The organism is Lewinella sp. (assembly GCF_050633125.1).
GTDB lineage: Bacteria > Bacteroidota > Bacteroidia > Chitinophagales > Saprospiraceae > Lewinella.
The window spans coordinates 30,243-87,268 of record NZ_JBOEFX010000110.1 but is presented as its reverse complement, the minus strand read 5'-3'; the positions used below and the strand labels follow the sequence as shown (position 1 = coordinate 87,268).

41 protein-coding genes are annotated in these 57,026 nt (G+C 46.0%); 27 read left to right on the top strand and 14 right to left on the bottom strand.

What is annotated here, in order from left to right; translation table 11 throughout:
• Window positions 1–51: 51 nt before the first annotated feature.
• Both ACRBG0_RS22200 and ACRBG0_RS22195 read right to left on the bottom strand, forming a co-directional pair.
• A complete protein-coding gene (locus tag ACRBG0_RS22200) occupies window positions 52–843 on the bottom strand; it encodes a hypothetical protein (RefSeq protein ID WP_431489038.1) in 792 nt (263 codons plus the stop codon).
• A gap of 53 nt (window positions 844–896) precedes the next feature.
• Complete coding sequence (locus ACRBG0_RS22195) at window positions 897–2,138, bottom strand: serine hydrolase (protein ID WP_431489037.1); 1,242 nt, start codon at window positions 2,136–2,138, stop codon at window positions 897–899.
• A 336-nt stretch (window positions 2,139–2,474) separates the two neighbouring features.
• On the opposite strand from ACRBG0_RS22195, the gene ACRBG0_RS22190 reads away from it, so the two are divergent.
• The gene (locus ACRBG0_RS22190) at window positions 2,475–3,389 is read left to right on the top strand and encodes a hypothetical protein (RefSeq protein ID WP_431489036.1); all 915 of its coding nucleotides are present in this window, start codon (window positions 2,475–2,477) and stop codon (window positions 3,387–3,389) included.
• A gap of 54 nt (window positions 3,390–3,443) precedes the next feature.
• Here ACRBG0_RS22190 and ACRBG0_RS22185 read toward each other — a convergent pair whose 3' ends face one another.
• The 4 genes from ACRBG0_RS22185 to ACRBG0_RS22170 all read right to left on the bottom strand — a co-directional run bounded on the left by ACRBG0_RS22185 (window position 3,444) and on the right by ACRBG0_RS22170 (window position 8,899).
• Window positions 3,444–3,602, bottom strand: coding sequence for a hypothetical protein (locus tag ACRBG0_RS22185; RefSeq protein WP_431489035.1), 159 nt, complete (start codon window positions 3,600–3,602; stop codon window positions 3,444–3,446).
• Between the two features lie 9 nt (window positions 3,603–3,611).
• Complete coding sequence (locus tag ACRBG0_RS22180; RefSeq protein WP_431489034.1) at window positions 3,612–3,857, bottom strand: hypothetical protein; 246 nt, start codon at window positions 3,855–3,857, stop codon at window positions 3,612–3,614.
• Window positions 3,858–4,141: 284 nt separating this feature from the next.
• The gene (locus ACRBG0_RS22175) at window positions 4,142–5,605 is read right to left on the bottom strand and encodes an alpha-amylase family glycosyl hydrolase (RefSeq protein WP_431489033.1); all 1,464 of its coding nucleotides are present in this window, start codon (window positions 5,603–5,605) and stop codon (window positions 4,142–4,144) included.
• A 153-nt stretch (window positions 5,606–5,758) separates the two neighbouring features.
• A complete protein-coding gene (locus tag ACRBG0_RS22170) occupies window positions 5,759–8,899 on the bottom strand; it encodes an ATP-dependent helicase (RefSeq protein WP_431489032.1) in 3,141 nt (1,046 codons plus the stop codon).
• Window positions 8,900–9,132: 233 nt separating this feature from the next.
• Here ACRBG0_RS22170 and ACRBG0_RS22165 point away from each other — a divergent pair, with 233 nt between their 5' ends.
• On the top strand, window positions 9,133–10,842 hold the full coding sequence (locus ACRBG0_RS22165; RefSeq protein ID WP_431489031.1) for a gliding motility-associated C-terminal domain-containing protein: 1,710 nt from the start codon (window positions 9,133–9,135) through the stop codon (window positions 10,840–10,842).
• Window positions 10,843–11,165: 323 nt separating this feature from the next.
• Here the strand turns inward: ACRBG0_RS22165 and ACRBG0_RS22160 are convergent, their stop codons facing one another.
• Complete coding sequence (locus tag ACRBG0_RS22160; protein ID WP_431489030.1) at window positions 11,166–12,560, bottom strand: TROVE domain-containing protein; 1,395 nt, start codon at window positions 12,558–12,560, stop codon at window positions 11,166–11,168.
• A 984-nt stretch (window positions 12,561–13,544) separates the two neighbouring features.
• On the opposite strand from ACRBG0_RS22160, the gene ACRBG0_RS22155 reads away from it, so the two are divergent.
• On the top strand, window positions 13,545–14,606 hold the full coding sequence (locus tag ACRBG0_RS22155; RefSeq protein ID WP_431489029.1) for a helix-turn-helix transcriptional regulator: 1,062 nt from the start codon (window positions 13,545–13,547) through the stop codon (window positions 14,604–14,606).
• A 7-nt stretch (window positions 14,607–14,613) separates the two neighbouring features.
• On the opposite strand, the gene ACRBG0_RS22150 is transcribed toward ACRBG0_RS22155, so the two are convergent.
• Complete coding sequence (locus ACRBG0_RS22150) at window positions 14,614–16,065, bottom strand: DUF5723 family protein (protein ID WP_431489028.1); 1,452 nt, start codon at window positions 16,063–16,065, stop codon at window positions 14,614–14,616.
• Between the two features lie 121 nt (window positions 16,066–16,186).
• Window positions 16,187–16,585: a diacylglycerol kinase family protein gene (locus ACRBG0_RS22145; RefSeq protein ID WP_431489027.1), complete on the bottom strand. Its 399-nt coding sequence runs from the start codon at window positions 16,583–16,585 to the stop codon at window positions 16,187–16,189.
• A 210-nt stretch (window positions 16,586–16,795) separates the two neighbouring features.
• Here ACRBG0_RS22145 and ACRBG0_RS22140 point away from each other — a divergent pair, with 210 nt between their 5' ends.
• From ACRBG0_RS22140 to ACRBG0_RS22120, 5 genes are all read left to right on the top strand, one after another.
• A complete protein-coding gene (locus tag ACRBG0_RS22140) occupies window positions 16,796–17,986 on the top strand; it encodes a M50 family metallopeptidase (RefSeq protein WP_431489026.1) in 1,191 nt (396 codons plus the stop codon).
• A 63-nt stretch (window positions 17,987–18,049) separates the two neighbouring features.
• The gene (locus ACRBG0_RS22135; RefSeq protein ID WP_431489025.1) at window positions 18,050–19,339 is read left to right on the top strand and encodes a serine hydrolase; all 1,290 of its coding nucleotides are present in this window, start codon (window positions 18,050–18,052) and stop codon (window positions 19,337–19,339) included.
• Entirely contained in the window at window positions 19,340–19,549 is a 210-nt protein-coding gene (locus tag ACRBG0_RS22130; RefSeq protein ID WP_020537493.1) for a copper-binding protein, read from the top strand.
• 86 nt (window positions 19,550–19,635) lie between these two features.
• The gene (locus tag ACRBG0_RS22125; RefSeq protein ID WP_431489024.1) at window positions 19,636–20,496 is read left to right on the top strand and encodes an OmpA/MotB family protein; all 861 of its coding nucleotides are present in this window, start codon (window positions 19,636–19,638) and stop codon (window positions 20,494–20,496) included.
• A 145-nt stretch (window positions 20,497–20,641) separates the two neighbouring features.
• Window positions 20,642–22,390, top strand: a complete 1,749-nt coding sequence (locus tag ACRBG0_RS22120) for a M23 family metallopeptidase (protein WP_431489023.1) — start codon at window positions 20,642–20,644, stop codon at window positions 22,388–22,390.
• On the opposite strand, the gene ACRBG0_RS22115 is transcribed toward ACRBG0_RS22120, so the two are convergent.
• Window positions 22,387–22,944, bottom strand: a complete 558-nt coding sequence (locus ACRBG0_RS22115) for a MarC family protein (RefSeq protein WP_431489022.1) — start codon at window positions 22,942–22,944, stop codon at window positions 22,387–22,389. The two genes, ACRBG0_RS22120 and ACRBG0_RS22115, sit on opposite strands and share 4 nt — an antisense overlap.
• A gap of 150 nt (window positions 22,945–23,094) precedes the next feature.
• Here ACRBG0_RS22115 and ACRBG0_RS22110 point away from each other — a divergent pair, with 150 nt between their 5' ends.
• Window positions 23,095–23,553 (top strand): Lrp/AsnC family transcriptional regulator, encoded by a 459-nt coding sequence (locus ACRBG0_RS22110; RefSeq protein ID WP_020537489.1) that lies wholly within the window; start codon window positions 23,095–23,097, stop codon window positions 23,551–23,553.
• 21 nt (window positions 23,554–23,574) lie between these two features.
• Window positions 23,575–24,207, top strand: coding sequence for an HD domain-containing protein (locus tag ACRBG0_RS22105; RefSeq protein ID WP_431489021.1), 633 nt, complete (start codon window positions 23,575–23,577; stop codon window positions 24,205–24,207).
• Window positions 24,208–24,309: 102 nt separating this feature from the next.
• On the opposite strand, the gene ACRBG0_RS22100 is transcribed toward ACRBG0_RS22105, so the two are convergent.
• On the bottom strand, window positions 24,310–24,681 hold the full coding sequence (locus tag ACRBG0_RS22100; RefSeq protein WP_431489020.1) for a SnoaL-like domain-containing protein: 372 nt from the start codon (window positions 24,679–24,681) through the stop codon (window positions 24,310–24,312).
• A 241-nt stretch (window positions 24,682–24,922) separates the two neighbouring features.
• Here ACRBG0_RS22100 and ACRBG0_RS22095 point away from each other — a divergent pair, with 241 nt between their 5' ends.
• The 6 genes from ACRBG0_RS22095 to ACRBG0_RS22070 all read left to right on the top strand — a co-directional run bounded on the left by ACRBG0_RS22095 (window position 24,923) and on the right by ACRBG0_RS22070 (window position 31,586).
• Window positions 24,923–26,344, top strand: coding sequence for a TonB-dependent receptor (locus tag ACRBG0_RS22095; protein ID WP_431489019.1), 1,422 nt, complete (start codon window positions 24,923–24,925; stop codon window positions 26,342–26,344).
• A 192-nt stretch (window positions 26,345–26,536) separates the two neighbouring features.
• Window positions 26,537–27,328, top strand: coding sequence for a molybdate ABC transporter substrate-binding protein (gene modA, locus ACRBG0_RS22090; RefSeq protein WP_431489018.1), 792 nt, complete (start codon window positions 26,537–26,539; stop codon window positions 27,326–27,328).
• Window positions 27,325–27,999, top strand: coding sequence for a molybdate ABC transporter permease subunit (modB, locus tag ACRBG0_RS22085; RefSeq protein WP_431489017.1), 675 nt, complete (start codon window positions 27,325–27,327; stop codon window positions 27,997–27,999). The genes modA and modB overlap by 4 nt, the downstream gene beginning before the upstream one ends.
• A complete protein-coding gene (locus tag ACRBG0_RS22080; protein WP_431489016.1) occupies window positions 27,996–28,865 on the top strand; it encodes an ATP-binding cassette domain-containing protein in 870 nt (289 codons plus the stop codon). The genes modB and ACRBG0_RS22080 overlap by 4 nt, the downstream gene beginning before the upstream one ends.
• Before the next feature lie 160 nt (window positions 28,866–29,025).
• Window positions 29,026–30,675, top strand: a complete 1,650-nt coding sequence (locus tag ACRBG0_RS22075) for a T9SS type A sorting domain-containing protein (RefSeq protein ID WP_431489015.1) — start codon at window positions 29,026–29,028, stop codon at window positions 30,673–30,675.
• An 83-nt stretch (window positions 30,676–30,758) separates the two neighbouring features.
• A complete protein-coding gene (locus ACRBG0_RS22070; RefSeq protein WP_431489014.1) occupies window positions 30,759–31,586 on the top strand; it encodes a M15 family metallopeptidase in 828 nt (275 codons plus the stop codon).
• A gap of 545 nt (window positions 31,587–32,131) precedes the next feature.
• On the opposite strand, the gene ACRBG0_RS22065 is transcribed toward ACRBG0_RS22070, so the two are convergent.
• The gene (locus ACRBG0_RS22065; RefSeq protein WP_431489013.1) at window positions 32,132–33,559 is read right to left on the bottom strand and encodes a hypothetical protein; all 1,428 of its coding nucleotides are present in this window, start codon (window positions 33,557–33,559) and stop codon (window positions 32,132–32,134) included.
• 240 nt (window positions 33,560–33,799) lie between these two features.
• Between ACRBG0_RS22065 and ACRBG0_RS22060 the strand changes: the two genes are divergently transcribed.
• The 8 genes from ACRBG0_RS22060 (at window position 33,800) to ACRBG0_RS22025 (ending at window position 51,825) form a co-directional block, all read left to right on the top strand.
• A complete protein-coding gene (locus tag ACRBG0_RS22060) occupies window positions 33,800–35,794 on the top strand; it encodes a caspase family protein (protein WP_431489012.1) in 1,995 nt (664 codons plus the stop codon).
• 30 nt (window positions 35,795–35,824) lie between these two features.
• Entirely contained in the window at window positions 35,825–39,481 is a 3,657-nt protein-coding gene (locus tag ACRBG0_RS22055) for a caspase family protein (protein ID WP_431489011.1), read from the top strand.
• 8 nt (window positions 39,482–39,489) lie between these two features.
• Window positions 39,490–39,726 (top strand): hypothetical protein, encoded by a 237-nt coding sequence (locus ACRBG0_RS22050; RefSeq protein ID WP_431489010.1) that lies wholly within the window; start codon window positions 39,490–39,492, stop codon window positions 39,724–39,726.
• Window positions 39,727–40,025: 299 nt separating this feature from the next.
• Window positions 40,026–42,059 (top strand): histidine kinase, encoded by a 2,034-nt coding sequence (locus ACRBG0_RS22045; protein ID WP_431489009.1) that lies wholly within the window; start codon window positions 40,026–40,028, stop codon window positions 42,057–42,059.
• 78 nt (window positions 42,060–42,137) lie between these two features.
• Window positions 42,138–45,986: a DUF7379 domain-containing protein gene (locus tag ACRBG0_RS22040; RefSeq protein WP_431489008.1), complete on the top strand. Its 3,849-nt coding sequence runs from the start codon at window positions 42,138–42,140 to the stop codon at window positions 45,984–45,986.
• 83 nt (window positions 45,987–46,069) lie between these two features.
• The gene (locus tag ACRBG0_RS22035) at window positions 46,070–46,216 is read left to right on the top strand and encodes a hypothetical protein (RefSeq protein WP_431489007.1); all 147 of its coding nucleotides are present in this window, start codon (window positions 46,070–46,072) and stop codon (window positions 46,214–46,216) included.
• A 78-nt stretch (window positions 46,217–46,294) separates the two neighbouring features.
• Window positions 46,295–47,554, top strand: a complete 1,260-nt coding sequence (locus tag ACRBG0_RS22030) for a DEAD/DEAH box helicase (RefSeq protein ID WP_431489006.1) — start codon at window positions 46,295–46,297, stop codon at window positions 47,552–47,554.
• A 230-nt stretch (window positions 47,555–47,784) separates the two neighbouring features.
• The gene (locus ACRBG0_RS22025; RefSeq protein ID WP_431489005.1) at window positions 47,785–51,825 is read left to right on the top strand and encodes a caspase family protein; all 4,041 of its coding nucleotides are present in this window, start codon (window positions 47,785–47,787) and stop codon (window positions 51,823–51,825) included.
• A gap of 156 nt (window positions 51,826–51,981) precedes the next feature.
• Here ACRBG0_RS22025 and ACRBG0_RS22020 read toward each other — a convergent pair whose 3' ends face one another.
• The gene (locus ACRBG0_RS22020; protein WP_431489004.1) at window positions 51,982–52,971 is read right to left on the bottom strand and encodes an N-acetylmuramidase domain-containing protein; all 990 of its coding nucleotides are present in this window, start codon (window positions 52,969–52,971) and stop codon (window positions 51,982–51,984) included.
• 185 nt (window positions 52,972–53,156) lie between these two features.
• Here ACRBG0_RS22020 and ACRBG0_RS22015 point away from each other — a divergent pair, with 185 nt between their 5' ends.
• The gene (locus ACRBG0_RS22015) at window positions 53,157–54,839 is read left to right on the top strand and encodes an aryl-sulfate sulfotransferase (protein ID WP_431489003.1); all 1,683 of its coding nucleotides are present in this window, start codon (window positions 53,157–53,159) and stop codon (window positions 54,837–54,839) included.
• 13 nt (window positions 54,840–54,852) lie between these two features.
• Here ACRBG0_RS22015 and lgt read toward each other — a convergent pair whose 3' ends face one another.
• On the bottom strand, window positions 54,853–55,665 hold the full coding sequence (lgt, locus tag ACRBG0_RS22010; RefSeq protein ID WP_020537462.1) for a prolipoprotein diacylglyceryl transferase: 813 nt from the start codon (window positions 55,663–55,665) through the stop codon (window positions 54,853–54,855).
• A gap of 65 nt (window positions 55,666–55,730) precedes the next feature.
• On the opposite strand from lgt, the gene ACRBG0_RS22005 reads away from it, so the two are divergent.
• Entirely contained in the window at window positions 55,731–56,600 is an 870-nt protein-coding gene (locus tag ACRBG0_RS22005) for a hydroxypyruvate isomerase family protein (protein ID WP_431489002.1), read from the top strand.
• A 103-nt stretch (window positions 56,601–56,703) separates the two neighbouring features.
• Window positions 56,704–56,982, top strand: coding sequence for a hypothetical protein (locus ACRBG0_RS22000; protein ID WP_431489001.1), 279 nt, complete (start codon window positions 56,704–56,706; stop codon window positions 56,980–56,982).
• Window positions 56,983–57,026 lie beyond the last annotated feature (44 nt).

Here is a 57,026-nt window from a genome sequence, read left to right as displayed (position 1 = left end):
GTCAAAACACATAAATGTGTCCCAAGCGTAGGATCTTAACTTTGGCCAAAGCTAACTACTCCAGTCCGCTAAATCCTCGGCCCTGATCAACAGCGGGGTGATACTATCGTCAACCAGCCCTCCTTGTTTCACCAGAGCCGTAAACGCTTCATCGATGCCACAATAAGCATAGTAAAAGATGAAAGCCTGCTCATAACGAGAGAAAAGAGATTGCAGCGTGGCCAGAAAAAATGCTTGCTCCACTTCATTAGCCAGCGCATAGCGCAGTAGGTGCTTGATGTTTTTAAAATAGACCTCAAGGATACCTATTTCATTACTGAACCAATCCTTGAAATGCTTTTTAACAATGCCTGCCCCCTGCTCGCCAGCTAAATCTTCCCTATTACGAAATTGCCGGCGATGGTTTTGATAGAATTTGAAGATGGCTTCCCGGCTTTCACTGATATTTTTCTCGTCGGCTCCAAAAATTTCCACGTAAGTGATGGCCCTCAGGTTTAGGTAATGGATATCGAGTAGCTTAAAAAAGTTAGCTCGCCGTGTAGGGAGATCATTGATATTATAGGATTGGGCCATCTCTTTTTTCTCCAGATGGTTTTCTTCCAATTGGTCAATGATACTAAGGAGGTGGTTTCGCAGCCGATTCAACCCCAACTCTATCTGTTCGTAAGGCAAAGTATTGATGGTCGAGAGATACATCAGGTCATTGTACTTGCTTTTCAACAAGATAAACTGATTATAGAGGTCAGAATCCGCTTGTAAGACTTCATCTACAGCTTCCACACCAAAGTTGAGGCCTTTGGCAACACGGCCTTTCAGTTCCTTTTTGATCGCGGTAATATCCATCGTTCAGGTGTGTTTTATCGTCCAAGTACTTAAGGGAGTTCGCAATAAATAATTTACTCTTTCAACACCTCCTCTAGCCAGGAAAGATCTGGAGAATGTTTTCGCTTTCGCTTCAACTCATGCTCGTAGACGGCTCTTCCTAATTCGCCAAAGAAAGGTAGTCCCTTTTCTTCGTATTCATACACGCCATCATTGTAAGTCTGGTTATCATTGACGTGGATTGTACCTACCAGAAAAAACTCTACGCCAGCATCCATATCGACAATATAAGCGGCATCGGTTAGGTAACCATAAGCCCAACCAACCTTGTTGAGGATACGTACATTTTTCGGAATTTGGGCAGTCGAATCCTGGTCGCCGTAGATCCAGAATTTCACATAATGGTCTTCGTGATCATAGGCCGGAGAATCGCTTTCCCGAGGAAATTGAGCCATCGCACGGTACACCCATGCGTAATCATCTGGCGTAAGGTTAAAACGCTCTCGCTCACTTACCGACTGTGGAAAAATGGCCGCTTTGAGGATATCGTGTAAATCCTGAATGGCCACATAATTCTTGTATCGAAAATCAAAAGGCTCGTTGATGATTTCACCGTCATTGTCCATGTAAGCCACGCCGCGCTGCTGGCGCGTGAGCCCAAAATCGTTGTAATAACTGCTGTACACTTCTCCTTGGTGATACAATGGGCCTTGGTCATTGACAAACTGTATCGGATTGGTCGTGCGGTTCCCTAAGGTATCATATCCGCTCACTGATAATCGATGAATAATACGGGTATCCGTAAAGCCTTTGGCCCGCAATTTCTCATTGAAATAACGTTGCCCTAAAAACTCGTACAAGCGATTATAAGCATCGTTGTCACTTACCAAGAAAATCTTGCGTACATACTGGGCCACCGAAGGCAAGCCATTGGTAGCTGTCGCATCAGCTAAAGCAGCCGTTTGCGGAGCCGTCCCTGCAAAATTTTGCATTACAGTCTGCTTATCGAGGCCTACCACACCTAGTTCATTAATTTTCTCTAAAGCCATAAACGCCGCCGGCATCTTGACTGTACTCGCTGGATAAAAATACTGCCCAGGGTCTACGCCATAGCGATAAGTCGTAAAGGAGGGTTCTCCCGCAGCATTACGATCAATCTGAGTATAGAGTACCTGTATTTCGTACTTGGCAGGGTCTTGCACCCAATCACCGAATGTGTTCTTTTCCGTTGCAATTAGCTTTTCCAAGATATTGCGTTGCGCGGGTAGTGCGGTAGTTAGCCCAAACAACAGAAGGAGGAGGCAAATATTTCGCATAAAAAAAGAGATGGTTGTTGTTCAAAGATAGGGAAGAAGGGTGGGATTTTGGTGAAAGCAGGTAGAAGGAGGCGGTTTCAATCCTTTTTCTATTGGATGCTGATTTGGAAGATAAGTTTTCGATATTTATAGGGGGCTAGACCATAAGTTCGGATTTTTTTGGCGCAGTTGAGAAAATTTTTGAATTTCCACGTATTGTGTGCCTGGAATGCTCACAGAAAGGGCTAAAATCCTCATTGCTCCTTTACACTAAAAAATAAATTAATATGAAGCTTAGGACTTGCCGCTGATATAAAAGATTTATTAGCTTTGATCCTGACCAAAAATCTGATACAAATGGGTAATTGGAAATTTATCTTGATCATTATCTCAGGATTACTACTTTCTTTATCAGCATTAAGAAGAAGTAACAACCTTAAGAAGTATGCCACAGAACAAAGTGAGTATGAACTCATTCAGGATAAATATCAGAAAGCTAAGGCAGCAAGCAAAATGACATTAAGCAATAATGCCTGGCAAAGATTCATTAAGATTAATGGGGAAAGTGTCTACGCTATTTATTCCTTTGATAGTAACTTAAATGGTACAAGGTTTCTGCATTTTAAAGGTAAAAACCAAAGTGAATGCGTAATTACGCAGGATTTCGTTCTTAAAAAGTTTTTAGGAAGTAATAACCGATACGACGATAATTATCGCTTGGTATTGACTGCCAAAGGCTCTATTCAAAGTGTTAATTGTACGGATGATATAATTACTACGGTAAATAAAAGTCCAATTCCAATTCTAACGCTGAGCTTTATGCCAATGAATGAAAAAATACAGTTACTTGATTTTCAGTCAATAGAATTAGACAAAACACCATCACTTGCAGAAACTAACAAGGAGGAACCTACTCCTAAAGAGAAAGAAACAAGTGAGCTAGTGAGAAAATATTTACAAGTATCAGAAGAGCTCAACGCTAAGTTTTCATTACAGTATCCAGGTTCTGGGCCCATCAGTTTTGAAGTTCAACCTGAGAGCAACGTACTGTATGTCACAACGAAATTTTCATCAAATATTCCAATAGCAAGTGTGAAATTTGATCGCGAAGGCTTCTATCTCAAACCTTATTATTGGTATTCAGATAAGGATAGAGTACAAGGTAAATTCTCCACAGTGAGGTTTATTAACGAAGCAGGTGACCTGAGAACAGGCACCTTAAGGTTAGTTGAAATGTATCGAGAGTACGCATTTGAGTCTGTTTCAGAATAAAATCCCGAAAGGCCAGCGCCTAAATCACCTTTAGAGCAGGCTTCTTTCAGGGCTCTAGGAAAAACCTTCGGCCTTGTAGTTGAGTGCTGTATTAAAGCCGAGGGTCTCGGTCAGGCACTTGCATTTTTCCGGGCCACCAGCAATACCTACTACTGTACAGCCTTTGATTTTGGCAACCTCTCCTACTGCACCAGCCGCACCAGACACCAGCACGATGTCTCCTTATTTGATCTTGCCTACTTCCAGAATACCGAAACAGGCCGTCATGCCAGGCATTTCCAGGGAGCCTATGTAGATAGGCATAGGCGCAAGGCGGGTATCCACTTTGTACCAGTTGTCCCCATTGGTAAGGCAATATTCCTGCACACCACCCCAACCCGTAATGATGTCTCCTACTGTAAATTTCGGGTGTTTACTAGCCACCACTTCGCTAATAGATCCTGCACGCATCACTTCACCCAAATACATAGGAATAGGGTAGCCATAGATAGTTTCAATCCTTTTCTATTAGATACTGATCTGGAAGCAATTAGATGATGGTTCGCTTAGTCATAAAAATCTTAGCAGTTCTCACTTTGACATTTTTGCCGCTGAGATATTGAGACACGGAGGTTTTTATTAGATATCCCCTGATTCCGACTTATTGATCGGAACAGCACCTCTGCTGATAATTGTTCTACAAAGTGAGAATTGCTGGTGTTTATCAGAGATTTTATAACAATTTAAGTAAAAAACTGCTACGGGTTTTAAATCTACAAAATTAAACCTATCTTCTCTAGCACCAACCACTGATAAGGCCCCAACATCAGTGTATTATAAGCAACTGGTGGCCCTAAAAAATGCTGCCAAGAACCTTCCCCTGGTGGCGAAAGATGAATTTCAGTACTGACAGGGCTGTAGTTAATTCTGATCTGAATTTGCTGTTCAACGGTATTCCATTGCCAAGTCAAAAGATGATCACTTGAATTCAAGAGCTCCCAACGACCATTTCGGAGAGCAGGTTGTTTCAATAATTGTAAAAGATAATCGTAAAAAGCTACTTGCTGAGGGTCAACAGGGGCGAGGCCTGGGAGCTGCCCTAACATCAAGCCAGCGGTAGAAATTCCGTAGACAGCCGGGTCAAATTCTTCCGGTTGCCGCCCCAATTGTACGGGTAGCCGTTTACGCCGGCCTTCCCATTGTCCTTCGTAGAACAAGCTTAATCCAGGAAGGGTGTAAGTAGCCAAGGCTGCTGCCTTAACTTTAGCTGGCGCCATTTCTGAAAGGATGCGGTCTTCGTCGTGATTTTCCAGAAAACGCGCTGATTTTGTCTGAAAATCTGTATCAGCATAAAGGTGCGAACGCACGCTACCCAGGTTGCCTTCCAATAGGCGGTCTCGTAAACGTTTATCGTACGTAAAATCAAAGCCTTGCTGCTGGAGTGTCCATTCTCGATCCCAATAGACTTCAGCGAGAAAACAAAACCCTGGAACTTTTTCTTTGACATTACGAATCGCTGTGGGCCAAAAATCGTGAAGCATTTCCACTTGATCATACAGAACATGCCCCCAGGTTTGCCGAAAGACATCTGCCAGCATGAGCATTGCCATATCGCAACGGACGGCATCACAGACTTCCGCAACCTCAAGCAGTTGTTCTTGCATAAACGCGCGAGCCGCTGGTGCCGCATAATTGACTTGCACGGTATCTTGCCAAGCGGCGAAGTAGGGATCTTTGCCGTGAGCAAAAACCTTCCCTTCCGTGGATGGTGGCCTATAGTAGGTCTCTTGATCATGCGCCAATTGGTCTTCTCCTACTTCCAAAAACACATCAGGATGCTTTGCTATCCAGCTACTTTCTGCGTGAAAATGATTGGGAACAAAATCCAACATCAGCTTCAAGCCATAGCCATTCAGCTTGATTTTTAGTTTCTTGAGGTCTCCTGACTTCCCTAGCGAAGGGTGCAACACATAACGATCTATAGCATAGGGTGAGCCAATGACATCTTCGTTCGTCCAGTCTGGCAATGCTCGGCTATACGCCTGCTGCAGGCCGTCTTCCAGTGCATAATCCAGCACATTTGGGCCCGTTTGCCACACCCCCATCAACCATACATAATCGACCCCCAATGCGCCGAGTTGCTGCCAATAAGCATCAGGAACCTCCAACAATGTAGTCGCTGGCCCAAAGCGTTTCCGCCAAACACGGGTGTTGATCTCGTAAAGAATTGGATGCATGGTCTTTTTATTGCGCAGAAAATAAAATGCGATTTCGCTTCGCGGCTTCTTCGAGGTTTCTTAAGCTCCCCAAAGAATTAAAACACTTAAAATGAAGCGTTTAGCCATCTATTTGAAAAACGAATCCTCCATTTGTTTTTTGTGCTGTCTTGCTTATAAATCGTCTAGTTCCTCAATGTTTTCTTTGGTGTGGGAAGGAGGCTGCATATCCTCCTGCACAAACTGGCACCATTCACAGTCTTCTTTACCACAACCGGTGTAAAAGTCCTGTCGCATAATCTTATCGTAGGTCGATTTGAGCAGGTCTTTGACTTCCTTCATTTCAGCAGTGGTAAAAGCAACCGTTTCTATCGTAAGGTCGCCTTCTTTATTGATATCAAGGTAAGAAATAGCTGCTGATTTCACCTGCCGCGTTTCGCCACTTCTGCTTTCCCAAAGGAGTTTGTAAAAAGCCAGTTGCCGCCAGTAATTGCCGCCTTCGGGTTTGGTGGCAGAAGGTGCTCTCAGCTTATTGCGGTTATGGCTCCCCGTTTTATAATCGACGATTTGTACCTGACGATCATCCAGCAAATCTATTCGATCAATGACGCCTTTAATGGGCACACCACCCAGCTCTACTTGCTGGATTTTTAGTTCTGTCCGGCACTGCGTCGTCCAAGAATCTTTGAATTGCTGGTGATAACGTTGAAGGTTTCGCTGCCCCTTGTCAAGCCGTTGAACATATTCTTCCGGACTAAAATAAGAGCGAACCTTTTCCATTTCTTCTTGAAAAAGTTCTTTTAAAACCTTCACTGTCGGAAACGTCCGTTTTTCCTGCGCCAGCATCAGGTTGAAGTAGCGTTGCAGTGCGTTGTGCATCGCGTGACCATAAGAGGCAGCTGGTCGCTGAATTTGCGGGGCCTGCAAAACCACTTCATAAAAGAACCTCAGCGGGCAGTCCAACATCCGTAGCCAAGTCGAAGGGCTCAGTTCAAAACCCTCCAGTAGCTTGGCTACTGCTGAACGCTCTAATGCCGGCAATACAGGTGTCTCGACTTGCTGTAAAAGCTTGAATTCGTAAGCCAAAAGATCGGTTATATCCAGCAGAATTTCTCTTTCTTCGATACCTGTGGCATCTACAATTTCGTCTACAAAACGGCACGCTTGCTGGGCTTTGTCTTTTGCGTTTTTTTGAGCGTAGGAGATATACAGGTGCTCCTTGGCCCGAGTGATCGCCACGTAGAACAACCGCCGCCGGGTTTCATCAGCAAAGGTTTCTCCGGAAAGGGTGAGGGTATCCGGCAAGGGAAAGCGGTTCCCTCTGCGGCGGCCTTCTTCCCACGAACCTTTCGTTGCATCAAGCACAAAGACGGTATTGAATTCCAGCCCTTTTGAGCTGTGGGCCGTCACCAAATGAACGCCATCTTCTAGTTCAATATCCTTTCGCATCGACAAGGAGAGGCGGTTGCCGTCCATCTGGTCCAGCATGGTCAGTAGTTCGCTCAATTCGAGGCGGGGGCGCCTTGCGATTTCTTCGCGCAAAAAGTCGAGGAAAGTTTTTGCGACTTGCACCTGCCAGAGGCGATCAGGAGCCTGCAAAGCTGCAGCCAACAAGCCGCTGCCATTGAGTAAATGCTCCACCAACTGGGGTAGGCCGGTATCTGCAACCATGGCGTGGGTCGTCTCCCACCACTCGCCAAGTTTTTTCAAGCGGTCGTGGCTGGCCAAGCCCGTGGGCCATTGGTCGCTTTGTTGTAGCCACTCTCGCCAGCTAGGACGTTCTTTATAAGAAATATTTGCCAATGCTGCGGCCATCTTGGCCAAATCCAATGGCAGTATTTGAAAGCAGCGATAATGCAGCAACTTAAACAGCCGATAATCACCACTAAAACTAGCACGTTGCTCGTCGTGCAGGTAAGCCAGCATTTCCCGAAGCTGCCGGATCATCCTACTGTCGAGGATATTGGTTTTGCGGCGAGTTTGGTAAGGAATACCTTCCTTGTCCATCATCTCTTGCAGTTGTTGTACCTGCTGATGGCGAGCGTAAATGATGGCCATCTCGCTCCAGGGGGTGCCTCCCTCCTGCTGCGCTCGCAGCTGTCGCATAATGGCTACTGCTTCCTGAAAACTATTGGGGTAAACCAACACCTCGGGAACAACTACCGACGCTTGCCGCTGCGGCAAAGCTGCCTTTAAGTTTTTCTCTATCCCCAAGTCGGCCAAGTGGCGGGTGATTCGCTGCTCGTTGTGGGTAATCAGGCCGCCTGCAGCATCGAGTACCGCCTGGGTAGAACGGTAATTTTGTTGCAACAATACCACCTTGATCTGCTCCTGGTATTGTTCGTAATAATCGACCAAATTCTTGAGACGAGCGCCTTGGAATTCAAAGATAGACTGGTCATCATCTCCGACGATAAACAGGTTGGGTTTGTCCCAAAAAGCAGCCAAAAGGTGCAGCAGTTCATTCTGAGCACCATTGGTATCCTGGTATTCATCCACCAAAAAGTAGAGGTACTGCTCTTGGTAGCTGCGCAAAAGCAGTTCATTTTCTTTAAAAGCCGCCAGTACCCAGAGGATCATATCTGCGTAATCATAGCGCTTCAGGCGAGCCAAGCCTTGCTCGTAAGCTGGATATAAAGCTACTGCAGCCCGCAGCACTTCCATTCTCAGCTCTTCGGTTTTGACCTTATTTTCTTTCAGGTCTCCTGCTTTGTATTGCCCGTATTTGCGTTGGTACCGAAACTCGGGGCGATTGGGTAAATCAGAGAGATAGGCATCAATCGCTTTTTCCAGATAGGCCGGTGTCCAACCTTCTGTTTTCATCAACTGAACAAGGTCACGGAGGTGTTTTTCGTAAAAATGGGTGTGGATTTTTCCTCGCCGCAGCGGGTTTTCCATATCCAACTGATGAAGCAATTCGCGGGTCAGTTCTATTTGTTCTAATTCCGTAATGGGTTCCAGTCCCTGCCGCCCGAAATAAGCGAGATTTTCCTGAATGACGGTATTGCAAAAAGAGTGAAATGTGAAGATGTGTACCCGGTGTGCTTCGGGGCCAATGAGCTCTAGCAAGCGTTCACGCATGGCACGTACACCAGCATCTGTAAAGGTCAGGCAGAGGATACTTTGCGCCGAGGTATCGGTAGAAAGCAGGATTTGTCCGATACGAGCTGCGAGAATATGCGTTTTCCCCGTTCCAGGCCCGGCTACGACCAGCACGGGGCCTTCGATCTGTTCCACCGCCGCCCGTTGGTCAGGGTTCAGGCGAGCCAGTTCTTTGGTAAACTCCGCATGATAAAGCGCCGCATTCTTATCCATAAATATTGAGCCTGCTGTTAAAAGCTTCAGAGCTTGTTTGGTAGGGGCTAAGATAAGGAAGCAATCCGTTTGGGGTCAAATAAGGTGCGAAAAAAGGAGGTCAGGTAATTTGCTTTAGACTTTTCCTGCGTTAATAGGCAATTATCATCCACTTTGTAATCGGTTGAATATTTCAATTTGATTAATTCCTTTTTTTACGCTAATTTAGACCTTGTTATTTTTATTTTTACAAAATGCGCGTACTCTCTGTCATCGTTGTAGTTGCCTACTTCTCTGTGCAACTTAATGCCCAAGTCATTTATGCTTTATCGAGTATGGATGAGATTTTCCGCATAGACGTGGGCACCTGTTTAACCGAGCTGGTCACCCCTCTTCCTCCACTTGAATTAACCGATATTTCCTTTCACCCTAATGGTAATTTGTACGGTCTTTCCTCAAATGGTAACTTATTTCAAATCGATACAATAACCGGAAATGTAACGTTTCTGCACAGCCTTCCGATAGAAGATCCTGACATGGCTATCTTTAATGCCCTAACCATTCGGTTTGATGGAACATTTTATGCTTCTGGAACCCATGGAGATTTATATACTTACGATTTAGAAACTGACACCAATGAATTCCTTGGCAACTTTGGTGTCAACATTGCCGGCGATCTCACTTTTTATGAAGGAGGATTATACGTAGCCACAGTACCTCGCCAAATCCTGCTAGTAAATACAGAAAATCCCGCCAATAGCAGTGTCGTCATCAATAATGCCCCTACCGGGAATAACTATTTATACGGTCTTTCTTCGGTAAACGAAGATTGTACCAACGGCGTTACTTACGCGCTATCAAACGAAAATTCTCAGCTTTACCGAGTAGATTGGGATTTAAATCTTTTATCTCCTCTCTGTCTTTTCAATATAGAATTCTTCGGTAGCGCAAGTACTTCTGAGTTTCTTCAGTCATTAGAACCCTTGCAATTTGCATCCACGGATGTCACGCAACCAAGTTGTGGCCTTGACAACGGAGCCATTTCAGTAACAACTAGTGGAGGTACAGGAGATTTAACTTACGCGATGAATGGTGAAATTTTTCAAAATGAGATTCTTGCGGAAGACCTTCCACCAGGGAATTACACCATCACCATCACCGATGAAAACAGCTGCACCATCCAGCAAACGATCCAACTAAATAATTCCTTCTTCCTGGAAATTATCGACCTCTCCGCAGAAAACACCTCTTGTGGAGAAAACAATGGGAGCATCATCATAGTCACCTCGGGCGGCACTGGGAATGTTGCTTATTCGGTTGATGGAAGTAACTTTCAAACAAGTGGGACCTTTGAAAATCTGGTACCCGATGAATATACCGTTTTTGCAATAGATGAAAGTAATTGTATTGTAACAAGCGATGTCAGCATCTTAAGTTCAATTGCGCTAACCATCCTTGATGTTAGTACAATTAACAGTGATTGTGGAGAAAACAATGGGGCAATCATTCTGAATTTACAAACCAATTCTCCCCTCGACCAAATCTTGGTAAACGACCAAAGTTATCCCTCTGTAGACGTTATCAACAACTTGTCTTGTGGAGAATACCTGGTTACAATCACTGATGAAAACAATTGTTCGGTTGAAGAACAGGTGACAATCATCCAATCAGAATGCCCGATCTATATCCCTAATGTGTTTTCACCAAATAACGATGGGATCAATGACAACTTCCGTATTTATCCACACCCCATGTTTAAAGGTACCTTGTCGAGCTTGAAAATTTTCAACCGCTGGGGTGGATTAATCCATGAATCTCAGATTTCGAGTACTGGATACTTAGAATGGGACGGAGATTTCAAAGGACAGATGATGGGAAGCGGTGTTTTTGTTTATGTGCTCGAGTTTACCACGGAAAACGGCGATGCAAACCTTATTGCTGGGGACGTTACCCTCATAAGGTAATGTGAGGTTGGTGCACAAAGCGCTTGCAGGTAGAGAAAACCCGTCACCTAACCTCATATTAAGGTAGATAAGCCCAGCCAAAACCTAGCCCCATGCCCTCCGCCCGAGCGGAGGGCATGGGGCCTCGTGGCCCGCAAGTACAGGCCCGTAAATCGGCAAATATCATTTTAGTGTGGAAGGCGGAGCCTGAAACACGCCGCAGGGACGAGGAGGACAAGGGACAATAGTGGTACCGAAGGTAAAAACGGATGGCCCGGTGCCGTAGTGGCGTTTGCAAAGCAACGCCACTACCGGCATGGCCCCAGACTATAGTCCGACCAAAATTATGCTTGCTCTACCTCTGCGATATAGTGGAAGAGACGATCAGACCAGCCATTGATCTCCGCGGTCCAGTGGCCCGTTTTGATACCATGGGTGTGGGTAGAAACATCGATAATGTAGGAGGTTTTGTAAGGAGACGTATCCGCTACAACCTTCTTGCCGCGGGACGCATCAATATCCTGGCTATCAGAAATCACCACCAGGCGATCGGCCTGATCTGCCAGGCCTTCCTCTTTCAGCCACTCACACAACTGGTGGGTGAAAATACCGCCACCACCCACTTTGGCATTGATGGCACGCTGGTCGTTGAAGATGCCAAAACCTTTGCTGTTGCTCCACAGCACGTGAGCACCTTTGCTGCTATAATCGCTACCAGCGGTGAAGACCAGCATTAAATCCTCGAACATGTAGCCGGCCAATGCCGCAAGGGCAAAAGCAAGGTCCATGCGAGAAAATTTGCTGCCACCGCTCGTCAGGGAGCCCATGCTACCAGATACATCTACCGCGAGGATAGTGGTACCAGCAATCTTACGGGTTGCGAAGCTACGGGCCATCATGTCTTCGAGCTGTGCCGCAAACTGTGGCGCATAGCGCTGAGCTGCCAGGAAGTTTAATGGCGTCAACCATTTGGAGTTGGCCTTTGTCAACGCGCGTGTTATGACCTGGCGGCTAACACCCGCCTCCGTCATACCCCGCAGGTTACGTAGCAATGCCAAGGCTCCTAGCTTACCTTCCTCCAAGAGGCGGGTAAAGGTTACGGCCTTGTCTTCGCCGGCAGAGAGGTTGCTCTCCCAGGTATCGGCTGCTGTCAGTTCGTTTTTGACCAAATCCTGCAATGCAGCGGCATTGGTCTGTGTAGGTATCGGATGCACGAGGTTGACCACATCTATCAAGCTAAGGTCGTGCTTGGCACGCTTGTACTTGGCAATCTGGTAAGCATCGTACTGGTCAAAAGCCTGCGCCAGTCCTTTTTTGATACACTTGGGGATAGGCTTCAAAGACTTGCGGCCCAATACCCGTGGCAGCATCGCCAGGGTATCTATCGTCATATCGGGGCGGGTACAGATTTTGGCCAATACATCGGCAACACCTGCACTACCGTGGTGCTTAAACAGTTGCAACGCCAGATAAATCGGCGTATGCCGCAGGCGTTGCTCAAAGCGCGTTTCTAACGCGAGTTGAGCTATCACCTCTGGTTTAACTTGAGGAATAAGCTCCTCGATACGCGTCATGATGGTATCGGCAGACTGGTAATAGGTACTTTCCCAAAGCAAGTTGGCCATAGTCACCCGACGCAGAGCTTGTTCGGGCGTATATCGCCCAGCAGCAGCGGTTGTTTTGCCTGCTATAATACCAGTAGAAAAAGGAGAGCGCGTTTTACGTTTGTTAAATTTCATGTCACTTCATTGGTGAGCACTCAAGGTGCTCTAATGAGAAAATTAGTTGATTCTAGTGGACCACTCCGTAAATTCTGTTACACCCAAGTCTTGCTTTTTTGCACTTGTACTTCGTCCCTGAAATCCTCATGTAGCTATGGCTACACTCCGGTTTCAGCTCCTCGCCCAAGCACGAAAAATCGGCGACTTAGCATAACGAAACTTACAGGGTGGTCCACTAGGTGTTGCAAGCGTTGAATTAATGTTCCTTTTGTAGGATAAATTCACCTTTTGCAAAAAGTACTGAGGAGAAAAACGGAAGCGGTTTTTTCATTCTGGTGTTTTACTGCTAAACTACGGGGCCAACAGAATGATTCTTTTGAATGCACCCTGGCGGCCCCGGTGGGACTCGATACCCACCACCCCAGATTAACTCGAAGTATCCGCAGACCTCACTGCCTCAGTTATTATTATAATCCGGGAGAAAAATTGCAGCCGTGTATTTTGATTTGGATTCGAAGTAACGGTTTTGCATCACTGCCCGGATGTTTCTATTTCAATTGTATTTGTTCCTTTGAACACTACAAAGAAGCACATACCACTGCGCAATCTTTTTGCGCAACAAAACCAGCAGTAGATTAAAAAAACGCCACAAATAGCCACAACAGCCTGAAAAACAACCAATTAAAATAATTTTAATTTATTTTAAAATAAATAATCGTAACCTGTAGAGGAAATACCGACGCCGATCGTCCCTGCGATCCTAAGAGTTCGGGCTGCTTCGCACCCTTTTGGTAGAGAGCTTAATGGTAAAGCAGCCTGACACTTTGGGGGCCTCTATTCACGACCCACCCTCTATCTCCCTCCCTTGTAATGGAGGGAGGATTGGTAATGTGTAAAGTGTTGATTTTGAAAACTCTCCAATAGCCGGCAAAAACCCATCACAATTCGTAAAATTCCCCACAAGCGCTTACTTTTACAAAAACAGCCAGTGAACGCCAGGGTATGCCAGTAAACAAAAATGCGCTCATCCGTTATCAAACGATCGACCGTTGCTTGAGCAACCGGCAGCGCCGTTGGACCTTAGTGGACCTCATTGACGCTTGCATAGCCACTTTGAGTGAATATGAAGGTAAGACAGAGCTGAGTCGTAGGACTTTGCAGTTGGACATTCAGGCAATGCGAAGTGGAAAGCTTGGCTACAAGGCGCCGATTGTAGTGGTAGAGAAGCGCTATTACGAATATGCTGATCCGACTTTTAGTATCAATAAGTCGCCGGTAGATGCCCGTGATCTTCAGCAATTGTGGGAGGCTATTAAGCTGCTGCGGCAGTTTCCTGATTTTCCTCATTTACAGCAGCTAGAGGACATGGCAGCCCGATTAGAAGACAGTATTCAAATTGGGCCAAGAGACGATAGGACCGTCGTTGATTTGGAGCAAAACCCTGACCTGGAAGGCTTGCAATGGTTGCCGCCTTTACACCAATACATCCTCAACCAAGAGGTACTCAAGGTCAGTTATCAGCGTTTTGGGCGAAAGCCGATGTCTCACGAAGTTCATCCTTACTTGCTCAAAGAGTACCGCAATCGCTGGTACTTGATCGTTTATCATCAATACCGCCGCGAAATCACGACACTTGCACTTGATCGTATTCGCCAGCTTACCCCTGCTCGGGGCGCATTATTTATTCCCAATACTTTTTTCAAGCCAGAAGAATATTATCGAGATACGATTGGCGTGACGGTTTTTCCAAAAGCCAAACCGTGTACGATTACCATTTATGCAAGCGCGCATCAAACGCCTTATCTACAGACAAAACCCTTGCACCATAGCCAGGTGTTGGTACGTGAATTGCCGGACGGCGGGAGTATTTTTCAGTTGTACCTGCGTTTGAACTATGAACTCTATCGCAGTCTTCTTGCCTTTGGCCCTGAGTTGATGGTTGTAAGCCCCAAGAGCCTACGCCTAAAAATGGAGAAGCTGTTTCAGGAAGGCTTGGAACAATACCAAAATGACCGTTTCCGTGCTCAGCTCTGGCAGCAATTGAATAAGGAAGAAGAGGAGTGATAAATTTCTAAAATTTATAACACTCCACATCTTTACCACCACGGCGGCGACCACGTTTTTTATTTTTCTTACTCCCGTTGCGATTGAGCCCCAACGGGAAGAATTTGACACCAACATAAAAGTCGCCCCCACTGAGCTGTTTGGAATTCGTAAATGCTCCCAGCTGGTCGGTTCCGATAAACAGTGGCCCCAAGCGAGCAGCGAGGCCAACACGTAAATCATTCATCGCATAGAGCGAAACCGGCATACCGATACCCCACCAGTGCCGATCAATACGTGGGGTGAGTGCCAGAGTGGTATTGCGGGTGAGGCTTGCACCACCAGGAGCAATACCAGCAAGTACATTGGCTTCTACCTTTGCCCATTCCGTAAAAGCATAAGTAGCTTGTAAACTGATGGTGGTAGGTAGACGCAAGTTGAATTCGTCACTTACCCGGGAGATGCTATTGTCACCAAAAACATCTTCACTGAGCTGGGCGGCGGCTTGTGAAAAACCTTGCTCTGTATCGAGGTTATTGTAGCTATCAGTCAAGGTGGTGGCCAATTGATCGCTATTGAAACGGTGAAGTTCACTTTCTTTAAAAAGCAAGCTACCAATGTCTAAAACAGCCGCACCAAATTCCCAACGATAGAAGTCATCGCCTAGATCGATCCGATAGATTAGCCCTATATCAGCCGCCCAGCCTCGTCCGGGGCTATCAGTAAAATCATCATCGTTGGCCGCGTTGCTAGTGAAGCCTGCCTCTAGGCTGAAATCAGTGCCTTCTAAACCAATGGTATTGGGCAGCTTGCTGAGGCTAAAATCTTCTTCACTGATCAAATACCCGGCACGTTGCCCCCACAGGCGGCGGGCAGAAAGTCCCAGTATTAACTCGCCATTATTGGTAAAAATGCTTTGGCTAATATTGAGCCCTACCTCTGTCCAGGAGGCCGCAGCACCTCTGAATTTATCCAATGTAAAAACTTGTTGACTGGGGATAGCGTCCCATTGATAAAAGCCCAAATCTTCATCAAGGCCTTTGCCACTAAAGAGCGTTTGCCAACGGGTAAATACCCCAATCCTTGTTTGTGGTGCGAGTCTCACGGAGAAGCTTGGGCCGAGAATGCTGTTGAGTTGCTGACCGTAATAGCTGTTGTTTTCAAAATAATCATACACCAAGACATCATCACTCGGATTGAGATCGGAGGGCAAATCTCGGGCAAAAAACACGTCCAAGTCTTTATCCCTGTTCCGTAACAATTGCGTGATGCTTGTCTCGCGCAGATAGCCGTAGTTATTAGCTAAAAAGGTACTGACTTCTCCTAGATTCAAGTCCCAACTGTAGGGCGTTCTGCCGGGAGCGGCTGGATTGACGAGTGCGCTATTGATACCCGCGTAGGTATCCGTTCGCCAGCCAAGCTGAAATTGAGCATTTAGTAACAAAGGAAATAGAAGAAACCCTGCGATAAGTAAACGCATGTTGAAGTTGGTTGTATACCTATCTCAAAGTGGATGGTGTATCATCCTACTTCGCAACAGGTGTAGTTGCTAAAAAAACAGTACCAGGTATTTATTTAGGTGCTCGAGGCTATAGACTACCTCATATAAAATAGGGCCAAAAAACGATGATTCCCATGACTACTGCGCCAATGGCACAAAGGAGTACAGCTGCTGCGGCAGTATCTTTGGCTTTGCCAGCCAAGGAGTGATACTCGGGCGAAACCAAGTCTGTCAGGAATTCAATTGCTGTATTCAACGCTTCGGCTGCGATGACTAGTGTAATACAGGCTGTTAAAATGGCCCATTCCCATCTTTCGATACCAAAATAGCCCCCTGCAATAACGACCAACAGTGCTGCTAGTAAGTGTAGCCATGCATGTGCCTGGGTGCGAAAAAGAGTGGCAATACCTTTGAAAGCGTAACCAAAACTGCGCCACCGTTGCTGTAAATAGGTCCACATATTGTCGAAAATGAGGAAAAAGTGATTAAATTTAGCCAAAACCTAATATAAGGGTACGGGACGCTTCGCGCCCTATGAGTAGAGCATAGAGGGGTTCAAAAATCGTTACAAGTTAGCTCTCTATACCAGTCTTAACTGGTTGTCAAAGTTGAAAAACAACAGCAAATTACTTCTAGCTTCCTCAACATCCCTCTACCCATAGCCCCTTGGGCCAACAAGGTCAAGATTAGCGTACAATATTAACAATAAATGGAAATAATTACCGGAGCCGGTATTGCTATCGGTGGAATTCTTCTAGTGGTTTTGCTGCGTTCTCTAACGACACTCTTTCATGAAATGGGCCATGCTCTGCCCGCTTTGCTATTCACAAGAGAAAAAGTAGAAGTCTTTGTCGGCTCTTACGGCGACTTGAGTAATTCACTGCAATTGAACTTGGGGAGGTTGAAGCTTTACCTAAAATGGAATCCTTTTGACTGGAAGCTGGGTATGTGTCGTCATTCCGGCGAAATGGCCATTTGGCAGCATTTGATTACTATTCTAGGAGGGCCTTTGGCGAGTACGCTTATTGCCACCGTGGCTATATTCTTGCTTACCCAAGAAGGCGTAAGTGATGTTTGGCTGGGCCTGGCTGCTATTTTTGCAGGAGCAGCCTTGATTGACCTGTTTGTCAACCTGGGTGTCAGCGACGGTGGAATACAGATGCACGATGGCGCGATTACCTATTCCGACGGAGGCCAGTTGAGGCGGCTATTTCGGACGATAAACCTTCCTGATGTTTATTTTGATGCTCAAAATGATTTCTACCAAGAAAAATACCAGCAAGCTCTGGATAAATGCCAGCAACTACGCGAGGAAGGCAAACACCAAGCTCCTGTTTATGAGCTCTCTTGGGAAGCGCTGGAAAAGCAGGAAGACTATGAAACGATCATTGCCCTGTACCATGATTTCAAAGCACATCACCGCCTAAAATTTCAGGACTACCTTAGGTTAGCCAACGCTTTTCAACAACTGGGGCAGTTAGAGCAAGCACATAAATACTACGACCATTGCAGCTATCTGGATTACACCAATGCTACGCCTCGCTACGAAAAAGGGAGAATACTAATGGAGCAGGGCTATTATGGCCCCGCATTAGAAGAATTGCAGTTGAGCAACAACCTGCAAGCCGATCACCTGGATACGCTTGCGTTAATGGCTGCTTGTCATTTGCACTTTAATCGCTTGCAGGCCTGCGAGGAAGCACTAACAGCTGCACGGGCACTAGACCTTGCCCATAAAAATGCTGCTGTAAACTACTATTGGGGAATTTTTCAGGAAAAGAAAGGGAACGATAAAGAAGCACTCATCGCTTTACAACACGCCAATGAATTGGGCTTCAAACACCACGGATTAGCGATGAGAATAGATGACTTGGAGCGTGCGGTAAAAAGTAAGTTTTAGTACCTTAAACTTGACTCACCTTTAACTAGTCAAAGCACCGGACCTGTAAAAACTCACATTACCATGCGCTATTTATACCTTCTATCTTTTTTTCTGCTCGCTAATTTGCTTACCGCTCAAGACTTATATTTCCCACCCGCTTTCGGCAATTGGGAGACCCAGGACCCTGCGGAATTAAACTGGTGTGAAGCAGAATTGGAAGACCTTCATGATTTTCTGGAGGAGCGAGACAGCAAGGCCTTTATCGTCCTCAAAGATGGCCGAATGGTTATCGAATGGTACTATGACACCTTCACCAAAGATAGTATTTGGTATTGGGCTTCCGCCGGAAAAAGCCTTACCTCTACATTGGTCGGTATCGCTCAAGAAGAAGGCTTAATAGATATTGAAAACCCGACCAGCGACTATCTTGGCACCGGTTGGAGCAGTTTATCTCCTGAGCAGGAGGCAGGGATAACCGTTCGCCATCAACTGACGATGACGACCGGCCTCAGTGACCAAACCGGCGATGTCGATTGTACCGATCCAGAGTGCTTGGTTTACCTGGCGGAGCCGGGTAGTCGCTGGGCGTATCACAATGCACCTTACACGCTACTGGAATCCGTGATCAGCAATGCCTCCGGGCAAAGTATCAATCAGTTTTTTGCTTCTCGGATTGGCAATACGATTGGCGCGGTTTCCGCCTATTTACCGCTTGGATATAATCGCGTTGTATTTAGTCGTCCTCGGGATATGGCCCGCTTCGGCTTGTTGATTTCGGCCAACGGGCAGTGGAATGGGACAACGGTCTTTGGTGACCAGGCCTATATCGATGCCATGCGTACCCCTTCACAAGATTTGAACCCTTCCTACGGGTATTTATGGTGGCTCAACGGGCAGGAGAGTTATATGTATCCGACTTTACAACTCTCTTTCCCCGGGCCGCTTATTCCTACTGCTCCGGCGGATACTTACGCGGCTTTGGGCAAAAATGACCAAAAAATCTACATCGTCCCTTCGCAGGGATTGGTCATTATTCGAATGGGAAATGATGCCAGTGATGGGCCCCTTGCCATCTCTGACTTTGACGTGTCCCTTTGGGAGAAAATCAGCAATTTGAGTTGTACCACAAGTACAGAAGATATTGCAGACCGTACCTATTTGGAAATAACACCAAACCCTGCAACCGATCATTTACGGCTGAACACACAAGCACAAATCCAGCAACTTAAAATTGCTAATTTGCAAGGGCAATCCTGGGTTTTACCTGTAACTTCCACGCTTGACGTGGGGAACTTCCCTTCTGGCATTTATTTTTTGAGTGTGAATTTCGAAAATGGAGAAGGTTTGGTTAAAAAGCTCGTTTTAAAATAAATGAACACTACTTATCAAGGGGTCATTCTTTTCTATTTGGCAGACAAAGGCTACGGTTATTTGCGGGTTCCTGACACTCGCGAGGAGTTCCATTTCCGTAAGGAGAATCTGTTACAACCCGTTCAGGCGGGTGACATGGTGCGTTTTCAATTAAAACAACAACGCCATGGCTATTTTGCAGACCAGATTAAGTTGCTGAACTTGGTTTGAATGCTACGTTTACGCTACTTTTGTACTTCAAGTATTGCGCAAAAAATAAGTTGAGCCGTCTTTGTGGTTTTCCAAATTTCCCTACGATGAAAAAATACATGTACCTGCTATTCCTCGGAGTAGTCCTGTCTAGTTGCGTAAGCAAAAAGAAATTTCAAGCCAGCGAACAGCATTATCAACAAACGGCTGATTCCCTACAAAGGGTAAACACAACCAAAATTACACAACTCAAAGATAGCCTCTCTTTTGAGCGAGGCGCTAACTATGCTCTGAGTGTTACGCAGGATAAGTTGCAAGATCGCCTGGATATCCTGCAGCTAGAAATTGACAACTTAGGCAGCAATGCCTCTTCTACACAGCAAGAACTCAATAACCGCTTGCGCCAAAAGGATGAACTTATTGCCGAACGCCAGGCAAAAATTGATGCTGTCAACCGTATTCTTCGCACCCGGCAAGAGCGACTTGTTGCATTGAGCGAGGCCATCCCTGGCGTCTTTTCAGCGCAAGAGATCACCGAAGGCTGGGAGATTCTACCTCGCAATGGGCAATTGGTGTTGGCAATTAATGAAGATAACCTCTTTCGCCGGGGCAGTACCAGTTCCCTTACCTCTACCGGTGAGGAAACCCTTAATCGGATTGCAGCTATTGTTGTTAAATATCCAGAAATGCTCATCCAGGTTATCGGGCATACGGACAACGTGCCCGTTCCCCGCGAAAGTCTCGACAATTGGCAATACAGCGCTCTCCGGGCAGTAAGTGTTCTGAAAGGCCTAACCGCTAGTGGAGACATTGGCCCCAATCGGATAATAGCTGCCAGCAAAAGTGAATATGAACCCTTGGGAAGCAACGAAACCACCGAAGGCCGGCAGCGAAATCGCCGTGTCGAACTCATTATCGCCCCCAGGGAATCTGATTTAGAGCGGGAAGTGAGAAGGATAGTGGAATAGCCCTACTTTAAGCATAATGTATAATAGCTTTTATTAATTTTGGCGTTTCTATAACGGCAGCAATTTTCACATTGGACATAAACAGCCTGTTTGTAAAAGGTTTCGCAGCTCCCATAGCGGACTAAAGTCCGCGAAACCTACTAAAATGAAATCGCTGCTGCAACGGGCAAATAATAATATTCAAGCCATGCGGCAATTGTGTTTTTGGACAATAGCGCTTTTACTATTCTCTCAATCAGCAACCGATTCCCTCCCAAACTTTACCGCGCCGGTGCAGGGAACCATTCAGCTTACCGGTACTTTCGGCGAGTTGCGTGGCAATCACTTCCATGCCGGGCTGGATATTCGAGGGGCAGTAGGCCGCCCGGTTTACGCCATTGCTGATGGTTACATCTCCCGGATACGCGTGACCGTCAGTGGTTATGGGCAGGCACTCTACGTGCAACACCCCAACAGCGGGCACACCGCCGTGTACGGACACCTGGATCGTTTTCGGGATGATTTGATGGCCTTTACCCGAAGGGAGCAGTACAAGCAAGAGAGCTTTCTGCTCGACGAAGAATTGCCTCAAGATAGTTTTCCTGTTCGGCAAGGCGAGTTGATTGGATACATTGGCCAGCGGGGCTATGTCTCTGGGCCACATCTTCATTTTGAAATTCGGGATACGGAGACCGAACGGTCCCTTAATCCAATGAATTTTGGGATTACCGTACCTGATAGCCGACAACCACAAATTCGTGGCCTGCGGTTCTATCAGTTGAGTGAACGAGGCAACGTACTTACAGGAAAGGACTACTCGGTTCAAGGCCGTGGCACAGGAAAATACGTGCTGGCGGTAGATACACTTTACACTGATCAGCCAATTATCGCCTTGAGTATCAAAGCTTACGACCAGCAAAATGGCCGCCCAAACCTGAATGGCATCTACAGCCTAGAAATGTACCAGGACAGCCAACTTAATTTTGCTTACCGAATGGATCATTTTTTAGGTGAGCAGACCCGCTACCTCAATGCTCATCTCGATTATGAACAACAGCGGAAAAACAACAGCTGGTTTCAACGTGGTTTCGTATTACCGGGCAACCAACTGGACTTTTACGAAACAGATGAACGCCAGGGGCGCATTAAGCTCAAGCCTGGGCAGGCTAGTAAAATTCAGTTTCGCATCAGCGATCATCGAAATAATACCTCGACGTTGGAATTGGTAGTCAAAAGGCGAGAAAATGCTGTTCCTCTGCAAAATCCCGTTTACACCTATTACTTGCCTTACGACGAAGAAAACCTGATCGACGACGGGCGCCTACGGGCTCATTTCCCGGAAGGAATTTTTTATGAAGATGTTTTTTTGGATTACGACTTAGTGGAAGAAAACTCTAGCGGGCTCTACGCTCCGACGCACCGAATACACACCTCTTTAACGCCGCTGCATCGGTATTTCGATCTGCACATTCGTCCGATAGGTTTACCCGAGGCCCTAAAATCCAAGGCTATTATTGCACAATGCGATGATGGTCGGGAACCTGTTAGTTACGGTGGCGAATGGACCTCTGAAGGTCGCCTGCGTGCGCCCGTACGAGCTTTCGGCAACTTCACTATTATGGCCGACACTAGCCCCCCGGAGGTTCTTGCTGAACGTTTTTCTCAAAATATGAAGGGGTGGCCACGGTTTAGCTTCAAAATTTCCGACAACTTCCCCACAGCAGGAAAAGCCCGCGACCTCCGGTTTAGAGCGGAAGTCGACGGGCAATGGATTTTAATGGAGTATGATGGTCGAAAAAATCGCCTCTACCACGATTTTGATGGGCGCATCCCCAGTGGTGATCACCAATTGGTACTACGTGTAGTGGATGATCGTGGAAATGAAACGGTGGTAGAACGAAGTTTTAAGAATTAAATCAAATTCTGCCTTACCATTTGAATGGCAATGGCAATGAGGAGAATACCGAATACTTTGCGCAAAGTAGCCGTCACCTGATCGGAGATACGTTTTGCTAGCCAATCCGAGCTGCGCAAAATCACAAATACGATCAACAAGTTGATGACAATACCCGCCAAGATGGCCGTACTGTCAAACTCTGCCTTGAGTGACAAGATGGTGGTAAGTGTACCCGCGCCTGCAACCAATGGAAAAGCTATTGGCACAACGCTGCCAGACCCTCCATCCTCATGATGATCACGGAAGAACCGAATGCCCAGTACCATTTCCAGGCCGATGAAAAAGATGATGAGTGCGCCCGCCAGGGCAAAAGAAGCGACCTCCAAACCAAATAAGCCCAGTATAGCACTTCCGAAAAATAAAAAACTCAACATGATAATGCCTGCTGTAGACGTCGCCACAGAAGCATTAATTTTAACGCCTTCGCGTTTCATGTTCATGATAATAGGTAAAGAACCGATGATGTCAATGACCGAAAAAAGGATCAGACTCACAGACAATACAGCTGCCATTGTTTTAAGATTAAAGGATTATCAATGTTATTACTGACACAAATAACGCCTGGAAAGGAAAAATAACTTCCTGAAATATCATTTTTGGTCACTTAGACTTTAAATAGCTTATTTTTGTGTCAAACACAACACTATCATAATTATAGACCTATGCTGGATAATCAACTTGACCCCATCGACCGTAGGATATTGCATGAATTGACACAAGATGCTCGAATTCCTTACGTGCAACTAGCCAAAAAGCTGCATGTATCCAATACACTTGTGCATCAACGCGTAAAAAAACTGCGTGATAGCGGGGTGTTAAAACAGGCCGTTTATCGACTAGATGCCTGGGGCCTGGGCTACCAAACGTCGGCTTATACCCAAATCATGTTGGAAGAAGCCAAGCTGCACCGTGCCGTAGAAGACGAGCTGGCCAAAATTCCAGAAATAGTCGAATGTGTAAACATTGCCGGTCGATATGCCCTTATGGTAAAAATTTACGCCACTGACAATCGTCACTTACGCGATATCATTTACGAACAAATCCTTACCATTTCCGGGGTCGAAGGAACCAATACGACCATTGCTTTTGAGACGGCGTTTAATCGTACTGTACCAATTTAAGGAAAACAAGTAACCAATGACATGAACAATCAAACGACTGATTTACAGCTGCGTTTCCAAAAGGATATACACCCCTACCGTGTCTCTTCCAAGCAAGAAGCCCTATGGTGGAACGAAATCGTCCAACACTACGGCAAGCCCAAACGCGCGTATCACAATTTGGATCACCTAACGGTATTGTTCCACTGGGCGGATAGGTATCAAGCACTGCTGGCCGATCCAGAAATTGTCTATTGGGCTATCTGGTACCATGATATCATCTACCAAGCTCGTCGCCGAGACAATGAGGAACAAAGTGCCCTCTTGGCCGAAAATCGCCTTACTGAGATTGGATTAACGCCTGCAAAAATAACCGAAGTAGCTGCCTACATCCGTGCTACTTCTCAACACTTGAATGTGGAAGCCACTGGAGATTTAGCTTTTTTTCTGGATTTCGACTTGGCGATATTGGGAGCACCAGCCCAGGAATACAAACAATACGCGGCAGCTGTAAGACAGGAATACCAGCATGTGCCGGGCTTTTTGTATCGCCGTGGCCGGAAGAAGGTTTTGCGCTACTTTTTGGATGCTCCCAGGCTCTATCGAACGGAGGTAATGTATGAACTATTGGAAAAGCCCGCCAAAGAAAACTTACGTCAAGAATTAGGGCTCTAGGGAGTTCGTAAACAAAGCAACCCTTCTCCGTCGGCCAGAAAAAGGGTTGCATGGAATCAATTTACACAAAACGTATTTTAGCAGTAGCCAAGCAGGCTACTTTTAAGCAGGCGTTGGCATTTTGTAGAAAAATTGCTCTTGGGTAATTTTTCCATCAGTGACTTCATAAACGATGATTTCCGAGATCGTTGCACGAGGTCTTCCTTTCATAGTAGCATCGAGCGTCATCACAACAGAGAAGTGATCACCGGCTACAATGGGGTCAGAAACCTCCAGGCTGTGGAATTCTTCGGTCATTTCTTGAAATTGTTGAGACTTTATCAACAGATTATCAAGTCCTTTTACTTCCGCATTAGGGAAGCCCGCTGGCTCCAAGCCTACAGCATCGTCAGCAAACAATTCTTTGTACGCTTGGTCGCTTTGACCTTGGCGGCATAAGATAACAAGCCGTTGGGCGATTTCTTGAGTGGTCATAAAACATGGTTTTAGTTTAGCTTGACTTTAACCAAGCTTACAAATCAGATGATTATTAAGTCGGCGAACAAATATAGTCAAATTGTTTTTATTGAAGAATAAATACAATTATTTGTTTAAATAAAAATCACCTGATTACGCTTCGTTTCCAAAAAGATTATCACATCATCTATTTCGACCACTTGGTGGTTCAATAAAATTCCTTTAATCCCTGTATCTTTAGGGCAAAAGAAAGTACCCCATGCGGCAGAAGCTGGAAACCGAACAGAAAGCCTTAGAAATTAACCTTGACGACTCCGTTTACGGCACCTTTGCTGAAATTGGTGCAGGACAAGAGGTTGCCCGCTATTTTTTTCAGGTGGGAGCCGCCGCTGGCACGATTGCAAAAACGATGTCGGCATACGATAAAATTTACTCCGACCATATATACGGCACCGAGCCTACGGGGCGGTATGTTTGTCAATCGCGACTTTACAAGATGCTCGATCATGAATACGATCTGATCAGTACTCGATTAACACATGAACGGCCCGGTACTAATTTTTTCGTTTTTGCGGATACTGTAGCAGCGATCAATTACTCTCGTACCATCAAAGGCGATGGTTGGTTAGGTTTGCGTTTTCAGCTAAAACCAGACCAAGAGCCTAACGAGCTGATTCTGCACGTGCGAATGCTCGACAATGACAATCAATTACAGCAGCAAGCCATTGGTGTATTGGGGGTTAATCTGATTTATGCTTGTTTTAATTATTACGAGCAGCCCGAGGAGATGCTTCAATCGCTGCTGGACGGCCTGGAAGGCCGGATAAAAATTGATATGGTTCGCTTGACCGGCCCGGAATTCGATCATATCGACAATCGCCTTATCTGCCTATGGCTCGTGAGGCATGGCCTAACGGAGGTGGCTATTTTCAACCCTGATGGCCAGAGTATCCATGCCTCAGAGTTTTTATACAAAAAAGATGTGTTGGTCGTAAGAGGCAGTTACAGACCTCCTACTTTGGTCAACCTCGACATGATCAAAACCTCTAACCAGCAGTTTAGAAACCACCCCAAAGTAGAGGCTAGCCGGACCTTTTTAATGACGGAGATCACCCTTGACAACCTTAGAGCAGAAGATGGTGAGCTGGATGAAAAAGATTTCCTGGACCGGGCAGAATTACTATGTGCATTGGGGCAAACCGTTATTATATCTGACTGTGAGGAACACCAGAAGCTGGTCAGTTACCTTGCCGATTACAAAGTAAAGCAACTGGGGTTGGTGCTCGGAGTAAGGCCTTTGCTAGATATGCTCAACAACCAGTACTACCAAAATATGGAGACGCGTCTACTGGCTGCTTTTGGGGAGTTATTCGCGCGAAACGTTCGTATCTACGTTTACCCATATATGCAGGAAGGCAATGCCGAACTAATGACCGCAGAGACTCTCCCTGTCCCCGAAGGCCTTAAGTTTTTGTACCGCCACTTGCTTGACAATCAGCAAATCGTGGATGTTAAAGGTTTCCATGCTGAACATCTGCACATTTTCTCGAAAGATATTCTCAAAAAGATCAGAGAAGGTGCTTCTGGTTGGGAAAACATGGTGCCTGCTAAAGTAGCGGCGATCATCAAAGAAAAATGTCTATTCGGTTATCCTACGGAGACCTTGGAGTTTGAGTATTAAGAGTGTATTTAGGCATAGGCAGCTTCGCGTCCTTTTGCTAACCCCTAAGCCTATATCCCCGTTACTAAATGGTTTGGGACATTTCCACTTAGTGCCGGGTATAACTAGGGCATAGGAATTCACGACTGGTACTTACCTACATTTCATTTTCATACCAAATGTAGTTTGCCCAACAAGCCTTACTTTTGTAAGATGAAGCGCAAACAACTTTTTCTTTCAGAAAAGTTATTGATTTTACTAACCCTGGTATTGCTTGCCAGTTGTGGAAGCAAACCAAGGGAGAAACTGCACATTGCCACCGCTGCAAATATGCAGTTTGCAATGGAAGCTCTAACCCAAGCATTTACAGCAACTACGGATATTGCATGCGAAAGCATCATCAGTTCCTCAGGGAAATTAACCGCCCAAATAACGGAAGGAGCACCTTTTGATGTATTTGTATCTGCTGATTTGAAATACCCACAAGCTTTGGTCGATGCACAATTGACGGATGGCCCGGTACGCGTTTATGCTTATGGGCAACTGGTTCTTTGGACCCAAAAAGCAGCATTAGATCCTTCTACGATGGCACTTACCAAAGAAGAAGTTCGCCATATTGCCATGGCCAACCCCAAAACAGCACCCTATGGAATGGCGGCCGCACAAGTCCTTGCTTATTACCAACTCACAGACGCCGTACAACCAAAGTTGGTATTTGGAGAGAGTATCGCTCAGACAAATCAGTTTATCATATCACAAGCTGCTGAAATTGGGTTTACCGCACGATCTGTCGTTGAAGCTCCTATAGTGACGAACAAAGGTCGATGGCTGACATTGCCTAATGAGAGTTACGAACCGATAGCACAAGGCGTAGTTGTACTAATGGGGGACGAAGAAAAAGTAAAGCAAGCACGGCAATTTGCTGATTTCTTGTTTACCGCAGAAGCAAAAGCTATTATGGCAAAGTATGGTTATTTGGTACCTGATAATATGCAGCTGCAATGATTGACTGGACACCACTATTACTTACATTTAGGCTAGCATTGATTACCACTTTCCTACTTTTGGTGGTGTCTATCCCGCTGGCCTACTGGCTGGCTTATTCGAGAAATCGTATCAAGCCAATCATAGAAGCATTGGTGAGTATGCCATTGGTATTACCGCCAACGGTGCTTGGTTTTTATTTATTGGTAGCCTTTAGTCCTGCCAATGGCTTTGGCGGCTGGATAGATAAACACCTGGGCTTACGGCTGGTATTTTCCTTTGAAGGACTAGTGTTGGCGTCGATGCTATACAGTTTGCCTTTTATGGTACACCCCATCCAATCTGGACTCAGTAATTTATCGCCCTCCTTGAAAGAGGCTGCTTACGTATTGGGGAAATCACGATGGACAACTCTTCGGCGGGTGCTATTACCCAATATAAAACCTTCATTACTTACTGGCATCGTACTGGCTTTTGCCCATACAATCGGGGAATTCGGCGTAGTACTGATGATTGGTGGCAATATTCCCGGAGAAACAAAAGTAGCTGCCATTGCTGTATACGACGAGGTAGAATCCATGAACTACACAGCAGCCAACAGCTACTCTATCGTGCTTTTTATTACTACTTTCATCATTCTCCTACTGGTATACCTCTTCAATGGCGGTCACTTTAAACGCTCCTGGCTATGACCCAAATACAGGTAAAGAAAACGCTCAATGCTGCCGCAGGGAACATGTTGCTAGATGTAGACCTTCAGTTACCACCCCATCAACTTATTGGCCTATATGGCAAATCTGGTGCCGGCAAGACATCGCTTTTAAGAATCCTGGCCGGATTGTTTTCCCCCGACGAAGCGAAGATTATCGTTAATAACAAAACCTGGATAGATACTCAAAAAGGCATTCTACTATCCCCTCAAAAACGAAAAGTTGGGCTTGTCTTTCAAGATTATGCGCTTTTTCCAAACATGACGGTGAGAAAAAACTTGCTCTTTGCGCTAAGCAAAGGGCAATCGCCTGAGACGGTAGAAGAACTTATCGAACTCAGTGAATTGGGTGATCTGCAACACCAACGACCACTAAAACTATCAGGAGGGCAACAGCAACGGGTAGCCTTGGCACGCGCACTCGTACAACGCCCGGAATTGCTACTACTAGATGAGCCTTTATCTGCCTTGGATCAGGAAATGCGCGAAAAATTGCAGCAATATTTACTCCGCGTACACCAAACCTATGGTCTGACGACGATACTGATCAGCCATAATCAAGAGGAGATAGAAAAAATGGCGGATTGGGTTGTGGTGTTGGACTCAGGAAAAGTAGTCAAGCAAGGGAAAGTGGAAGATGTTTTTCACGATATCGCTCCACAACAGTTGATTACCCTAAAAGGAACTTTAGTAAAAAAAGAATATACCGCTGGTGGCACTTGGCTGACGATTGAAAATGGTGATAATGTTTGGAGAATACCAGCCGGTGATAGACACGTTACTTATCGTATTGGCGAGGAAGTCACCTTGAATATAGAGGCTGCAAAAATAAAATTCACTCGCTCCTAGGGCTTGTGAAACAAGTAAAGAGACAAAACCGTAAACAAGCTCTAATGGTTGAGTAATTTTACTTGTACTCAACGCGCTCTAAAAGCTTGTTTCGCCGTAGGAACAAGTTCCCAAACATGCTCTAAACACCCCACTTCATTACACCTAATAAACAACAACCATGAGACCTATTTACCTATTCCTTATTTTGTCCATCTCCCTTTTTTCACCTGGCCACGCACAGGTTGTTGATTCCACTTTTGGCGAACTTTATTCTTTTTCGTCAAGTCAGAATATTTATGGAATAACCGCCAGCGATTTTTCCGACAGAAAGGACAAGGCCTATTCAATGCTCTTTTTAGAGGACGGCAAAATCATCATGGCAGGGCACACGGCCAGCGAGGAGGACAGTGATTTTGCGTTCACTCGCTTGCTCGCTAATGGTCAATACGACCAAGATTTTAGCCCCGATGGTAGAATACAATTGGATTTAGGTTTCCAACGCGATTCCTGCCTCACCGCTGTTCGCTATGGCTCCGATCAAATGCTGATGGGGGGCAGCGCTGAGCAAGCCGGAGAAGCTGGTTTTTCTGCATTATTGATCAAAACGGACTTTGACGGCCAGTTGAACAGCAGCTTTGCTGAGGATGGGAAACTATTCCTTGATCTCCCTGGGCAACACGAGATGATCACCCGCTTGCATCCGCTTCCGGATGGTAAGATTATGGTTGCTGGCAATGCCTTTTTTGGTCCTTCTTACGACTACCCGGATTCCACGTCCATTTTTGTAGGTCGCTTATTGGAAGACGGCAGTGTAGATAGTAGTTTTGGGAATAACGGATTCATTTACAAAAACCGCAATGGCTGCCCCTCCAGCATCCTGGGCGATCTAGTGGTCTACCCAGATGGCGCATTCCTCCTTACTGCTGAGACCTATTCCCCTTATCCCGGACTCCTAAATCCTATAGGTCCTTGTGAACCCACCATATACGTATCGCGCTTTTTGCCGAATGGAGCTGTTGATGTCGCTTTTGGAGAAACTGGTACAACCGATGTTACGTCAACAACGGGCTGGGCAAAAGCACTGGGCATTTATGAAGACGGAAGAATTATCGTAGCAGGGTTAACCTCTGATGCTTTTACAATGCCAATTTATACTACAGTTGCCAGGCTCCTGCCGGACGGCACCCTCGACAGTACTTTTGCCGACAATGGTGTTTTTAGCGAACTTGTAAATCCGTCTGGTTTTAATGTGTCAAATCCTGTCGACATAATTTTTCGAGGTGATGAAGTGTTAGTGGGCTTCAGTTCAGAGAATTTTATAGGTGTTAATTCTTTTGGTGTGCTTTGCCTAAATAATGACGGGCAACTTAACACTGATTTTGGAGACGAAGGTGTTTTTAATTATTACCCTATTTATGGTTGGGGCATCTATGAAATTAACCAAATACAATTATCAGCAGATGAGCAAAGCTTATATTTTACAGGTGACTATAATAGCCAAAGTGACATGCTCATCTGCAAACTAGACATTAGCAGTAAGACGGTGGCCGTGGACGCCGACTTCTTCATCAAGCAAGAAGCTCAGCTTTACCCCAATCCGCTAACAGCAGGAGAGGTACTGTATATTGAACTGCCTGATTTTAGTAGAGCAAGCGATTTCGTCCTCCAGATATACGATAGTAGAGGAACGCTGGTGATGCACAGGAAGACAGATGCCGATATGCTACAGGCAGGCCTTCAGTTGCCAGTGTTCAATCAAGGGATCTACTTTATTGAGTTGTCCAATCAAGATGGCCGTTATTCCGGCAAGGTCCTGGTTTTAGATTAGGAATCAGCTTGTAAGCAACTTATTTTGAAAAGCCTTATTTTGCAGTCCCTTCGGAACGAAAAAACTTCCCAAAATCAACCAACATGAAAACGTATCTCTTCTCTCTTTTACTTCTTGCTTTTTGTTATGCCTGTGGAAGCTCTCCTACCGACATGCAGCAGAATGCCCCAAAGGAAGAAGCTATTCCTGAAGCCGTCGCCGTCTCTGAAAAAACGATGGCGATGCCCATCGATTCTTCCCTGGATATTGATTATCTCCGAGGCAGATTCAATCCAGCCACCCATCCTGATTTTACCAAGGTTACCCCTGGACTTACGGATGGTGATGGCACCTACTATTTACGAAAAGACACCTACGCGGCGTTTCAGGAGATGCACGCGGCCGCAGCCAAGGAAGGCGTGAAGCTAGAGATCGTATCTGCCACCCGCAATTTTGATCGCCAAAAGAGTATATGGGAAGCCAAATGGAACGGCAACCGCCTTTTGGAAGGGCGCGAAAAAGCCCCCGAGGCGTATCCCGTCCCCAAAGATCGCGCCCTGGCGATTCTACGCTGGAGCTCTATGCCCGGTACTAGCCGCCACCACTGGGGCACAGATATGGATATCAACCAGCTTACTAATAGCTATTTCGAAAAAGGAGAAGGCTTAAAAGTCTATGAGTGGCTGACTTCTCATGCCCATGAATTTGGTTTTTGCCAACCGTATTCCCCCAAAGGGGCTGAACGGCCACATGGCTACAACGAAGAAAAATGGCACTGGAGTTACGAACCCATTGCTCGGCAGTTAACAGATTTAGCGAGCACTACACTGCGTGATGAGCAGATTGATGGTTTTGAAGGCGCAGCTACCGCTGTAGAAATTGGTGTCGTAGAAAAATACGTTTTAGGCGTTAGTCAACAGTGTAAAGAATAAACTTGAGCGAATAGCCTCTGTACAAGAATTATCCAGTTTTTTTGTCAAAATTGTCCAGATTTTACCCGGAAGATGTCCTCACCTTTATAGTGGTGGACATCTTCCTTAGTTTAAGGGGGTACAAATACTGGCGTAGCACTAAGTTTTAATCCCCCTGAAATACACAAAAAAGTGCTTTACCACTTATCCGAGCAAAAGTACTTCCTGCCACTTATAAGATTCCACTTACCCTGACAGGCTTGAAAAAGCCTGTCTACTCCCCTTAAATTGCTGGTATTCCGGTTGAGACACCGGTGCAAACCTCCAGCGTAAAACAGCTATTGAGTTACTTCTCGTTAAGCGTACTTGCTTAGCACTGGTTGTTGTTTGCAGAAATGAGCATTGATCCAATTTACTGACAAACCCGTATTGCCATGCATTTTGAGAAAGCTTCCCTTGACAGTTATTTCCTACAATTACTTTTTCACGGTCAGAAAAATATCATTACCGACATCCCGGAAATTTAGAGACGCTGTGCTAGCATCTCTTAAGCACCTAAAACCCAACTATAGTAAAAGATGGAGCAACCAAGCCTTGTTGTACAGGGCATTGCGTTGTTCCATTTCTTTTCGCAGTTCGGATTTGAGCTGAGGAAAGGTAGGCTCAAGACGCAGTTTGGATATCTTCTTGATATAAAATGCAAAATTTAGTAATGCTTCTTTTTGCCCTTTCCCTACTTTGTCATTTCTGCGCAGATAACGTTCAAAAGCATCAGTCTGCGCCAAGATAAGCTCAGTATGATCTTCACCTCGAAGGCCTCCTTCTACAAAAAGCTTAATAAGTAATACCCTCGCTTGAATTTGATAGTAAACATTCAGAAAACTTACTTCTTGTAAAAGCTTGGTCGCCATTTCAGGCTGACGGTTAGCATAATGCCAAAGTGCCGTAGCAAGTGCCTTGGCATCCTTTCTGTTGTGAGCAGGAAGATAAGATGCATAATCTTCAATGAATTCTTGACACCAGGCGACCTCTTTGGCACGTAGAGCAACATTAACGATGCTGATATAAGTCATATCATTCAGTCGTTGATACTCCAAAAGAAGCGCATGCCTAAGGCCTAACTGATAGAGTTGCAAATTTTCAAAAACAAAATCCCCGTCACCACTATTTCCTTGTTTGATCGTATAATTAATCAAACTCTGTAATAAGTATTGTTGCTGCTGACGATGAAAGGAAGAGAGGTTATTCTCAAACAACTCTTTCAGTTGGTAATAAGCGACAGCATTACCAGATTCCAGTAAATCGAGCATCGCTAAATAGGCACCAGTCATCGGGTTATCTACCGGATAATCAGCAATGCCTGCCCGTATTTCTGGCAACAGCCAAATGTTATATTGCTCATCCAGTGGTTTTTCCCGTGCCTTAGCCTCACAGCTAAACGAGAGTTTATCCAACAGAAAACTGCGATCCAGTTGCTGCATCGCTTCTTCGTATTCTACCTTACTGAGGTTGAATTGGTCGGTTTCAGGGTGGTTAAAATAAAGACGATTGAGTTGAAATTTTTGGTAGTAAAAATCAGCATTCCGATAAGGGAGGTCGTCGAGCGCTTGGTAGGCATTTTCTGTCTCTTTTGTAAAAACAGGATAGGCCGAGGGGCGTTCAGCTAACGCTCGCAGCAATAATTGATGCTGTATATGCTCCTCCTTTTCTAACTGTAGAACCTGTAAATATTGCCGAAGTAAAGCCGTAAAAGCAGACATCAGGTTCAATAACTTTTGGTGATCATAGGGACGATCAGGAAAAAGCCGCTGGAAGACTTTTTCTTTCTGCAATTTGGCGTGTCGGTAATCGGGATGCCACCTGCGTACCAACAAGTAAAGATCCACTATCCGAGGATTCGCATTATAAATCGGCGATTTTAAAAACTGTAGTAAACGCTTAAGTTCTCCCTGATTCAGGAGCCGTAAATGTTGAACAAGCTTGCTTTTGTACATTTTTCACCCGAAAGGGAAACTGGTTTCATTGGTAAATTTAATTTTTTATCCTTATTTATTTTAAAACAATCTGCTCTTTATCAACTTATTATACTAAATAATAATGCTTTAAAGTATTATTACTAAAGAAAAATGTCTTTCTCTTTTCTTCTTTAGAATTCCTACTTTTATTTGTCTCGTTTACCCAAAGCCCCGCAAGCCAGGTAAACCACCCTGTATTCAACCCCTTTACAATTGCTTATGGCAACAATTGACACTCCTCGTATTTTTGCTCTATTGGTCGGAATCAATGATTATCCTGCACCAATTCCTCGTCTAAATGGTTGCTTGAATGACATTCGCAATGTAGAGCAATATCTTCGAGAACATATTGCTATCGAAAGTCAGGCAGCAAAAAAAACCAGCCATACCCCTTCCAATTTATCCATCACCCAAGAGGGGCCTTTACACCTTTGTATACTCGAAAACGAAGAAGCGACTTATACCAATATTATCAACGCTTTCCGGGAACATCTGCATAACGCTGGCCCCGAAGATGTCGTTTGGTTCCACTTTAGTGGCCACGGAACAGAGGGCTATACCGCGAAGGAATTCAGAGAAACACTGGAACCCAATGGCAAAGACCAAAACCTGGTATGCTACGCCAAAAATCCAGAGCAAGAACATTTTTTACTCGCGGATAAAGAATTAGCCGTCTTATTGCACGAAGTGGCCAACCATGACACCAAGGCTAGTCCGCCGCATATTGTCGTTTCATTGGATTGCTGCCACTCTGGGTCAGGCACCAGAGATTCGGAATGGGAACTTACCGAAATCACAGAAAGAACCGTTAGCCTTCAGCTTTTTGACACCTGGGAAGAAGCCGAGGCTACCGGTGCCTTGCGGGAACTGAGCAGTTACCTGGATGGTCATTTCGAGAAAAACCCTATGGCCCTTCCGCTATCAGAGCACATTCTTTTTTCTGCCTGCACAAGTATCCAGACAGCAGGCGACACCCCTACAGGAGGCATTTTCACCCGAAGCCTGATAGAAACCCTAACCACTGCCAACGGGCCATTGAACTACGCCGATCTTTTTATGCGCACACGCGCTACCGTCAAGCAGGCTCGCAAAGAACAGCTACCTCAGTTTGAAACCATCGGCGGATTTGACCCTTACCGCCAGTTTCTAAATGGAAAACCACATGGCACCCCTGATCTTTTCGAATTCATCAAGGAAGGAAACCATTGGATGATCAAGTGTGGTGCAATTCACGGTATTCCCGTGCGTCCCACTAGCCCCATCACTGTAGAAATAAAAACCTTTGGGTCAGGCGGAGAAACACTGGGCGTGGGGCACCTCACATCCGTAGGTGCTCACAAAAGCAAAGTCACTCTAGCAGACGCTCTGACCCTGGACGACAAAGCACTCTACCAGGCTAAAATCACCTACCTCCCTTTGCCAGCTTTGCTTGTCGGTATAAAGGGAGAAGAACAGGCTGTAAAAGAGATTATTGAGCAATGGCAAGACTCCCTGGGTATTAAATGGGTAACGGAAACAAGCGCAATAAAAGAAGCCGACCTGCTAGTAGAGGTCGCTAACGAATACTACCACGTTACCGACCAACGCACTCAAAAGCAGGTGTATTCTTTGGAGCGAACAATAGATAACGCCCCAAAACTGATCGTAAGCAGCTTGGGCAAAATAGTCCGCTGGGAACGAACACTCGCCCTGGCAAACGAAAAATCGAGAATTCGCTCCCGGGTGGCCTTGGAAATGGAAGTACTGCTGAACAAAAACAAAAAACAAAAAATCGTTGGAGAGACCGTCGTGCTCGACACAGCCAGCACTGATTTTATTAAACACCAAGATGCACTCGTTGCAGGTTTCCTACCGCAGCTTGTGGTTAAAAACACCAAGCAGCAATTGTACTGCTACCTTTTTCACTTGCGTAGTGATTACAGCATTTCGGCGTATGAAGGAGGACTTGTTTTTCGCCCAGACGAACACCCTGGTTTGCAAGAAGTAATACTTCCTCTTTTGAAAGAACACAAAGGTTGGGGTTTAGGCGCTGATGATAAATCCGCCGATTCATACTTCAAACTCTTCGTAACCACCGAGGAACTGGATTACCAACAACTGCTCCAAAGCGGACTTGGAGGAGATCGCGCTGCCAACTGGAACTGGAAACCCATTGGCGTAAGTGACGAGTGGTGTACGCTCACCATGAGAATACAACTAACCTCAAGCATTTAAGCAACCTGCATTAACTTAAAAGGATTTAAGATGTCAGCCAATACCCATATCCAACTTCCTTTCACTACCAGCCACGCTTTTATCGTGGGCATCAACGATTATCAGCACCTCACGCCACTGAGTACGGCAGTGAACGATGCGCGAGTAATTGCAGAGCGACTAGCAGAGCAACATGGCTTCAAGGTACATGCCCCCTTACTCAACGCTACCCACCAATCGTTGCGCAAGCTCCTCACTGAAGACATCCCAAGGTTAGTTGGTAAAGACGATCGTGTACTTTTCTACTTCGCGGGCCACGGCGTCGCACTCGACGGAGAAGAAGGTCCCAACGGCTACCTCGTCGCTGCCGACACCCGCCCAGGGCAGGAAGAAACCCTGATCCCGATGGCAACTCTACATGATGCCCTCACTACTTTGCCTTGTCGGCACGGACTGCTCATCCTGGATTGCTGTTTCTCCGGTGCCTTTAAGTGGTCCTCTGGCTTTAGGGATGTGATCTTTGATTTACCCAAAGTCATCTACGAAGAACGATTCTGGCGCTATTGCAAAGATCCGGCTTGGCAGGTGATCACTTCCTCGGCGCATGATCAAAAGGCGGTGGATATTATTACGAATCAGAGTCTAGGACTACGCGAAGAAGGCGGCGGCCAGCACTCCCCTTTTGCAGCCTCTTTGTTGGAAGCGCTAGGTGGCGCTGGTGATGTTATTCCCGCAGGTAAAGGCGATGGGGTAATGACCGCTACCGAACTATATTCTTACTTGCGTGACGCCGTGGAAACGCAAACAACGGAAAACGCCAAGCGGCAAAGTCCTTCTATTTTCAACCTCAAACGGCACGATAAAGGAGAGTTTATTTTCCTCCACCCTAACCACCGTTTCAATCTGCCGCCTACGCCGGATCGCAATCCATTCATGGGCCTATCTTCCTACAGTGAAGAAGATGCCAGCCTCTTTTTTGGCCGCGACCGCGTCGTGGAAGTACTCCTTGAAAAGGTGAAAGCAAATTCCTTGACCGTCGTCAGTGGTGCTTCCGGCACCGGCAAAAGCTCGGTCATCAAAGCAGGTGTATTACCTCAATTGCGTAAAGCAGGGCGTACGGTACTACCAATTATCCGCCCCGGAAAGGAACCTATGCAGACGATTGCCACCGAGCTGCCGGATATTGAAAAACAACTCAAGAATGGCGCTCCCCTTTTGGTTATCGACCAATACGAAGAACTGATCACCCAATGCCTGAACCAGGAGGAGCGACTGGCCTTTGAACAACAAATAGCTCAGTGGTTAGAGCAGTACCCTGAACTGGATATCATCCTAAGTATCCGCGCAGATTTCGAACCACAGTTTGAGAGTGAAGCATTGGCTCCATGGTGGGCCAAAGGGCGTTATGTGGTGCCTTCCTTTAGCCTGGATGAAATACGGGAAGTGATTACCAGACCTGCCGCCCAGGCCGTGCTTTTTTACGAACCAGAAGACTTGGTCGAACAGCTAAGCGAAGAAGTGAGTCAGGCTCCAGGAGCCTTGCCTTTACTCTCGTTTACCCTTAGTGAATTGTACCATGCTTACCTAAAGAGTGGCCGTCAGGATCGTTCCCTGGCAGAAGAAGATTATCAAAAACTGGGTGGTGTAATCGGCGCCCTCCGCACCCGCGCCGATGCCGAATACAAGGCTCTGACCCCCGATGAGCAGAGCAGTATGCGCAAACTCATGCTGCGAATGGTCTCACTCGAAGGCGGTGAACTGGCAGGTAAACGGGTGTACACGGAAGAATTGCAGTTTAGCAACGCGAAAGAAAGCCAGCGACTGACCACAATTGCCAATCGTTTGGTCGATGCGCGTTTATTATCCAAAGGAACAGACCCGCAGGGCAAGCCCTACATCGAACCGGCCCATGATGCCCTTGTCCGGGCTTGGGCCCGCTTATGGGAATGGATCAAAACCATTGGAGAAGAAAAAATAACGCTTCAGTACAAGCTAAGTCAAGCCGTAAACGATTACAATAACCTATTAAAAACACAACCTAAAAAAGCTAAAAACCTGTTATGGAACAGTAATCCCAGGTTAGAGTTACTGCAAGCAGAACTAAACAGCAAAGATCACGGATTCAACGCCCGAGAGGAAACTTTTGTAGGCGCGAGTATCAAAAGGCGGAAAGCACGCACTCGAATCAACTGGAGCATAGCCTTTGGCGTCATCATTGGGCTGGCTAGCTTATCTCTGCTTGCTAATAACCAGCGGATTGTAGCTCAAGAAAACGAGCAATTGGCCAAAGATCGTGCTCAAGAAGTGCTCGACAGCGCCAAAGTTGCCCAGACACAGCGAAGCAGAGCCCAAAGTGCTACCGTGCTCGCAATTTCCAACAATCTGGCCAGCCAGTCAGCGATGGCGAGACTTACTGACCCCACTGTTGCTTTTCGTTTAGCTGAAACAGCACTATCTTTAGCCCCCGAAAACAACCTCGCAAAGGGAGCCCTACTAAGTGCCTTTTACAACACCATTATTGATCACAAAACAGGGCTATTCTATAAACGCGTCAGCAAAGCAGACATGCCCTTTATACTGAACAAATGGGCGACAGAATCGCTACGGTCTTCCGATCAACTCCCTGAGGTACCTGAAGATGAATACCGGATGGGTTTTAGAAATCAAACCTGTTATTCTCCTCAGAAGAATTATTATTTTGAAGCTCGCCATGAGCACAACGGCGACTATTATTTAGAACTAGCTTCGTTTCAAAGTCAATCTTGGTCATCACGGAAGTTTCTAGAAGTAGAAACGCTATTTGCTACTCCATCATTTAGTCCGACAGAAGATTATATCATTATTCCCGAACAGAACCGACTAGACCTTTGCAGTCCTCTGGATATCAATGAGCCAATCCACCAACTTTTTGCCCCAAACGCCGTACGGCAAGCCTACTTTGCGGAAAGAGGAAAGAAAATATTCGCCCAAACCTACGATGACCGTTACTACGAATGGAATCTCAACGCTTACAATATTCCAACCATAGGGGAAAATCGATCGATCGCAAAAATGTATTATTCCCCAGATGGCGAAACTCTTGTACTCGAAGACGATGGCTCAGAACTTATCGGTGTATGGGTATTTGATCAAACCTGGAAGAAACGAGGAACTGGGCGCGCAAAAATGAGCCCCAACAATTCTTCTGTAACTCAGGAAGGATACCCCGCCATCCAACTGAGCGGATACCGTTCCTTTTCCATGCAGGATGCATTAAGAGAATTTAATCAGGTTTATTCTCAAGTAGACAAAGACAAGCATCAATTCACCACTCCTGAAGCACGCCGGAGCATTACCGTCACAGAGCTTCAGAGCCAAAGGCGGTCGGTGGAACTGTTAGGACACATGCGCCCAATCCTCTCTATCGCTATTTCTCCAGACGGAGAATCTATTCTCACTTGTTCCAGTGAGGAAGTAAAACTATGGGATTGGAATGGCAATAATTATTTTTCTATCCCTAAAGGAGGCAGAGCCGACTTTTCGCCAGACGGAAACTTCATCTACTTGTTTCCCTGGGATTCGGAAGAGGAATTCGGAGCTGCATACGATGGACCTGTAGACCTGGAGATCTATACCCTTAGTACAAAAGCGATTTCCGAGTGGGCCAACGCGCAAGGTGTTTACCGCCTGAGTAAAGCAGATAGGCTAAGGTATGGCATTGGCTACTAACCCAAAACTTGATTGATTCCTTGGCAACTGAGGTTGACAAGACCCGCGGCGCCCTGCCCTTGCTCTCTTTCACCTTAAGTGAATTGTATGATGCCTATATCCAATCCGGGCGAACCGCCCGGTCACTGACCGAGGAAGACTATCATAAAAAAGGGGCTTCTTTAGTGGATAGAGAACCTGGACCAACACCCTCTATGACAACCTGGATGAAATGTACCAAGAAAGTATGCGCAAGAAAAGCCTAAAGACTGGCCTTTTCCCTCCCTATACTTTTGCAAACCTTGACAAGGAGTAAAACCGAGGTAAAAACTCACCAAACAACAATTATCTACACGCAACACAAAATACTAATAAACAATACCTTATACTTTATTTCATTATTTTAAACTCTTATTTTCTTCAAAACTTGTCTTTGTTCCCTCCCCTTAACCTCCTTAAATTTACAAGACCAGGAATTAAGTATCTTTAATCCCTACAGGTTTTAGATCCAATTGCTGAAGTGAGTGGGCATCATACACCGCTTACTTCTAAACCAAAAGGTGGTATGTTGAACACCCTTTTTTCACCAAAATCCTTGCTCGGGATGCTGTTGCTGCTATTGCTCTACAGTTGTGGACAATACCGTGGCAGTGATTTTGAGCCGCAGTTATTGCGCCAGCTAACAGCAGAGGAGTTAGTCGCCTACGCTGATACCAGCAAGGTACTGACCAGGGTAAAGGCCATGAAAACCCCTAGCCAGCAAGTAGATAGCCTGCTACATTTTGCGGAATGGGTCAAAAACTACGACGAAGACGCCACCTTGCGCTACGCCCAGCTTGCCTACGATATCTCTACGGAAAACAATTGGAACATCCCACGTGGCATCAGTGCCAACCGCCTCGCCTGGAGCAAAAGTAAAAGGGTCAGATATGGCGAGGATGCCGAAGGCGCCATGGTTGACGCCCTGATCAGCAAGCGACTTTTGGATGGCTACAAATACCCCTACTGGGAAGAAGACATTAGCAATTTGCTAGGGTGTTTATACATCCGAAAAGGAAATCGGGATTCTGCCAGGTACTACTTTTCCAAGGCTCTCGAATTGAATCCTAAGCTCCTTGTTAAGCCAGAAGTTGCTCAAAAGAGCCGCGCGATGATCTTGCACAATTTGGGGTCTACCTTTAACGGCACCGATTCTTTGCTACAGCAGCATTACTACGAGCAAAGCGACAGCCTTTTTCAAGATTTAGACAACTGGGAAAACCGTACTCGGCTATGGCTTGATTGGGCGATCTACTATATCGACTACCCCAAGATGTACCAGAAAGCAGATTCATTGCTAAATTTTTGCCTTGCGTACGGCCAAGCGAATAACGATCAGAACCTACTGGTGAATGCTCATTACCTCAAAGGCTATTTGTTCCAAAAACAATTTAACACCTCGGCGGATACGACTCATTTCAATGTTGCGATACAGCAACTCAAGAAAAGCCTCGAGTTTTCTCAAGATGAAAGCTATCGTACCTATCAAATGCTGGGCAAAGTATTTCAGGGCAGCTGGGCCGAAGACATTGATGAAAGCCATGCTGATTCTGCCATCTACTATTACAAACAAGCTCTAATCGGTGCGCGTAAAGAAGGTGGCATCCGCACCATGGCCAATATCAGTGAAGAGTTAGCTTATCTGTACAGCTACAACAATGGTTTACACCAAGATGCATTAGGCGAAAAAATTGGCCCATTCCTGGATAAAAGCTACAAAGGGGCAGTTTACACGATTACCGATAATGCTAAAGCGGCTTATCAACGCATCAACAAGGTTGAATTGCGTGACCTGCGGGTAAGTGCTGCCAACAAAAGAAAAAACCAACAGCTGATTAGCATCATCAGCTTGCTGTTTATCGCTGTATTTTTTGTCATCTTTTTGCAAAGGTTACAAAACCGACGGCTCAAAGCGGAAATGATGGCCCTGCGGGCCCAAATCAATCCGCATTTTATGTCTAACAGCCTGAATGCTATTGAACACTTAGTCAACAAAGGAGAGGCACGGAAAGCGTCAAAATACCTGGTTCACTTTTCCCGGCTGACCCGGCAAATCCTCAATGGATCAGCCAATAGCATCATCAGCTTGGCGCAAGAATTAAAAACATTGAAGCATTTTCTGGCACTTGAGCAGTTGCGCTTTAGTGATAAGTTGGCCTTCAATATCGAATGTGATCCTAATATACCAACAGACGACATTGCAACGCCAGCATTGATTTTACAACCTTATATTGAAAATGCCATCTTACACGGCATCAAACCGAAACCAGAAGGTGGCCACATCAACATATCGATAACGAAAGAGGATAATATCCTAAAATTCGTCATCGAAGACAATGGCATTGGTCGCGAAGCCGCCCGTAAACTGAAAGAAGCCTCAGTATTGCAGCCCCAAAAATCAATGGGCATGGACATCACCCAACAGCGCTTAAAATCGCTGGGCCGTGTAAAAGGTCCTGCGCTGCAAATTGAAGACCTACACCATCGCGATGGTGCGGCAGCCGGCACGCGTGTCACCTTGCGACTACCATTTAAAACTTTAAAAAACAAAACCCACTGACCTTTTCTGTTTAGCGTAAAGCAAAACAATCAAGGAAGAAAACATTATTCAACACGTTCACTAAAACGAAACCCCATCATGGCTGACGAAGAAAAAAAGAAAGCAGCAGACACCAAGGAGGAACCCATTCTTAATCCACGCCCATTCCCTACTACACCTCGTAGCAAAGATGGCGTCCAACCTAGAATATTTGCGCTACTTATAGGTATCAACGACTACCAAGGCACTGTTACCAAATTGGGTGGGTGTATCAATGATGTAAACCTTACAGCTAATTATCTGCGGAAAAAATTTGGGGACGACAAGACCGAAAAACTAATCAAAGTCAAAGAATCGGTAGATACTACTGAAAAACATGGCCGCTTGCATCTTCGTATCCTTACCAATGCCAAAGCGACCTATGCTGCGATCATCAATGCCTTTGAGGATCACTTGATCAATGGTGGTGGCACCGCAGATGATACCTTCTGGTTCCACTTTAGTGGACATGGCACCGAACAGTTTACAGCCGCAGAATTTTCTAACCCTAAAGACCCTGAAGGCAAAGACCTTCCTTCGCTAGAACCCAATGGCAAAGACCAAAGCCTGGTGTGTTACAATCCCGGCGGCACCCAAAGCGGCATCTTTCTCGCCGACAAAGAGCTGGCGGCGATGATCGACACACTCTACAAAGGCGTGCCCACCAAAGAGGATTCTATTCCTCACATTGTGTTCTCGCTTGATTGTTGTCATTCCGGCTCCGGCACCCGCGATTTTCAAGAACCAGCAGGCTTCAAGTCTCGCCATTATGATTTCCTGCGGGGTGCTACAACGCCTGAGCTCGTTGGGACAGAAGAAACGCAACAAGCCGGCGTCCGAGGAGATGGTGTCACAAACCAAAGCGTCCGTCCACTAGACAGTTACTACAACAATTACTACAGCAATCAAAAAGCCAACGGCGGAATACTGCAGATTCCCCAGTCACGGCACGTACTCCTCTCTGCCTGCTCCAATGTGGAAAAAGCAGGGGACCTGCCTGCCGGCGGCGTATTCAGCAGCAGCCTGATAAGTGCACTAACTAGCGCTGCTACTGCCGAAGAAATAGGCACGCTCAATTACGCGGATTTATTCAAACAGACCCGCTCTCTGGCACGATCAAAGCGCAATGCGCAGAGCCCGCAATTTGAGCCCATTGCTGGTTTCAACCCCCATACGGCCTTCCTCGAAGGCTGGTCACTGGGCAAATCGCAGGAATACGAAGTGGTGCCCAATAACGACAAATGGTTTATCCGTTGCGGTGCTATCCATGGCTTCCCCACAGACACGGATACTTCAGCATTACCTGAAGGTTCTGCCAAAGAGATTATCGTAAAAGTCTACAAAAAAGCCGGACGGGAATTCATCGGTTTCGCCCTGGTCAAAAAGGTAGGTGTACAGGAAAGTGAGTTGGAACTCTTAGAAGACCTCAATGGCAAACTAGAAGCCATCAAGTCGGATTCCGCCAAACAAGACGACCTAGCCAAGGAACCTTACATTGCCGAAATATTCCAGTTGCCTGGAGAGCCTTTCTATGTTCATTTGGATGGAAGCGCCGAAGCGACCGCTATGCTGCGGGAAAATTGGTCGAAAATCATGCACGAGCAGGATCAGGACCTGACGAAAACAAATATTTTCATCGCTGCAAACGCGGCAGAAGAACAGCAAGCCCGGGCACGCGTGGTCATCAATGACGACGGTTACCAAACCTGGGAAGTAGCACGAGATCGCCCGTGGGGCTCTAGCCCCCTACAAATAACTGCCCAGGTAGCAGAAAAAACCATCGTGGAGATGACGAAGGGCCACCTTCGAAAAATCGCCCGCTGGACCAGGCTCTTGGCACTTAAAAATGAAGCCTCAAAAATCAAAGATGACTTTAAGCTAGAGCTCTTTGTAATGGACTACGCCCAATGGGTAGAAACCGGCAAGGTTGATATCTTTGACGGGGATGGTTTGAATATGGCAGAGATATACAAAAACGCGAAGAAATTCGAAGAATTCCCTGTCCGCCTACAAATACCTACAGCTAACTTCATCACCCCTGAAACAGGCGGAGAAATGGGGCTGGAAGTAGACAAAGACACCATCCTTTTTGGCTTACGCCTTTACAGTAATAAAGAGAACCGTTTTTATTATCTCTACGATTTTAAAAACAATGCCGCCATTGATTTCGTCCTTGACAAGGAACTGAATAAGAAAACAGCGGAAGAAGGGATCGACCTCCTTGATCTGACACCTTTTGAGATGGAGAGAACAGAAACAGAGGGCGTGTTACAACTCAAACTCCTGGTCACTCAAAAACAACTTTTAGACAAAGAGTTGTTGGTACAATCCGGCCTTGATGCCGATAAAGGGATGGGGCGCCTAAAGCGCGCCGGGTCTACAGATGGTTGGGATGCACGAACACTCAAGATGACCATCGTACGCCAGCAGGACCAGATTAAGCCCGACAAAGAAGCCTCTTTGGCAGACGGGAACATCACCATCAAGCCGCGTGCTGGGGTAAAAGCAGATTTAAGTGTAACCGCTACCACTGATCAGGAAACGAGTCGTAGCCTCCAAGTCAACCCTTTCCAGCAAATAGAAGCATTGGGAATTAATCTGGTAGATTTTCGAAAAGAACGAAGCTTGGGCAAGCAAAACGTCTTAGAGCTGAGCAACCTCGAAGTGGAATCCCCAGAAAGCTTGGTCGAAGACCCGTTGCAGATCTTACTCAACGATAGCCTAACCGAAGAGGAAGTAATGGTACCTGTCACCTTTGACGGAGAGTTCCTGCGCGTCATTGGCGATGCGGAGCAAGTGGATGGCAAAGTGCAAGTCAACATCCGGTCCTTGCCGGAAACCAAGAAAGTCTTTGACGAAAACGGTGGTTTTATTCCCAATCCACTAGGCACGGAAGAAGACGAACGCAGCCTGATCAAGGGCCTCAAAATGGTCTTCATGAAGTGGTCCGCTAAGCGGGAAGAGGACGAAACCGAACAAGCTGAAAAGCTAGCGGCTATCAATAAACTTTGTTGGGTCAAATACTACGATGATGGTACCATTGAACGAATGGAGGGAAATGTACCAGCACAGGTAAAAGTAGCCAAGAATATCCTGCTGACAGTGCACGGCATCATTGGCGACACCGAAGTGATTGCGGCCAACGTACCCAACATGGTCAACAAAACCGGTGAGAGCATAGCTGATAAATACGACCTCGTACTCACTTACGATTACGAAAACCTGAATACCCCGATTGCCGAAACAGCAGAGGACCTTCAAGAGAAACTGGCTGCCGTAGGCATTGATGCCAATAGCGGTAAAAAAATCACCATTCTCGCACATTCTATGGGTGGCCTGGTGTCTCGCCACTTGGTTGAAAAACTGGGCGGGGCTGCTTTTGTCAAACACCTGGTAATGGCAGGTACTCCCAATGCGGGGTCACCTTTCGGAAACGTACCCGGCTATCTTAGTTTTGCGACCAACATCTTGGACATTGCCTTCAATTTCTTACCCATCCTTGCGCCTGCTTCGGGTGCATTAAGTAAGGGATTGAAAGCGCTGGGTGATGCGGAACTTTTCGAGACCCTGGAGCAGATGAAACCCGGCTCTCCTTTCCTTGAGGAACTCAACAACCCTAACCAAAAACCAGATGGCATAAAATACTCCATCCTGGCAGGCGATGTATCAAAGTTCAAAGTAACGGGTGGCCGCTTGGCTCGGTTTATAGAGAGCTCGACTATCGCAATAGGGAACTTGGCCAACAAGCCTACCAATCACGACATTGCCGTGAGCGTAGACGGTATCCTCAATGAAATTGTATGGACGGCTCGTGAGCAAACGGTGAGTAGTACCACTATCGCTTGCCACCACCTCAACTACTTTATCACTGATGTTGGCCAGGAAGCCTTGGCAGAAATATTAGGATAATTTTTCAACACCGAGGCTACGTTTTCTTAAGAGCGTAGCCTCGGCTTGTTCACAAATAATCGATTCTGGCAAGGGAAAAAACAATGGACAAGTTGATCACTTTAGGTTTCAGTGATGCTTCTTTAATGCTCTTCGATGTAGAAGGCAATCAAAAGCAACGTTTTCCTTTTGTCGGATTCCCAGGCTGGCGACCTCTCGAGCGAAAACAAATCCATGATAAATCCAGATAATTAATAACTCGTCTATAAAACACCAAATCCCTAATAACTCCTTAAAAATATTCCTCCATAAGCATCTATCTTTGTACCATGAAATTTTCCGAATACCCCCTTTCCCCCGAGATAAAACAGAATATCGAAGCACTAGCTTATAAGCGTCCAACGGATATTCAGTACAAGGCTATCCCGCTCATTCTAAAAGGGGCGGATATTTTGGCGGTAGCCCAAACCGGCACCGGAAAGACGGCGGCTTTTGCGATCCCTGTCTTGCAGAAATTACAAAACTTCAAAGAACGTCAGCGGAGAAAAGATGGCATCAAATGCCTGGTGATGGTGCCTACACGAGAACTGGCGCTGCAAATTACCAAAGTGTTTGAGGAGCTAGGGAAAAATACCGGCGTTAAGGTGTACGGCCTGCTGGGCGGCGTGGAACAAGACCCGCAGATTGCCACCCTCACCAAAGGTGTAGATATATTAATCACTACGCCAGGACGGATGTTCGACCTCAGCCATCAGGGGGCATTACGACTGGAACGAGTAGAGACGCTCATTATCGACGAAGCCGATCAAATGCTAGGTTTGGGCTTCCTGAAGGATGTCCAAGATGTGATGAGGCTGCTGCCTAAACGCCGGCAAACGCTCTTCTTTTCGGCTACTATCGACGATGAAATCAAATCCTTGGCCCATTCGTTGACCCAGCAAGCAATTCGTATCCAGATTTCCCCGAAAGACCCTGTTTCCAAGAATGTAGACCACTCTGTGCTCTTCGTAGAAATGGATGATAAACGTTTTTTCCTGGAGCGTATCCTCAAAGAACAGCCAGAAGGAAAAATGCTCGTTTTTGTCCGTACGAAAGTACGTGCAGAGCGGGTACAAAAGGCCATGGAGCGAGTAGGCATTTCCAGCTTAATCCTGCATGGCGATGTAGAACAATCAGAACGAATTGCTACCCTGGCCGCCTTTAAAGCAGACGAAGAGCGCTTACTCATTGCAACCGATGTGAGTGCACGCGGCATCGACATTTCCAATATTACCCACGTCATCAATTACGATTTGCCCACAGAAGCAGACCAGTATGTGCATCGTATTGGCCGCACCGGGCGAGCCAAACAAAGAGGAATAGCCTACTCCTTTTGTGCGCCAGGAGAAAAAGTATTACTGCACGCTATTCATTCCTACACGGGTTACGAAATTAAAATTCTCGACCTCGACCGGGCCGATTATCGCGAAACGCTAAAGATGGCAGAAGAAGACCAGTTTGGTCTAAAGGAGCTCATGAAAGCGACCGAGGAAACTTTAGCGCTAAATAAGAAAGGGAAATCAAAGCGCCGGAAGGGGAAGAAACACTAAACTGTTTTTTTTGGGAAAGTCCGTAAAAGGATAACCTTCGGTGATCGTCCTTTCAGTCCTCAGAGTTCGGCTTGCTTCGCTCGCCTATGGTAATGGGTATAGCGATTAGTAAACACACATAGATCAACTTCCAACTAACGCTCTACGACTTTCGCCATTTGGCTAAAGTCCAGCAAAACAACGGACGACAGAAAAAACACCTTCTGATTAAACGAAACACCTCCATATAAATGCCTACTCAAAAAATAACCCGCACCAAACTCCCCGGCGCCCTCAAGGCACACGCGATCCTGATTGCGATCAATCGCTACGATAACATTGGCGCTCACCTGCTGACACCACGTGCAGATGCCGAAGCACTCAAAGAGACGCTCATCACCTACCAGGGTTTTGCGAAAGAGAATGTACACACTTGCTACGATTCTACCAAGGCTGAGTTGGAAACGTTTCTTGCCGAACTAAAACAAGCAGGTACCATCAAACCCAAAGACGGCCTTCTGTTTTACTACGCTGGCCACGGCCTGGCAGGCGATATCGACGGCGCAGGTGCCGCGGGCTACCTGATGCCCAGTGATGTCAGCTTCTCCATCGCAGAACTCTCCAAAAATGAGACGCTGATAAAAATGGAGTGGCTTTTTGAGCAGCTGGAAGCCTTTGATTGTCATCATACACTGGCTATCATGGATTGCTGTTTTGCGGGGGCTTTTCGGCGTATCAGTCGTACCCGCGCAACGATGGGCTTGGGCTTGCGGCCCATGAGTAAAAAGCGATTCAACCGCTACCAAGAAAAGCGCGCTTGGCAGGTACTCGCAAGCGCTGGCCCCGCAGAAAAAGCGGCAGATTTGATCAGCGAACGAGGAGAAGCAGCAGCTAACAACTCTCCTTTTGCAGAGGCACTTGTAGCCGCCCTCAGTGGCAAGGCTCGCCCCGATTTCAAACCCGCCGGTAAAAACTTAGGCGACGGCATTCTGACCACTCACGAGTTATTCATTTACCTGCACGATGAAGTGGAACGGCGTACCCGCAAAGCCGAGGCCTTCAAACCCCAAAACCCGGACCTTTTCCCGATGGGGCGGCACGATGGCGGCCAATTCATCTTTTGCGACCCTCGCCACCCGGAAAATGACCCCAAGTGGGATGAACGCAAACGTAAGAACCCCTACAAAGGTCTGGAACAATACGACATCGAAGATGCCGACTACTACTTTGGCCGCACCAGTGATGTAGAAAACTTGCGAGCCATCATGGGGCTTTCTGTCCAAACAGAAGAAGAATCGCAAAAAAGCCCTACACTATTGGTGCTTTCCGGGCCATCGGGTAGCGGTAAGTCTTCTTTGGTCAAGGCGGGGCTATTGCCCGCTTACCAGCAGGCGGGCTACGAAATTTTTCAATTTCGTCCCGGTGATCGCCCTTGGTCACTAAAGCGTCATCAAGACCAGAAATGGGAAGAAGTGATGAGTGACGAAACCAAGCCTTTTCGGTTTACACCGCCACAATCAATGGATCAAATGCCATCGTCTTCCTTCTTTGGCGAGCGCATTTTTTATCTAAACGCAAGCAAAAAACAAGTCCTTTATCTCGATCAGTTTGAAGAACTGTTCACCACCTGCACCCTTGAAGAGCAAACCACTGTCAACACTTACCTCAAAGAACTGTTCGAAGCGGCTGTTGCGGGTAAGCTGCAAATCATCATCTCCATGCGTTCTGATTTTGAATGGCAATTGGAGATCTCTGAATTTGGAGAACAATTTTGGGGCAAGCAGCAATCTTACTATGATTATTTCAAACTCTATCGCCTCTCTACACTGGGGTTGGATGATCTAAGATCGGCATTGGTGAATCCCGCGACTTTGTTTGCTTACGAATTCCAACAAGATGAAGTTGGCGACTTGGCAGATGCTATTCTGGAAGACCTCAACTACCTACCTAGTGCCCTGCCATTGCTGTCTTACACCATGCAAGAGATGGTAACGCACACGGCTTCTAGCGAGCGTGTTTTCAAGCGTACCGCCTACCGTGATAAACTGGGAGGCGTGAGCGGTGCTCTCAGCAGGCGGATGCAACTCATTTATGATGGTTTTGGCGCGAAGCCAACAGAAGAGAATCAAGATGGTGATCAAAGCCTCACCCCGAAGCAAGAACTCCTACGCCATGTTTTTCTGCGAATGGTAAGCCTTAGCGATGGCGAATACACCCGCCGCAGGGTATACCGTGATCAGCAGTTCGACGAACTACGCTTTGCGGATGACAACCAAGCCATCAATGAAATTCTGGATGCGCTACGCGCTGCCAATCTAATTTCTACCGGCGGCGAAGCAGGTATCCGATACGAAGAACTCATCCACGACTCGTTGATCAATACCTGGACGATGGGTAAAAGATGGATCAACGATTTTGGCAAAGAAAACCTGAGCTTGCAGCGAGAACTGTGGAAGGCCGTCATGGACAGTGCCGAAGCTCCACCTCCGAGCCCAAGGGGCTACGAAAAAGAACAGAACGAACAAGAACGTTCTTTGGTGGATTTGAACACCACCTTCAGTCGCCTCTGGGATAGCAACCCCAAGTTACTCCAACTCATCAAGCAAGTTGCTGATGCGTCCCTTTTCCTGCTGGAAGACAAGGACAACGTTTTCGTCAACGAGATGCTAGCAGAAACACCAGAGGAAGACAAAGCAGCCTTTCTCGAATTTTGGCACGAGTGCCATAGCCAACAAACTTTTCCCGACCTCAATTCGCTCATCCTTTCGGGGAATTCCGACAAAGTCTTAACCGTTTTACTGGAACAAGGCAAACATGGCCTCAACCTCGCGGAGGCGTCTTTTATTCAGCAAAGTTGGCAAAAACGGATCGCAAGCATCATTGAGCTCAAGCGGCAAAAAGAACAAGTTATCAATGAAATGATGAGTGCTACCTGGCGAGCCACTTCTTTTCTGGATGACAAAGATTTTGGAAATCTCAAAGGGGTAAGAGATATCTATAACAATATTAAAGTCTTGATGGATCTGGATAAAATTCGGTCCATTTCACCTGTACCTGTCTTTTCAAGTGGGCCACATCTAGCGGGTTTTGAAAATAGTATTGCTGATTTTGGCCATTACAATCCGGCCTTTCTGGATTGGTTGACAAAATACGCTATTCCTGCACACCAGGACTCCTTTCTCCGTCGATTGACCATGCCGTTTTACACGAAATTCTTACAAGTGCAGATTCGGAATTTTTACAACATTTATAAGTACCACGCAAAAAACGATTACATCCTTCCTGCTATGGCAGAAGCTTATCTGGCTCAATCAGGGGATATTAGTGACGAAGACAAGAGTACTTTTTGGTTTTATTATAACTTTGTAGTGTCTGCTTCAACACCTCCTGAAATGCCTGAGGAGCGAGGCTTTGATAAAAACGAGACGGTTGCGTGGGTCGCTTGTGCGTTTTGGCTACGGCGAACCTTGGATGGCACGATGGAATACTTTCGGGCCATCTTGGAAAAAATGTTGCAGGCTTATGATCCGGAATGGTTGGCAGCGACAGATAAAATATGGGACTCCCCGGAAGACTATCGAAAAGAAGTAGCGACTAATAAGGAGGCAATAGCTAAAGAGGTCGTCGATATTTTGGAAAAAGCGGATAAATACGACATTGAGCACCTTGGTCAACCTATTTATTTCACCACTGCGCTATATCATACTTTCAAGCCGCTGCTGAGCTTGAAAAAACTCCAATCTTTAGCGCCGGCAGCCATTTTTATTAGCGGTCCGCATGGTGAGGAATTCAATCTCGATTCATCGGATGAATTTGGCAAATACAATCCGGAATTTATTGATTGGCTTCACCAAACGGCTATTTCTTTTAAGCAAAATAAGTTGTTGAAAAAGCTAGCGCAGGCCTTCTACAACCACAAGCTAAAAGACCTGGCCAGGGTATATTATTGGGCTTCCCAGTACTGGGAGGAACACCCAAGCGAAAAAGAACGTACCATCACAAAATACCGCTTGATTATTATCGACTATAACGCTAGTGGCTTTGATGTTAATCGGTGGCAAGAAGTGCGTTACCGGCTTTGGCAAGAAGATTCAACCTCAGAAGGCCCTTACAGTTTCTTTGCGGAGCGCAACAATTCATTTCAAAGTACCAGCCCACATATTATCAGTCAATATATTGCCCTGGGCTTCTGGATAAGGCGACATATGGATGGAACGGCAGAGAAATTCCAAGAATTGTTAGTTGAAATACTCCAAACTTATGATGCCCAATGGTTGTCAGAACAAGTCTAATGGCTTTAGTATAGCGTAGCTTGGGCTTCAGCAGGGTACAGTCCAAGCCATATTTTCAGCACAAACATTTAGTATTGCACACACAAAACAAATGAGCCCCTATCTGGCAGGCCAAGTAGAGGCTCATTTGTTTTTGTAAGAGGCTCCTCTGGGATTTTATCCCCGCAGCACCTTAAACTCCCGGAACCATCTTGCCAAACTCTCATCGTAATGATGAGCCGCATAGCCAGAACCGTTATAGTATCGCGCTACCGCTTTGAAGTCATCTGCGCTTGGGTCTAACTTTTGCACCGCCGGGCGTACGCGTGAGCTCAAAGTCAGAAAGCGGGCAATCGACGTAATCTGCTTGTCTAACGGCAACGTATACAACTCCTTGGCCGAAGAGGCCCCTACCCGATTGTAATTGAAGCCCATCACCTGGCCCAGGCCAAAACTCATGGATTGATAGCGTAGTTCAACAAGGTCTGTATTAGGGTGTTTTTTTGCCAATTTTGACAACCAATGCTGTTCAAATCTTGGGCGAACTACACCGGCCGTTTCTTGGCGGATAATTGCTAATATCCATTCAGGAAGGATGATGCGCCCGTTGGCGGCTTTTAGTTCCTTTGCCGCCTTTTCAGCAGCAGCGCCGTAGCGTTTATTAATTTCCCGGCAAGTGAGTCCTTTCTTATCGTGGAGGGCGTTAAGCTGGAAGATGGCTTCATCAAAATCGCCACAATTGACAGTGTTGGTATCGATGGCCTCTTTGGCCAACTCCAGCATTTTTTCAAGGGTCTTGATGTTTAATTTCACATCAGGAATACTCTTGATAAGCTTGCGGGCGGTCTGCCAGGAGCAATCATAAGTAAGCGTTTTCCGTGAAATTATGGATGACTCCAACTTGTTGTCAAATTCAAACTGGGCCAAGGCCCGGTTGGTACCGCGACCAAAATCCCCATCAATCGAAAAGGAGCCTGAAGAAGAAGTAGAATATCCGAGAAAGATCAGTAACCGCTGAAAAGCACGAATAGAATCTTCTCCCGCCGAGCGGCGATTAAGCGTTACATCGCCTTTTACCAAGCGCTCGAGGTCTTTCTCCCAGTGTGGGGAGGCATTGGGCGGACTCAAAACTTGCTGAATTTTGGGGTCTTTAACTAGGTCTAGCATGGTTATGGTATTTTAGATGTTTTAATATCTAGGTAAAAATATAGTGTTTTTTCGGTAAAGAAAACGCCTAAAGGTGTTGATTACAAATTACAGCTTGCTGCCGCAGAATAAAAGAACCTCATGCCTGCCAGCTATAATGACAAGGTAACAGACAATAAATCAAGGATAAGTGGCAAAGCGTAGTCATGGACACAAATTCAAAAATCTATATATTGTATCAGCATTTATTCTTGACCCTTATTTTGATGAACACTATGCACTATAAATATTTACTACTACTTGCCCTTTTTACTGAATATGTGAGTGCTCAGGAATACAACAGACCAACCCCACCAGATTTCCCAAGTTATCAGTTCGAATTGAATGAGCTTTCATTCCGGGGGCATTATTGCGCCAATTCGTATCAACTCAATGCCGCAACCAAAACGAACATGTTTATTCTTGATTCGCTAGGCTATATCGCCTGGTACAGAAAAGACCAACAAGAAACATCCTTCGACTATAAATACCATGAAGGAATAAACAACTTTAGCTCAATAACCTATAAGCCCGAAGTAGCAGCTGTGTTTTTAACCTATGATAGTGATCTTCAATTACTCGACACTTTGACAACCGCAATTAGTGATGAACGTGGTGACACCCATGATTTTTTGTTATTAGAAAACGGAAACAAGATCATCGGCACCTTGTACGACACCATCATGAATCTTAGCCAATACACATTTAATGGCATTACCGGATCGGTAAATACATCAGTACGAGGTTATGGCATCCAGGAATTTGATGAAGAACACCATCTAATCTGGCAATGGCACAGCACTGATTTTGTGCACCCCGAGGAATTCTCCGAAGGTTTGAGTTACTATTCAAGTGATTTTGATTATGCACATGGCAATTCATTTTCCCTCGATGATGATGGTGACTTATTGGTCTCTCTTCGTAATACATCTACTGTGTACAAAGTAGATAGACTTAATAGAACAGGCGAGATATTATGGAGATTAGGAGGAGAACGGAGTACTTTTAACATCCTCAATTCAGGCGATACTTTTAGTGCACAACATTCTGCAAATCGCTTATCCAACGGAAATATTGGTATTTATGACAATGGCAATTTAAGAGTACCAACACAGTACTCCAGGGCCGCCGCTTATGCACTCGATTTTTCAGATTCTACCGCTACCCTTGAATGGTCTTACGATGCAAATCAGAGTATTTACGCTTCTGCAATGGGAAACGCACAATGGCTAGGTGATAGCCTAGTCTTAATAAACTGGGGCTATGTTTTTCGCCCTAGTCCTACCTTTAGTCTTGTTAATCAAGCTGGAGATTTGCTCACTTGTCTTTACTTTGAAGACTCCTATATGAGCTATAGAATACAGGCCACCACATTGGGATTTGATCTTCCTCGGCCATTGCTAACCTATGATATTTCTGGTGATTCTATCGTTATTAGCGCTCCGGCAGGATACGCCGAGTATATTTGGTCTACCGGAGAAACTACGCCATCAATTACTGCCACTACAGATAGTGTTTATCAAGTTTGGGTGCCCCATGGCATAGGCATGGTGGGAAGTCACCCTTTAAAAACCAGTACCATCGTAGAAAACTCAGAGGCTCAAATAGCATCTTTCAAGGTATTCCCCAATCCAGCAACCAACCACTTAAACATTGCCATTGATTTTAATGACAATCATGTTTTCAGTGTAGAGTTATACAACTCATCTGGCCAGATGATTAAAGGGTTCAAGAAGCAAAATGATCATTTTAATACGGTTATAAAAACCCTTGATTATCCTCGCGGGATTTACTACTTGAAGGTAATAACAGCAAGCGGAGCGCTAACCGAAAAGATCATATTGCTTTAATTCCACCGCCCCCTCAAGCCCGTTTCCCTACCTTCTGCCCTTCAGGGCGAAACATCAGAAAAAGACCTACCAGCACAAAAGGAATACTCAACAATTGGCCGGTACTAAGCGCATTGCCAAAAACGGTTTCAAAACCTCCTTGGCTGGCTTTGAAATTCTCGATATAAAAGCGGCTGCCAAATACCAACACGAAAAACAAGCCCAGAATATAGCCTGGCTTTTTCCGCTTATCGGTATTCCAATACACGTAATAAAGAATCACAAAAGCGATGAGGTAAGTAATAGATTCGTACAACTGCGCTGGGTGCCTGGGCACATCATCTACGCGCGTAAAAACAAAGGCCAGGTCGCCATCAGAAGGCTTGCCCAGTATCTCAGAATTCATCAGGTTACCTAAACGGATAAAGCAACCGGCCAGTGCTGTAGGCACTGCAACTTTATCCAAAATCCACAGCAAAGGTTTCTTGCTGATCCGGCGAGAGAAAATCCAAAGGGCAATCACAATACCCATCGCACCTCCATGACTGGCAAGGCCACCTTTCCATATCTGGTGAATTTCGCCAAGATGCTGGCTATAATAGTCCCAATCATAGAAAAATACGTGCCCTAAACGTGCTCCAATCACAGTACCGATCACCATGTACATGAAACACTTATCCAACCATTCCTCTGGTGCCTTCTCCGCAAGGAACATCCGGCGGACAATAAACAGCCCCAAAAGGAAGCCCAGTGCAAATAACAAACCATACCAGCGTAGGCTCAATGGGCCCAACTCGGCAATCTCTGGCGAAATACTCCATTCAATAGCAAGAAGAAAAAACTGCATAACACACCTGGGTTGATTGGACCATAAAGGTCGCAAAATATTCTAGCTTTCCTTATCTTTAAAGAATGATAAACCGCCGACAATTACTCCGCCGCAGCCTCCTCAGTGCAGGGGCGCTAAGTTTGGGCAATGCCATCCAAGCTACAAATAGCAGTATTCCATCCACCTCAAAACAGCTTTTTCAGCATTCTGCCTGCCGCTGGTGCTACCAGGATATCCCGCTGGAAGAGTTGGCGGAACGAGGCGTAGACATAGGTTTAAAAAGTATCGAATTGCTGCGCCCGGAAGAATGGGCCATTGTACAAACCAAGGGTTTAAATTGCGCCGTTGCTACCGATAGCTTCGCTAGTATCCCCAATGGTTTCAACAATCGCAAAAACCACGCCTCCCTCCAGGCCGATTATCCAGCCTTGATTCACCAGGCTGCCGATGCAGGCATCCCCAACGTCATCTGTTTCAGCGGCAACCGCAACGGTATGAAAGACGCTAAAGGCCTAGAGAATTGTGCCCGGGGCCTGGAGCCACTGGTCCGCGAAGCCGAACGAGCTGGCGTAACCCTCATCATGGAACTCCTCAACAGTAAAGTCGACCATAAGGATTATATGGCCGACCACACCGAATGGGGCGTTGCGCTAGTCAATAAAATCGGCTCTCCCAATTTCAGGTTGCTCTACGATATATATCACATGCAAATCATGGAGGGCAACCTCATCGCGAATATCCAGGAGCATCATGCGGCCATTGCTCACTACCATACAGGGGGCGTGCCCGGCCGCAGAGAGATCAATTCCAGTCAGGAAATCAATTACCCCGCCGTTATCCAAGCCATCAACAACACTGGCTACACCGGCTTTATTGGGCAAGAGTTTATTCCTTCTTACGAAAGTAAAATTGATGCACTGAGAGAGGGTGTGGGGATTTGTAGTTTGGGGTAGAGGGGAGTTTGTGTCATAATAGTGGAGAGCTTAGGTTAATCGTTGAAGAATAAAACAATCCGCCCAATTTTGCCTAAGACGTAGTCATACAACACAAATAAAAATGATGACTGATGAAGAAAGGGTTTTGAGAAAGTGTAAGATTTTGGAGTTAGATGATAAACTGAGTTACTTTATATGTTCCGATTTATCTGATCATTCTCTTAAGCAGGTATTTCTTTCAGGAAGTCAAATGATGAACTACAAAACTTATGCTTTAGGTGATAAAATCTACGCTTGCAAGAGTAGTATTGGTGAATGGAAGCTGGTGATAGGAGCTCAATTCAAAAGGAGTATAATTTTATCCCGCTTAAAGAAAGAGTTAGATGATCAATTGGATTAAATAAAGATGGAGCATTCATTTTACTATGACCTTGGAGTACATTA

Coding starts and splice junctions, on each gene's coding strand:
- ACRBG0_RS22115 (WP_431489022.1), bottom strand. CDS start 22,944: ATGGCAGCTGTATTGTCTGTGAGTCTGATCCTTTTTTCGGTCATTGAC.
- ACRBG0_RS22175 (WP_431489033.1), bottom strand. CDS start 5,605: ATGCATCCAATTCTTTACGAGATCAACACCCGTGTTTGGCGGAAACGC.
- modB (WP_431489017.1), top strand. CDS start 27,325: ATGATTGACTGGACACCACTATTACTTACATTTAGGCTAGCATTGATT.
- ACRBG0_RS22135 (WP_431489025.1), top strand. CDS start 18,050: ATGCGCTATTTATACCTTCTATCTTTTTTTCTGCTCGCTAATTTGCTT.
- ACRBG0_RS22140 (WP_431489026.1), top strand. CDS start 16,796: ATGGAAATAATTACCGGAGCCGGTATTGCTATCGGTGGAATTCTTCTA.
- modA (WP_431489018.1), top strand. CDS start 26,537: ATGAAGCGCAAACAACTTTTTCTTTCAGAAAAGTTATTGATTTTACTA.
- ACRBG0_RS22110 (WP_020537489.1), top strand. CDS start 23,095: ATGCTGGATAATCAACTTGACCCCATCGACCGTAGGATATTGCATGAA.
- ACRBG0_RS22105 (WP_431489021.1), top strand. CDS start 23,575: ATGAACAATCAAACGACTGATTTACAGCTGCGTTTCCAAAAGGATATA.
- ACRBG0_RS22015 (WP_431489003.1), top strand. CDS start 53,157: ATGGACACAAATTCAAAAATCTATATATTGTATCAGCATTTATTCTTG.
- ACRBG0_RS22005 (WP_431489002.1), top strand. CDS start 55,731: ATGATAAACCGCCGACAATTACTCCGCCGCAGCCTCCTCAGTGCAGGG.
- ACRBG0_RS22075 (WP_431489015.1), top strand. CDS start 29,026: ATGAGACCTATTTACCTATTCCTTATTTTGTCCATCTCCCTTTTTTCA.
- ACRBG0_RS22170 (WP_431489032.1), bottom strand. CDS start 8,899: ATGGATAAGAATGCGGCGCTTTATCATGCGGAGTTTACCAAAGAACTG.
- ACRBG0_RS22055 (WP_431489011.1), top strand. CDS start 35,825: ATGTCAGCCAATACCCATATCCAACTTCCTTTCACTACCAGCCACGCT.
- ACRBG0_RS22030 (WP_431489006.1), top strand. CDS start 46,295: ATGAAATTTTCCGAATACCCCCTTTCCCCCGAGATAAAACAGAATATC.
- ACRBG0_RS22125 (WP_431489024.1), top strand. CDS start 19,636: ATGAAAAAATACATGTACCTGCTATTCCTCGGAGTAGTCCTGTCTAGT.
- ACRBG0_RS22020 (WP_431489004.1), bottom strand. CDS start 52,971: ATGCTAGACCTAGTTAAAGACCCCAAAATTCAGCAAGTTTTGAGTCCG.
- ACRBG0_RS22045 (WP_431489009.1), top strand. CDS start 40,026: ATGTTGAACACCCTTTTTTCACCAAAATCCTTGCTCGGGATGCTGTTG.
- ACRBG0_RS22095 (WP_431489019.1), top strand. CDS start 24,923: ATGCGGCAGAAGCTGGAAACCGAACAGAAAGCCTTAGAAATTAACCTT.
- ACRBG0_RS22035 (WP_431489007.1), top strand. CDS start 46,070: ATGGACAAGTTGATCACTTTAGGTTTCAGTGATGCTTCTTTAATGCTC.
- ACRBG0_RS22120 (WP_431489023.1), top strand. CDS start 20,642: ATGAAATCGCTGCTGCAACGGGCAAATAATAATATTCAAGCCATGCGG.
- ACRBG0_RS22150 (WP_431489028.1), bottom strand. CDS start 16,065: ATGCGTTTACTTATCGCAGGGTTTCTTCTATTTCCTTTGTTACTAAAT.
- lgt (WP_020537462.1), bottom strand. CDS start 55,665: ATGCAGTTTTTTCTTCTTGCTATTGAATGGAGTATTTCGCCAGAGATT.
- ACRBG0_RS22080 (WP_431489016.1), top strand. CDS start 27,996: ATGACCCAAATACAGGTAAAGAAAACGCTCAATGCTGCCGCAGGGAAC.
- ACRBG0_RS22040 (WP_431489008.1), top strand. CDS start 42,138: ATGGCTGACGAAGAAAAAAAGAAAGCAGCAGACACCAAGGAGGAACCC.
- ACRBG0_RS22160 (WP_431489030.1), bottom strand. CDS start 12,560: ATGAAATTTAACAAACGTAAAACGCGCTCTCCTTTTTCTACTGGTATT.
- ACRBG0_RS22025 (WP_431489005.1), top strand. CDS start 47,785: ATGCCTACTCAAAAAATAACCCGCACCAAACTCCCCGGCGCCCTCAAG.
- ACRBG0_RS22195 (WP_431489037.1), bottom strand. CDS start 2,138: ATGCGAAATATTTGCCTCCTCCTTCTGTTGTTTGGGCTAACTACCGCA.
- ACRBG0_RS22000 (WP_431489001.1), top strand. CDS start 56,704: ATGATGACTGATGAAGAAAGGGTTTTGAGAAAGTGTAAGATTTTGGAG.
- ACRBG0_RS22190 (WP_431489036.1), top strand. CDS start 2,475: ATGGGTAATTGGAAATTTATCTTGATCATTATCTCAGGATTACTACTT.
- ACRBG0_RS22130 (WP_020537493.1), top strand. CDS start 19,340: ATGAACACTACTTATCAAGGGGTCATTCTTTTCTATTTGGCAGACAAA.
- ACRBG0_RS22100 (WP_431489020.1), bottom strand. CDS start 24,681: ATGACCACTCAAGAAATCGCCCAACGGCTTGTTATCTTATGCCGCCAA.
- ACRBG0_RS22070 (WP_431489014.1), top strand. CDS start 30,759: ATGAAAACGTATCTCTTCTCTCTTTTACTTCTTGCTTTTTGTTATGCC.
- ACRBG0_RS22180 (WP_431489034.1), bottom strand. CDS start 3,857: ATGTATTTGGGTGAAGTGATGCGTGCAGGATCTATTAGCGAAGTGGTG.
- ACRBG0_RS22165 (WP_431489031.1), top strand. CDS start 9,133: ATGCGCGTACTCTCTGTCATCGTTGTAGTTGCCTACTTCTCTGTGCAA.
- ACRBG0_RS22155 (WP_431489029.1), top strand. CDS start 13,545: ATGCCAGTAAACAAAAATGCGCTCATCCGTTATCAAACGATCGACCGT.
- ACRBG0_RS22200 (WP_431489038.1), bottom strand. CDS start 843: ATGGATATTACCGCGATCAAAAAGGAACTGAAAGGCCGTGTTGCCAAA.
- ACRBG0_RS22065 (WP_431489013.1), bottom strand. CDS start 33,559: ATGTACAAAAGCAAGCTTGTTCAACATTTACGGCTCCTGAATCAGGGA.
- ACRBG0_RS22060 (WP_431489012.1), top strand. CDS start 33,800: ATGGCAACAATTGACACTCCTCGTATTTTTGCTCTATTGGTCGGAATC.